Source organism: Photobacterium sp. SP02 (genome assembly GCF_038519165.1).
In the GTDB taxonomy this organism is placed as follows: domain Bacteria; phylum Pseudomonadota; class Gammaproteobacteria; order Enterobacterales; family Vibrionaceae; genus Photobacterium; species Photobacterium halotolerans.
This window is the reverse complement of the sequence record NZ_JASJOJ010000036.1, coordinates 1-47552: the sequence shown is the minus strand read 5'-3', so window position 1 is coordinate 47552 and position 47552 is coordinate 1. Positions and strand designations below refer to the sequence as shown.

The window sequence follows — 47552 nt, the reverse complement described above, 5'->3', positions numbered from 1 at the left end:
AGGTTGGCTCCCAGCGCCACACCGCAAGGGTTGGCGTGTTTGACGATCACACAGGCTGGCCCCGAAGGTTTGCGTGGTATGACGCAGGGTTGGATCATCTTGCTGTGAAAGCACAAATGAGAGCAGCAGATTTATCTTATTGTTCTGCGCCGCAAGGTAATCCAGCAGTGGCCGGTTCATTGTCTTATTGTCCTGCTGCAGCATTTTTTCTGCACTGCCTTCCAGTTCGCTACATTCACTGGCAACACGAAACAGAGGTGGAATTTCCCGCAGAAATTCGGCGTCATCGGGCAGCACAGCATGTTCCCCCAAAGGTTCAACATTAATGGTAAGCCCTGCATGGACTGAAAAGTACTCGTCCTGATTCATGTCACACTCGTGATTTGTTAACTATTCTTCGATTATCACTTAGCATCGCCTAACGGGCAAGTTAGAGGTCTCAACAGGTTGATTTTTAGCCACTCTTTTTGCATGAGATTGACCAAGTTGCATGGTAATCACAGCCAGCAGCAGGTATGCTTTTGACCACTGTTAACAGGATGGTTCCAGACTGAATGATGTTTCATCCATTGCCTATTTTTATTGGGCTGCGCTATCTGAAAGGCCGTTCGGGTGACCGTTTCAGCCGCTTTGTCTCTGCAATGTCCACCGCAGGCATCACCATAGGTGTGCTTGCGCTGGTGATTGTCATTTCTGTGATGAACGGTTTTGAGCAGCAGCTCAAAGACCGCATTCTGGGTGTGTTGCCGCAGGCGCTGATCACTCAGCAGGATGGCCCTTTTACTCAGCCTGACGCGCCGCCTGCTGCGTTGTCTGCCTTGCCTCAGGTCAACCGGGTGGTGCCGTTAACCCGCGCTGAGGCCGTGTTGCAAAGTGCTGGTGCGCTGGCGGCCGGAGCTATGCTGGGCGTAGAGCCGGAGGGCTATGAGCCGCTGGCTGCTCACATGGTGCAGGGGCAGCTTGCTGATCTGACACCGGGCAGTTACCGGGTAATTCTCGGTAATGGCATGGCGCAGCAACTGGGGGTTAAAGTCGGGGATAAAGTCCGCCTGATGGTGACCAGTGTCAGCGTCTATACCCCTCTGGGGCGTATTCCCAGTCAGCGCAATTTTATTGTGTCTGGCATCTATTTCACAGGGTCTGATGTCGATAAATCGCTGGTGTTAACCAACATCGCCGATGCAGGCCGTCTGTTACGTTACAAACCCGAAGCGTTCACCGGCTGGCGCTTGTTCCTCGATGATCCCTTTAGCGTCACAGAGCTCGCTCTGTCTGATCTGCCCGATGGCTTTCGTTGGTCGGACTGGCGGGATCAGCGCGGTGAGCTGTTTCAGGCGGTGAAAATGGAAAAGAACATGATGGGGCTGATGCTGGGACTGGTGGTTGGCGTCGCGGCTTTTAACATCATTTCGGCCCTGATCATGGTGGTGATGGAAAAGCAGGCTGAAGTCGCTATTTTGAAAACACAGGGAATGACCAGTCAGCAGGTATTGCTGACCTTTATTGTGCAGGGAGCCAGCAGTGGTGTGATAGGTGCTGTGACCGGCGGCATACTGGGCACCCTGCTGGCGTTGAATATTAATGGTATTTTGTCGCTGCTGGGCGTTGATCTGGCGAGCTTAGGCGGTTCGTTACCTGTCGATGTGAAGCCATTCCAGGTTGCCATCGTGATTATCGGGGCGATCTGTCTGAGTTTACTGGCGACCCTTTTCCCTTCTTATCGGGCGGCAGCTGTCCGTCCTGCTGAGGCCTTGCGTTATGAGTGATTCGTTATTGGTATGCCAGCATCTGAGCAAGGTGTACCGTGAAGCCCAATTGGAAACCCAGGTACTGAATGATATCAGCCTGCAAATCGAAGCCGGGGAACTGGTGGCGATTGTAGGGTCATCGGGATCGGGCAAAAGCACCTTGCTGCATTTACTGGGGGCGCTGGATGCGCCGACGGCAGGAGATGTGTACTTTAAAGGCCAGAAACTCAATGGCATGAGCGCCAATAAACAGGCCAGAGTACGCAACCAGGACATAGGTTTTGTCTATCAGTTTCACCATTTGCTGTCTGATTTCTCTGCGGAAGAAAATGTCGCTATGCCCTTGATGATTGGCGGTGTCTCAGCTGCGGCAGCCAAAGATCAGGCCAGACAGATTCTGGACCAGGTGGGCTTGAGCCACCGAACCAGCCACAGGCCATCAGAGCTCAGTGGCGGAGAGCGCCAGCGGGTCGCCATTGCCCGGGCACTGGTGAATAAGCCGGCCCTGGTACTGGCGGATGAGCCGACCGGGAATCTGGATCATAAAACCGCGTTGGAAATTTACGATCTGATGCGCAAACTGAATCAGGAATCGGGCACCGCTTTTCTGGTGGTCACGCATGATAATGAACTGGCCGGCAAACTTGATCGTTGTCTGCATATGCAGGATGGCCAGTTGGCGGCCTTTGAGGTGGCCTGATGCGACCACTGTCTCTTTTTATCGGCAGCCGCTTTAGCCGGGCCCGGCAGCGAAACCGACTGGTTTCTTTTATCTCAATCTCCTCCATTCTCGGTATCGCAGTGGGCGTGGCGGTTATTGTGATTGGCCTCTCGGCAATGAATGGTTTTGAACGTGAGTTACAAAACCGGGTACTGGCGGTGATCCCTCATGGTGAACTGGAAGCAGTGAAACCGCCATTCACCGACTGGCAACCTGTTCTGGAAACCGTTGAAAAGCACCCCAGAGTCAAAGCGGCGGCGCCTTATGTGCAATTTACGGCCTTGCTTGAAAAGGGCACACAGCTCAAAGCGGTTGAAGTCAGAGGGGTCGATCCTGTTCAGGAAACCCGGGTCAGCGCCTTGCCTGGCTATGTCAAAGACGGTGCGTGGCAAGATTTTCAGGCAGGTCAGAAACACATTATTCTTGGTCAGGGCGTTGCGGATCTGCTCGGGATAAAGGTGGGTGACTGGATCTCTGCGATGTTGCCAAACCGTGATAGCGGAAATCAGCTCAAAGCCCCGAAGCGCATTCGTCTGCAGGTTGCCGGCGTGCTGGCGTTGGGCGGTCAGATTGACCATAACTTTGCTTTGGTACCTCTGCAAGATGCCCAGGATTACCTTGCCATGGGGGAAGGCGTTTCAGGTATTTCGATCAGTGTGGACCAGGTGCTGGATGCCACCAACATAGTGAAAGAAGTCGGATATACCTTACCTGTGTATGTCTACTTAAAAAGCTGGACCCAGAAGTATGGCTATCTTTATCGCGATATCCAACTGGTGCGCACCATCATGTATCTGGTGATGGTACTGGTGATAGGGGTAGCCTGCTTTAATATTGTTTCAACGCTGATGATGGCGGTGAAAGACAGAGCGGCAGATATCGCTATTTTGCGAACTATGGGCGCAAGTGATCGTCTGGTTAAAATGATCTTTGTCTGGCATGGCTTATTGTCTGGCCTGATTGGCAGCCTGCTCGGGGCAGGCCTTGGATCATTGGTCGCATTGAACCTGACTTCGATTGCGCATTTTGTGGAAAAACTGATTGGCCATCCGTTTTTATCAGGGGACATCTACTTCGTGAATTTCCTGCCAACAGAGCTGAGATGGCATGACGTGGTGATCGTGATGGTGACAGCCATTGTGCTGAGCCTGCTGGCAACCTGGTATCCGGCTCGCAGGGCGAGTGCACTCCAGCCCGCACAGGTATTAAGTGCAAAATAAATGTCGGTAAATTGGCGCTTATATTGGCGGAGCACTGTGAATCAGGCCGAAAAAGTATTGATGTCCATGATGCAAAGTCGGTAATCGATAATACCTGGCTTCCAAACAGACAGTGTTTTTCTGCATCCCATTAATATACGTTATAAAAAAACCTCGCATTGGCGAGGTTTTTTATGGTTAATCCCTGGTGCTTATTCCGAGCCTGTTGATTAGCGGAAGCGGCGGCGGTTCCAGCTGCGGACAACAGAATAACGCCAGAATCCACGAATGCCGAAGTAACCAATCAATGCGCAAATCGTCCCGCAGACAAAACAACCCAGCAGAAACGGCGGGCCAATCTGGCTCATCTGCTGTTCAAGGAAGGCCCAGGACAGTTCGAAATGGAAAGGCTGGTAGGGCACGTTCATCAGCCATGCCCCGAGCTTGTATGCCGCGTAGAACATGACTGGCATAGTAATTGGATTGGTAATCCACACCAGAGAAACGGAAAGCGGCAGATTGACGCCAAACAGAATGGCTAACCCTGCAGCCATGATCATCTGGCTGGGTAAGGGGACGTATGCCATAAACAGTCCCACCGCGAATGCGCCAGAGGCGGACCGGCGGTTCAGACACCACAGGTTAGGGTTATGCAGCACAGTACCAAAAACTTTCAAAGCCTTGTGGTTTTTAATCATCTCTGGGCTGGGCAAGAAACGTTTTATCAGTTGTCTTGGCATCGTCGGTCGTTATTTTTAATGGCTGTTAGCGTCAGGTTGTCATGATGTTTCAGATGACAGCCGGTTTATCCATTGGCGTTTTGTCACTTCACTACTGGCAATCCTTACCAGACTACAAATGGTTTATTACAGCCATGATTATAGGTGGAGCGATATTTTTCTGTTTGCGTATCAACTTGTTTCTTGCGATCGCAATAGGTGGGCTCTGGGCTTGGGTAACTGCTGTTGACTATAGCCAGGCAGTCAATAGCCTTCCTCATGAGCGCGGGAATATTACCATAGTTGGCGAAGTTCGCAGCCTAATTAATCATAATATTCTTGATAAGCGATTCATTTTTGTTGCTGAGAGTGTGAAGGAACGCGATCTTCTGCGAAAAGATGCGATCCGTTTATTGCTTGACTGGCCGGCGGTGACGGATCTGAAACAAGGGCAACGGTATCAGCTGGATATCCGGGTTCGTCGCCCCAGCGGACGGGCAAATGCCGCAGGATTTGATGCCGAACGTTACGCGGTGGGGAACGGGATCCATGGTACTGGGACAGTCATTGCCGGTACGTTGTTGTCGCAAAATGACACTATGAGTTTGCGCCAGCGCTGGTTTGATCGCGCGGTGCGGCAAACAGAGGGTTTCACCTACCGGGCCTATCTGTTAGCGCTCGGTTTTGGCGAAAGAGACGGTTTAGATCAGGATGACTGGTCGATACTTCGCGACAGCGGACTGGCACATCTCATGGCGATATCCGGTCTGCATATCGGGCTGGTTGTGGTGATTGGATGGGGCGTCGGAAGCCGGGTGCGGGGTACCTTGCCTGAGTCCAGGCATTGGCTCTGGCTGCCCTTCTGGCTGGCGTTATTGCTGGCGTATGGCTATGCCTGGCTGGCCGGATTCAGTATTCCCACTCAGCGCGCCTTACTGACATCGGTCTTATGTCTGCTGATGATTCGTTGCGGTGTGGTGTGGAGCGGACTGCAATTATGGTCTGTGATACTGGCCAGTTGCCTGATATTTAACCCGCTGGCGTCCTACTCGGCCGGAATGTGGTTGTCATTTGGCGCTGTGCTGGTTCTGTATCTGGCCAATACTGGCGGTATCCGGCGACGAAAGCAGGCTGAGCAGGCCCGAGTGCCATGGCGCGAAACAGTCCGTGTTTATGTGCTGCTGCAACTGGCACTGCTGGGGTTAATGCTGCCGTTGCAGTGGGTCTGGTTTGGCGGGATCTCACTGGCGGCGCCGCTGATCAATCTACTCGCGGTGCCCTGGGTCAGTCTGGTGACTGTACCTTGTGTCCTGCTGGCCGTGGTCACTATCACAGTGCCCGGCCTCTCAGGTGTGTTCTGGCAGTTAGCCGACTGGTCTCTGCATCCGGTTATCGCCCTGGCAAGTCTGGCGGAAGGGGCCTGGTGGCCATTGTCTGAAAGCCTGTTTATCGTCCTGCTGGCCATGGTGACGGGTATTGTGCTGTGCTGGCTTCTGCCCTGGCGACGTTTTCTGTGTCTGCAGTTGAGTCTGGTCCTGACGCTGTGGGGAGTCAGTGACTGGAGCAAGTCGCAAACGCTTGTTCCTGACAGCTGGCAGGTCGATATGCTGGATGTCGGGCATGGGCTGGCGATACTGATTCAACGGCAGGGCAGAGCCGTGCTTTACGATACCGGAAATAGCTGGCCGGAAGGAAGCATGGCCCTCTCGGTTATTGAGCCGGTATTGAGACGGCAGGGCATTCGCCATCTGGACGGTTTCATTCTCAGTCATGCCGATGCCGATCATGCCGGCGGGACATCAGATGTCATCGCACGTCTGAATCCGGCCTGGCTGCGCAGCAGTGACCAGCGCGAGGGCTTCGCGCCTTGTGTTCGTGGCCGCTTATGGCGCTGGCAGGGATTGACTTTCAAGGTGCTCTGGCCGCCGAAAAGGGTAACGAAAGCCGCCAATCCGCATTCCTGCGTGATACAGGTGAGTGATCAGTGGCTACACCCGGAATCTGACACATCGCTGTTGTTAACCGGTGATATTGATGCCATTTCGGAATTGCTGCTCGCCAGGCTGGAGCCGGATCTGAAAGCGGATATATTGCTGGTGCCCCACCACGGCAGTAACTCATCGTCCACTCAGACCTGGTTAGATTCGTTGCAGGCGACATACGCCTTAGTCTCTGCAGGAAAATACAGCCCCTGGGCCTTACCGGCTGAACAGGTAAAACACCGTTACCTGTTGCAGGGTCTGCACTGGCTGGATACAGCACAAGACGGCCAGGTCAGCATGCGTATTGAACAGGGCGAAGTGGCGGTCACACGCTATCGTAAAGACAGCCGGCAACACTGGTATCAACCACTTTTCAGGCCTTGATTGAGCCTCTCAAATTGGGCTCGAACGGATAAAAAAGCATCGCTTTTCAGGATTTAAGAAGCACGAGAGCCTTGTAACTTACTTGGTGCATGACTCGTTAACGAGTAGAATAACCGCCACTAACAGATAACAATCGGTTTTACATGATACAAGCTAACGATCAATCCACCTGGGATACGTTCAAACGACTCTGGCCTTCAATCAGCTTATACAAAGCGGGTTTGATTGCTGCCGTTATCGCGCTGATCATTAATGCAGCCAGTGATGCATTGATGTTATCAATGATCAAACCTTTGATGGATGAAAGCTTTGGCGGTCTGAACAGTGTGGACTCCAATTTTCTGGCCAAGATGCCTTTTTATCTTCTGGGGTTGATGCTGGTTCGTGGCTTGAGCGGCTTTGTTTCCACTTACTGCCTGTCCTGGGTCTCCGGCAATGTTGTGATGAATATGCGCCGGCAGGTGTTTAACCACTTCATGACGATGCCGGTCAGTTTTTTTGACAAAGAATCATCCGGCGCGCTCTTATCCCGAATTACCTATGACACCGAGCAGGTTGCCTCCGCAACCAGTGGTGCGCTGGTCAGCCTTGTCCGCGAAGGCGCAACGATCATTGCGCTGATGGGGATGATGTTCTGGAACAGCTGGCAGCTGTCTGCCATTTTGCTGGTGATTGCCCCAGTGGTGGCTGTCAGCATTCGCGTGGTCTCAAAGCGTTTTCGCCGCATTTCTAAAAATATGCAGGACACCATGGGTTCTGTGACCTCATCGGCCGAGCAGATGCTGAAAGGGCACAAAGTGGTATTGAGCTACGGCGGCCAGCAGGTCGAGAAAAACCGTTTTGAGCACGTCAGCAATCGCATGCGTCAGCAGACGATGAAACTGGTGTCGGCTCAGGCCATTGCCAACCCTGTTATTCAGCTGATTGCGTCTATGGCGCTGGTGGCTGTGCTGATCCTGGCCAATACCGAAAGTCTGCGCAGTGAACTGACGCCCGGTACTTTTGCCCTGATCTTTGGTGCCATGTTCGGCATGATGCGCCCGCTGAAAGCACTGACCAATGTCACCTCTCAGTTTCAGCGTGGTATGGCGGCGTGCCAGACGCTGTTCGGCATCCTGGAGCTGGAAACTGAAAAAGATCACGGTACTTACGAAACCCAGCGCGTGAAAGGGGATGTGGCCTTTAAAGATGTCACCTTTACCTATCCGACCAAAGATACTCCCGCCCTGCGCAATGTCAGTTTTGACTTGCCGGCGGGTAAAACGCTGGCCCTGGTTGGCCGCTCGGGCTCGGGTAAAAGTACGATTGCCAATCTGCTCACCCGTTTCTATGACATAGATTCGGGCCTGATTACTATAGATGAGCGTGACATCCATGATTATAAACTGGCCAACCTGCGCGATCAGGTGGCGATTGTGTCGCAAAACGTGCACCTGTTTAACGACACCATAGCCAACAATATCGCCTATGCCAGTGGTGATAAATACAGCCGTAAAGATATAGAGAAAGCCGCTGAACTGGCCTATGCCATGGACTTTATTCAGGCGATGGATCAGGGTCTGGATACGGTGATCGGCGAAAACGGCGTCAGCTTATCCGGTGGTCAGCGTCAGCGTATCGCGATTGCCCGTGCCCTGTTGCGCGATGCGCCTGTGCTGATCCTCGATGAAGCCACATCGGCGCTGGACACAGAATCTGAGCGCGCCATTCAGGCAGCATTGGATGAGTTGCAGAAAGACAAAACCGTGCTGGTGATTGCACACCGCCTGTCGACTATTGAAAATGCCGATGAAATTCTGGTGGTGGACGAAGGCGAGATCATCGAACGCGGTGTCCATGCCGCGCTGCTGGAAAAAGACGGCGCCTATGCGCAGTTGCACCGAATCCAGTTTGGCGAATAAGCAGAGCGGGTCTCATGGCAAATCTGATTGAAAAAATCTGGTTTGAGCGCCACCCGGCAGGGTGGGCGCTGGCACCTGTCTTATGGCCATTAAGCAAGCTGTTTGGCTGGATTAGCCGTTGTCGTCGTTATGCATTCCAATCCGGTAAAAAAGTGGCATACCGTGCCCGCGTTCCTGTGGTGGTAGTCGGCAATATTACCGCAGGCGGAAACGGTAAAACGCCGGTCGTTATCTGGCTGGTGGAACAACTTCAGGCGCAAGGTTTGACAGTCGGCGTGGTGTCCCGGGGTTATGGCGGCAAATCGGACCATTACCCGCTGCGCCTCAATGAGCGCACAACAACGGCAGAAGCGGGTGACGAGCCGGTATTGATTGCCCGTCGTACCTGTGCCCCTGTTGTGGTCTCCCCGAACAGGGCAGAAGCGGTACAGATGCTGGAAAAGGACGTCGATGTCATTATCACCGATGACGGTCTTCAGCATTACGCGCTCGCCAGAGACATTGAGATTGTCGTTATTGATGGTAATCGCCGCTTCGGCAATGCACAGTTGATCCCTATGGGGCCGCTGCGCGAGCGCTGCGACCGACTGAACGAGGTCGACTTTCTGATTTGCAATGGCGGCGATGCCCGGCGTAACGAAATTGCCATGCGCCTTGAGCCCGGTGAGCTGGTGAATTTGCTGACGGGTGAACGCCGGGCACCAGACAGCCTGCAAAATGTCGTGGCCATGGCCGGAATCGGTCATCCGCCACGGTTTTTTGCCACCTTGAATACGCTGGGCGTGACCCCGGTTCATTGTCAGGCTTTTCCGGATCATCAGGCTTTTGAGGCCAGTGAACTGGAAGCGCTGGCGGAGCAGGGTGAACACCTGGTGATGACTGAAAAAGATGCGGTGAAGTGTCAGGCATTTGCCCGGCAAAATTGGTGGTATCTGCCTGTTGATGCCAAACTCTCAGAGCCTCAGTCAATCGAATTGCTGAACAAAATTATAGAAGTGAAGGAAGAATATGGATCACCGTCTGCTTGAGATCGTTGCTTGTCCGGTATGCAAAGGCAAACTGCACTTTGATAAAGACAATAATGAACTGATTTGTAAATTTGATCGTCTGGCTTATCCGATTAATGACGGCATTCCAGTTCTGCTGGAGCCGGAAGCGCGCACTTTGAGTGCCGATGAGGTGATGTAATGGCATTCACTGTCATTATTCCGGCCCGTTATCAATCCTCCCGTTTGCCGGGTAAACCGCTGGCAGATATCGCCGGGAAACCTATGATCCAGTGGGTGTACGAGCAAGCCAGTAAAGCCGGTGCCAGGCAGGTCATTGTCGCGACGGATGATCAGCGCATCGCGGATGCGGTGACAAGCTTTGGCGGCGAGGTGTGCCTCACGCGCGCGGATCATGAATCCGGCACTGAACGTCTGGCGGAAGTGGTCGAGAAATACCAACTGGCTGCTGACGAGATAGTGGTGAATGTTCAGGGCGATGAGCCGATGATCCCGCCAAGTATCATTCGTCAGGTGGCGGACAATCTGGCCCGCAGTGACGCGCCTATGGCTACCCTGGCGGTTGAGATTGACCATGCCGATGAAGTGTTTAACCCGAATGCCGTCAAAGTGGTGATGGATAAAAACGGTTACGCGCTGTATTTCAGCCGTGCTTCCATTCCCTGGGATCGCGATAACTTTGCCAAACGCCCGCAGGAGATCCATCAGAGCCTGCTGCGCCATATCGGGATCTATGCCTACCGGGCTGGTTTCATCAATACCTACATCAACTGGGAACCCAGTGCACTTGAGAAAATTGAGTCGTTAGAGCAACTGCGGGTGTTGTGGCACGGCGAAAAAATTCACGTCGATGTCGCCATTGATCCGCCTCCGGCTGGCGTAGACACCCCGGAAGATCTGGCAAAAGTCCGTTTGCTGATTAAGTAAGATTGATCTGGCGAAATAAAACAGCCGGCCACCAGGCCGGCTGTTTTTATTGTCACCTGAGCCACCGTCTTTAGTAGTGGTATGGTTTCAGGCAAAGTTGTATATCAGAAGAAACCCAGCGGATTGACATCATAGCTCACCAGCAGGTTTTTGGTGTTCTGATAGTGATCCAGCATCATTTTGTGGGTTTCGCGGCCAATCCCGGATTTTTTGTAGCCCCCGAAAGCAGCGTGAGCCGGATAGGCGTGGTAGCAGTTCACCCAGATCCGGCCAGCTTCAATGCTTCGCCCCATCCGGTAGGCGCGGTTGGCATCCCGGGTCCAGACTCCGGCACCCAGACCGTATTCGGTGTCATTAGCGATCGCCAGCGCTTCGGCTTCATCTTTGAAGGTGGTAATGGCTATCACAGGGCCAAAGATCTCTTCCTGGAACACACGCATCTTGTTGTGGCCTTTCAGCAGGGTAGGGGAAATGTAATAACCGGATGCAAGCTCTCCGTTTTGTCTGGCGATATCCCCACCGAACAGGACTTCCGCCCCTTCCTGACGCCCGATTTCAAGATAGCTCAGAATCTTATCGAATTGCTCCTGAGATACCTGCGCGCCCACTTGGGTCTCTGTATCGAGCGGGTTGCCTTGCTGAATGGTACTGGCTCGCTCTATGACCTTAGCGATGAATTTATCATAGACAGACTCCTGTACCAGCACGCGGGACGGGCAGGTGCAGACTTCTCCCTGGTTGAAGAATGCCAGCAGTAACCCTTCCACACATTTATCCAGATAGGCATCTTCGTGATCGAAAATGTCTTCAAAGTACACATTGGGTGACTTGCCGCCCAGCTCGACGGTGGAAGGGATCAGGCTATCGGCGGCACATTTCAGAATGTGATGACCGACTTCCGTCGAGCCGGTGAAAGCCAGTTTGGCAATGCGCTTGCTGGTGGCCAGCGCCTGACCGGCTTCATTGCCATAGCCGTTGACAACGTTAACCACGCCAGCCGGGATCAGGTCACCTATGGTTTCCATCAACACCAGAATTGAGGTGGGTGTCTGTTCAGCGGGTTTCAGAACCACGCAGCAGCCTGCAGCCATGGCCGGCGCCAGTTTCCAGGCGGCCATCAGCATAGGGAAATTCCAGGGAATGATCTGGCCGACAACGCCTACAGGCTCCGGGAAATGGTAGCTGGCAGTATGGGCGTCCAGTTCTGCCGCTGAGCCTTCCTGCGCCCGGATACACCCGGCGAAATAGCGAAAGTGATCTACCACCAGAGGCAGATCGGCGGCGAGGGTTTCGCGCACCGGCTTGCCATTCTCCCAGCATTCGGCCACGGCCAGCATTTCCAGATTGGCTTCAATCCGATCGGCAATTTTCAGCAGAATATTGGATCGTTCTGTCACGCTGGTGCTGGCCCATTGGGCGCGAACTTCATGCGCGGCATCCAGAGCCAGCTCAATATCAGCCTCACCGGAACGGGCTACCTGGCAGTATTCCTTGCCGTTAACCGGCGAGACATTCGCCAGGTATTGTCCGGAAACCGGCTTAACCCACTTGCCGCCAATGTAATTGTCGTAGTGAGACTTGAAATTGATGATAGCGTCAGCGGAACCTGGTTGAGCGTAGATCATAGCAATATCCCTTTCCTGTTGATGTGATGAGCTAACGAGTCAGCGTGCGTTTTTTTATCCATATTTTCATGGTGATAGCCTGACTCAGGCTGTTTGCCTTCATGACAGATATGGCAAATTACAGGCCAACAGGGCAGACTTGTTGTTAAATAAATGTAACGCTATGATTAATAAAATTTTTCAATATTGATGCAGTCATCGGCATCATTGTGTCTGACCGCTGCCAGTGTTCCGTTATTTATCAGTAACCTGTGGAACACTGTACCAAAATGGAACACTTGAACATGCCGACTCAAGCAAGTACTTCACAGGTAGACTGGCTGACTGACTCCTGGCGTCGTTGCCAGTTAGCGGGTTTGAATGAGAGCCAAACACCGGAAAATATCCGGCTGAACAATGAACAGCTGGACGAGCGGCGTGCGCAGGCTGGTAAGCTGATTCAGCTTGTCGAACAGTTTGCCGTGCCGCTGTTTAATCAGGTCTTTGCCGGAACCAACAGCCGGCTGTTGCTGGGTGACACTGAAGGCGTGATCATCAAAGCCTGGGGACAGGTCCGTTTTGAAAAACGCCTTACTGCCATTTCACTGGAGTCCGGAGTCTGCTGGCAGGAAGGGGTAAAAGGAACCAATGCGATAGGTAATGCACTGACCGAGAAGCAATTCATCACAGTGGTTGGCGACCAGCATTTTATCCGTCAGCACCGCTTTATCAGTTGCTCGGCCGGGCCAGTGTTCAGTGCTGCCGGCGAACTGCTTGGTGTGCTGGATATTACCAGTGAACAGCAGGTGCATTCCGAGCAAACCCGGCTCCTGGTACAGAATATGGTGCAACTGGTTGAAAATGCCCTGCTGTGTCAGTTGCCTAATGCCATGATGCGTATCGATTTAGCTTGTGATAAAGCCTTGTTGCAAACAGGCTGGCAGGGGATATTGGTGACAGATGAAGAAGGGCGGATACTGGCTCACAATACGGTGGCAGAACGGTTGTTGGGACAGACACAGGTATTGGGGCGTCAGCTGGATGAGATTATGGCCGATACCCGGAAAGGCACGGCCGATGCTCAGTCTCTGATCTTTGAAAAGCACCGAATAATGCCAGCCTCTGTCTCGGGTTATCGCCATGCCAATACTTTGTCGCCATCTTGCCCGCTGCACTTTGGTGATGACAGAATCGAGCGCGCCTGGCAGCAAGCCTGCAAGCTGATCGAGAAAGACATCAGCTTATTGGTACTGGGTGAAACCGGAGTAGGCAAAGGCGAATTTGTGAAACAGCTGCATCGTTACAGTTCAAGGCGGCATGCGCCACTGGTCGCCGTTAACTGTGGTGCGTTACCGCCCGCTTTAATTGAGTCTGAATTATTCGGGTATGTGCCGGGTGCCTTTACCGGCGCAAGCCGCCAGGGACAGCAAGGACGCATAAGACAAGCGGATAAAGGGATATTGTTTCTGGATGAAATCGCAGACATGCCTTTAACGGCACAAACCCGTTTGCTGCATGTTTTGCAGGAAAAAGAAGTGATCCCGGTCGGTGCAAATCAGCCGGTAAGCGTGGATATCCGCATCATAGCAGCGACCCATAAAAACCTGGCAGAAGCAGTGGCACAAGGCCATTTTCGCGAGGATTTGTACTATCGGCTCAACGGCCTGATTCTGACCTTACCGGCTTTAAGGGAGCGGCAGGACAAAGCGGCACTGACGGAAGCCATTTTGCGGCAATACTGTGAATCGACTATGTCTGTCTGCCCGATACTGGCAGCGCGGATGGCGAGTTACCATTGGCCCGGCAATATTCGCGAGCTGGATAATACGCTCAAAGTCGCGGCGGTGCTGGCAGAAGGCGAAGCTGAGTTAACACAAGCGCATTTGCCTCAGCATCTGGTGGCACAATTACCTGACGCCATGGTGAATGAATCCTCAGGTTCGGCCAGTAAACTTGAGGCCACGATTTCAGAGACCCTGCTTGATACCTATCGTGCGAACGACGGCAATATTTCCCGTACCGCGAAAGTGCTGGGGATCAGCCGCAATACTTTGTACCGGCGCTTACGAAAAATGGGTATGGCGTCGTAAAGGCTTGTCAGCCCTGAATGCAAACAGCCCGGTCATTGACCGGGCTGTGGATTGATAACGGTATTCAGATTCGTCAGGCGTTGGCCCGCTCGCCACTGATTTCTTCATCGCTGTCGAAAATGCTGTTGTCAGCTTGTCCCAGAACCCGGGATGTCACTGTACCGGCGGTCATCGAACCGCTGACATTCACCGCAGTACGGCCCATATCAATCAATGGCTCGATGGAAATCAGCAGGCCAGCCAGTGCCACCGGCATATCCAGCGCAGACAGAACGATAATCGCAGCAAATGTTGCCCCGCCACCCACGCCGGCAATACCGAATGAACTGATAGTGACGATCGCAATCAGGGTCATCATGAAGCCCGGATCCAGCGGGTCAATGCCAAGGGTCGGGGCAATCATCACCGCCAGCATGGCCGGATAGAGACCGGCACAACCGTTCTGGCCCATGGTGGCACCGAAAGAGGCAGAGAAGTTAGAAACGGCTTCACCATTACCCAGTTTTTTCACCTGAGTCTCAATGTTCAGCGGCAGGGTGCCTGCGCTGGAACGTGAGGTGAAGGCGAACGTCAGCACCGGCAGGATTTTTTTCAGGAAGCGAACAGGGTTGACACCGACACCGGCGACCAGAATTAGGTGCATGACCAGAATCAGGCCTAAGCCTACATAGGAAGCGACCACGAAGTTGAGCAGGTTTAGAATGTCGCTGTAGTTCGAGCCGGCAACGACTTTGGTCATCAGTGCCAGTACGCCATATGGTGTCAGAGCCAGCACCATACGCACCAGAGTGCGGACCACTTCCTGAGCTACATTCACAAAGGTTTCCAGGCTCTTGCCCAGTTCTGGCTGAGTGCGGATAACGGTCAGGCTGGCGACACCGATGAAGGCCGAGAAGATCACCACCGCAATGGTTGAGGTTGGACGGCTGCCTGCCAAATCGGCAAACGGATTACCCGGGAAGAAAGAAATAATCATGTCAGCCAGAGACAGGGTCTCTACCGAGGCCAGACGGGTCTGCAGTGCTTCACCACGGGCAATTTCACGCGCGCCCTGGACAATGCCTTCAGCGCTCAGACCAAACATGTTGCTGACCAGAATACCTATCAGTGCAGACACGGCTGTGGTTGCCAGCAAGATGCCGATGCTCAGGCCTGAAATTTTGCCCAGTGAACCGGCATTCTTCACTTTGACGATAGCGGCGATAATCGACACCATGATCAAAGGCATCACAATCATTTTTAACAGGCTGACATAGCCTGAACCGACAATACCGACATACTTGAGCGTGGTTGCAATGGCTTCATGCCCGGCGCCGTAAAAAAACTGCAGCGCCGCACCAAAAAGGACACCCAGTCCCAGACCGGTAAACACACGCTTGGACAGGGTTTGAGCACTGTTTTGTTGTTTCACCAGAAAGGCAATCAGCAGTGCAAATACCGCCAGGTTCACGATTAGAAACATACTTCTCTCTATTCATAAGGTATCCAGCCTGCATAACATGTTGCGCAGAACTGTCAAAAAATGTTTTCAGCATCATAGGGATTAAGCGGAGTTTAAGGAATGTTTCCTAATTACTTTAACTATTCAAAAATCGAACATGTTAAAACCAAATGGAATATTGGTTAAGCTGTAACCTATTGAAGGATAATTATTGTGCAGTGACAGCCAGCAATGAGCTGGCTGTTGTATTGAAGGGTTTCAGGCGGCGGTGTTGTTAGCGACAGGTTGCACCACATTGACAGGCGCGGCGCTGTCGGCCATGTCACGCAATTTCTGCCACCATTTGCCCAGCGTTTCGTGCCAGAATCGCTCTGTTTGTTCCAGATACTGGGCTTTAGGTGCGTATTTCAGCCAAGGCTGGTGGATTTCATCACTGGCGAGATAATTTGTCGGGGCAGGGATCGGGCTCAAGCCCGCCTGGCTGAATTCGGCAATGGCGCGCGGCATATGGCTGGCTGAGGTCACAAGAACCAGGTTGCGTTTACCGACCACAGAAGCGGCCTGAAAGGCTTCTTCCCAGGTATCTTTTGCGGTTTCCAGCAGAAGTATATCCAGTTTATTCACCCCTAATGCGATGGCCACTTTTGCCATCATTCTGGCCTGACTGATTTCAGTGCCTCCGTCATAGCCTGACAGGATGATTTTGGAACCGGGTGACAGATTATGGATACGTATGGCTTCAGCAAGGCGCATCAGTGAGGCGCGTGACAGCTCAGAGGTGATAGGCAGATCTTTGTCGACCACATGGCTGTTGCCTAACACCATAATGTAGTCAACCGGCTGCCCGGACGGAATATAGCCTTTATACTGGCGTTCTAAAGGGGTCAGCAGGCTGCTGGAGACAGGCTGAAAGGCAACCAGGAAAATACCCAATAAGGAGACGGCCAGCATGTATCCGGCTAACTTATGCCGGCGGGTAAACCAGAGTATCATCAGCCCTGTGATGCCCACGATCAGCAGCAAAGGTAGGGGCATCAAAAAAGCTGACAAGATTTTTTTCAGTTCAAACATATCAGGTCGTCCGAAATTTCAGCAATTGAGCTTGAATACGCGCTCCAAGTCTTTATTACTCTAAAGCTTGTGACACAATAAGCATCTGACTAGGCCACTATCATAACGAAAACTGACGTGATCAGAGATCGAAATTTTGATGATTTAGCCCAAAAGTTCTCAGAAAACATCTACGGTACAGCAAAAGGGCTGATCCGTCAGACTGTCGTATGGCAAGATTTGGAGCAGATTTTACATACCCTTGACGCGAGATCAGCACCGCAGGGCACAGTATTGCATGTGCTGGATGCTGGCGGCGGAATGGGACAGTTGTCGCAATTAATTGCGAAACGTGGTCATAAAATCACTTTATGTGATCTTTCTGGAGAAATGCTGAAACTGGCAGGTGCGGAAATTGCCAAAAATGGCCTGCTTGAGCAATATCGACTCATACATTGTCCGGTGCAGCAGGTTGATCAATACCTGGATGAGCCGGTCGATTTGATTTTGTTCCATGCGGTAATGGAATGGCTGAGCGATCCGCGTGCAGCACTCGAACACCTGATGAAGCAGCTGAAACCGGGCGGGATAGTGTCCGTCATGTTTTATAACCATAATGGCTTGCTGTTTAAGAACCTGATTTGCGGTAATCTAACCCACGTAGAACAAGGGATGCCACACCGCAAACGATTCAAGCTTCAGCCCCAGTCGGCACAGACACCGGAAGAGGTGTATGCATGGCTCACGGAAGGCGGTTTTACCATTTTGGGTAAAACCGGAGTAAGGACTTTCCATGATTACATGCGTACCGACAGGGTGGGCGAGTACAGTCTTGAACAATTACTGGCGATGGAGCAGCGTCTTTGTCGTCAGGAACCGTATTTATCTTTAGGGCGGTATATCCATGTATACGCTCAGAAACCGTTGCAGTAAGAAACATAAAGCCGGTTGCAAGTAATAAATCTAACAAATAAGGACAACGGATGAGTGACCAATCCCAGACTGTTCCTGAGCTGGTGACCTGGGTGAAACAACATGAATTCGCCCTTAACCTGCCAACGGAAAGACTGGCATTTTTATTGGCGATTGCCGTGTTAAGCGGCGAGCGTCTGGATGAGGAACTGGGGGAAGGTGAACTGGTCGATGCGTTCAAAATCGTGAGCGATATGTTTGACCAGTCGAAAGACACCCTGGTTTTCCGCGCCAATAACGCAATCAACGAACTGGTGCGCCAGCGTCTGATTTCCCGTTTTACCAGTGAAATGACAGAAGGGGCCAGTATTTACCGGCTCAGTCCGTTGGCACTGGGTATTGCCGATTACTACGCCCGTCATCGCGAATTCTCATCGATGAAGCTGTCGATTCAGTTGGCTATGGTGGCCGATGAGCTGACCAAAGCGGCGGTCGCTGCCCATGAAGGCGGCAATGAACAGCACTGGAAGATCAACGTCTATGCGGTACTGAAATATTCAGTGGCCGAGATTTTTGATCGTATCGATCTGAACCAGCGCACCATGGACGAGCAGCAGCAGCAGGTGAAAGAAGACATTGCTGAACTGCTGAATCAGGACTGGCGTGCAGCCATCACCAACTGTGAAAGCCTGCTGAATGAAACCTCCAGTACGCTGCGTGAGCTTCAGGATACTCTGCAAGCTGCCGGTGATCAGCTGCAAACCCAGCTGCTTGCCATTCAGGATGCGGTAAGCACAACCTCGGATCTTGAGCTGGAATATGTCGAAGGCATGGTGTACTCGCTGCAGGCAAAACTGGACCGGATCATCAACTGGGGCCAGCAGGCAATAGACTTGTGGATCGGCTACGACCGTCATGTGCATAAGTTTATCCGTACCGCCATTGATATGGACAAAAACCGTGCCTTCAGCCAGCGCTTGCGCCAGTCGGTCGCCGAGTTTTTCGATGCGCCATGGCAGCTCACTTACGCCGATGCTGACCGCCTGCTCGACATGCGTGATGAAGAACTGGTCCTGCGCGACGATGAAGTGACTGGCATAGTGCCGGAAACGCTTGAATTTGAAGAACTGAGCCAGGTCAATGATCAGCTCAGTGAAAGAATTGCTGAAATGCTGGATATCCATAAATCTCAGGGCGCTGCCATTAATCTGGGCGCCTTGATCCGGGAATACCTGAGCCAGCATTCCCATGCACAACATTTTGATTTAGCTCGTATTATTGTCGATCAGGCCGTGAGGCTCGGTTATTCCGAGTCGGATTTCAGTGCGATTCAGCCTGATTGGGAACTGATCAACGACTACGGAGCCAAGGTACAAGCCAATGTCATTGACAAATATTGAAGAATTTATGCCAGAGAATCTGGCCAAAGCCATTGCCAACCCCTTGTTCCCGGCATTGGATAATGCACTGCGTTCGGGCCGCCATGTTTCCGGCGAAGATTTGGATAATCATGCTTTTTTGCTGGAATTTGAGCAGGACCTGATGCTGTTTTATAAGCGCTATAACGCTGAACTGGTCAGAGCCCCGGAAGGCTTCTTCTATCTGCGTCCCCGCTCCACCTCGCTGATTGGCCGCTCTGTGCTGTCTGAGCTGGATATGCTGGTAGGCAAAGTGCTGTGCTTCCTGTATCTGAGCCCTGAACGTCTGGCCCATGAGGGGATATTTACCAATCAGGAACTGTTTGATGAGCTTTTGTCGTTAGCCGATGAAAAGAAACTCATGAAGCTGGTGACCAACCGGGCGTCAGGCTCTGATCTGGATCGCGAAAAGTTGTTCGATAAAGTGAAAACCTCCCTGCGCCGTATGCGCCGTCTGGGTATGGTGATCATGCTGGGCGACAGCGGTAAATTCCGCATCAGTGAAGCGGTATTCCGCTTTGGTGCAGATGTGCGTAACAGTGATGATATTCGAGAAGCTCAGCTTCGCCTGATCCGTGACGGCGAAGCCATAGTGCATCAGCAATTGCCGACTCAATCCAGTTTGATTGAGGCAGAGCAACCGAACGACACTGCAAGTGATGAAGAAACCGAGCAAGAGGAACACGCCTGATGGAGCGCGGTAAGTACCAATCTCTGACCATGGTTAACTGGAACGGCTTCTTTGCCCGGACATTTGATATTGACCAACTGGTCACCACACTTTCCGGCGGTAATGGTGCGGGTAAATCCACCACCATGGCTGCGTTTATCACGTCTTTGATCCCGGATCAGAGCCTGCTGCACTTTCGTAATACCACTGAAGCGGGAAGTTCTAATGCCTCCCGTGATAAGGGATTACACGGCAAGCTCAAGCCTGGCGCCTGTTATTCTGCGCTCGATATCGTCAACTCCAAGAACCAGCGCATTATTTTTGCGGTGAAACTGCAGCAGGTTGCCGGCCGGGACAAGAAAGTCGACATCAAGCCTTTCCTGATCCAAGGCTTACCGTCAGCGGTGAAACCGACCGATATTCTGGTGGAAACCCTGTCTGAGAACCAGGCACGAGTGCGACAGATCAATGAAGTGAAAGATGCCGTGTCTCAGTACGAAGGTGTGCAGTTTAAAACCTTCTCTTCTGTCACGGATTACCACACGCAGATGTTTGAATTCGGTGTCTTGCCGAAGAAGCTGCGCAACAGTACCGACAGGTCTAAGTTCTACCGCTTAATCGAAGCATCGCTGTACGGCGGTATTTCCAGTGCTATTACACGCTCGCTGCGTGATTATCTGTTGCCGCATAACTCGGGCGTGAAGAAAGCCTTCCAGGATATGGAAGCCGCGCTGCGTGAAAACCGCATGACGCTTGAAGCGATCAAAGTGACCCAGAGCGATCGTGATCTGTTTAAACACTTGATCACTGAAGCGACCAATTATGTGGCTGCCGATTATATGCGTCATGCCAACGAGCGCCGTATCAAGCTGGAACAGACACTTGGCCTGCGCAGCGAATTGCTGGGCTCACGCCAGACGCTGATTGATCAACAGCAGGTGTTCGGCAATATGTCGCAAGAGCTTGACGAGCTGAAAGACAACGAGAGTGCGCTGGAGCAGGATCATCAGGCGGCGTCGGATCACTTGCAACTGGTTCAGACAGCCGTTCGTCAGCAGGAAAAAATAGAGCGTTACCGTGATGATCTTCTCGAGCTGACTGAGCGTCTTGAAGAGCAGGTCATGATTGTTGAAGAAGCGGCCGAGCAACTGGCACTGGCGGAAGAACAGGCCATGCTCAGTGAAGACGAGGTCGACAGCCTGAAATCTCAGCTGGCTGATTATCAGCAGGCACTGGACGCACAGCAAACCCGCGCCTTACAGTACCAGCAAGCCGTGCAGGCGCTGGAAAAGGCCCGTCAGATTTCGGCCGATGACACGGTGAACCAGGAAAATGCCGCTGAACTGCTGTCCGGTCTGAAACAGCAGCAAGACAGTAAAACCACGGCATTGCTGGCACTCAAACACAAGCTGGATATGTCTGCAGCCGCGGCGCAGCAATTTGAGCGCGGTCTGCAGCTGGTGGTGACCATTGCCGGTGCTGTTGATCGTGCCTCGGCAGGTGAAAAAGCCCGTGAATTACTGGCGACAGGCCGCGAGTTGCGAATGATTGCTCAGCGCAGTGAACAGTTGAGTGCGCAGTATCGCGATCTGGAGCGCAGCATGCGTCACCAGCGTCAGGCCCAGGAACTGGCAGACACTTACGCTAAACGTTTTGCCGTTGAGATTGATGGCGAACTGGTGCTGGCTGAAGAGCAGGCCCGTCATGAAGCGACCTTAGAGAGCCTGGAGCAGAATCAGTCTGATCTGGTGGAAAAACGCAGTGAACTGCGCCGCCAGGAACAGCAGCTGGCGAAAGACATCAGCCTGCAGGAAGGCAAAGCACCGACCTGGATTGCTGCCAGTGATGCGCTGGAAAAACTGGCAGAACAATCTGGCCAGGATCTGTACGACAGCCAGGCGGTGATGACGGCCATGCACCAGACGCTGGAGTCTGAGCGTGACGCCATTCATGCCAGAGACAAGCTGGCGGTGCGCAAGCAAAATGTAGAAAATGAAATCGAACGTCTGGCCTTGCCGGGCGGCAGCGATGATTCCCGTTTGCGTGTGATTGCCGATGTGCTGGGCGGCACCTTACTGTCTGAGATTTACGACGACATCACGATTGATGATGCGCCGTATTTCAGTGCCATGTACGGTCCTGCACGCCATGCCATCGTAGTGCAGGATATTGCGTCTGTCCGCGAGAAACTCTCCGGGCTGGATGATTGCCCGGACGATCTGTATATCATCGAAGGTGAAGCGGACTCGTTTGATGACAGCAGTTTTGTTGTCGACGAACTGGAAGGCGCAGTGTGCGTTCAGCTGAACAAGCAGCAGCTGCGTTATTCCCGTTTCCCGAAAGTACCACTGTTTGGCCGGGCCGCCCGCGAGCAGCGTCTGGCTATTTTACGCGAAGAGCGTGATCAGATTGTTGAGGATCACGCCAAGGCCTCTTTTGATGCGCAGAAACTTCAGCGTTTGTACCAGAGCTTCAATGCCTTTGTCGCCAGCCATCTGGCAATTGCGTTTGATGCCGATCCGGAAGAAGCAATTCGCATTGCGCGTGAAAAACGCAATCAGATTCAGCGTCAGTTAAATGATACCGAAGCCACCGAGCAGCAGCAGCGCAGCCAGCTCACCGCTGCACGTGAAGGGTTATCGCTGTTATCTAAACTGCAGCCGGTCGTGGCCTTGTTAGAAGATGAGACGATCGCCGCCCGCCTTGAAGAGGTGGAGCAGCAGCTTGCCCAGATTGACGAAGCACGCCATTACCTTGAGCGTCACGGCAAGGCACTGGAAGAGCTGGAAACTCTGGTGTCGGCACTGGATACCGACCCTGAGCGGTTTGATGCTATGCAGGCCGAGTATCAGGATGCGGACCAGGCCCTTCAGACACTGAAAAGCCAGATTTTTGCCCTGGCTGATTTGGTTGAACGTCGCCACCACTTTGGTTATGCCGATGCGGTTGAGCTGCTGAGCAAGAGCTCTGAGCTCAACGAGCAACTGAAAACCAAACTGGAAACGGCGGAACGCGAACGTGCCCGTCACCGTGAGAGCCTGAAACAGGCACAGACTCAGAGCAACCAGTACAACCAGTTGCTGGCGTCGCTGAAAAGTTCACATCAGGCCAAGCAGGAAACCGTACAGGAATTCGAACGCGAGCTGCAGGAACTGGGTGTTCGCGCCGATCTAGAAGCGGAAGAACGCGCCCGTCTGCGTCGTGATGAGCTGCATGAGCGTCTGCACAGTTCCCGTAACCGTCGCAGCGAGCTGGAAAAAGCCACCACGTCAATGGATATGGAAATGCGCACGCTGGTGAAGCGCCTGCGCAAGGTGGAAAAAGACTATATCGACTTACGCACCCTGGTGGTGAACACCAAAGCGGGCTGGTGTGCCGTGCTGCGTCTGGCACGAGAAAGTGATGTTGAACGTCGTCTGCATCGCCGCGAAATGGCTTACATGACGGCCGACGAACTGCGTTCATTGTCAGATAAAGCCCTGGGCGCACTGCGCCTGGCCGTGGCCGATAATGAAACGCTGCGGGATGCACTGCGTGCTTCTGAAGATGTCTCGCGTCCGGAACGAAAAGTGCTGTTCTACATAGCTGTGTATCAGCATCTGCGTGAGCGGATTCGTCACGATATTATTCGTACCGACGATCCGGTTGAGGCCATCGAAGAGATGGAAGTTGAGCTGGCGCGTCTGACAGAAGAGCTGACAGCACGTGAAAAGCGTCTGGCTATCAGCTCAGACAGTGTGGCGAATATCATCCGCAAGACCATCATGCGCGAGCAAAACCGCATCAAGATGCTGAACCAGGGTCTGCAGAACATCAGCTTTGGTCAGGTGAAAGGGGTGCGCCTGAATGTTAACGTGCGCGAAACCCATGAATCTTTGCTGACGGGTCTTGCCGATCAGCAGGATCAGCATCAGGATTTGTTCGGCAATAATCGTCTGACCTTCTCTGAAGCCATTGCCAAGCTGTTCCAGCGACTGAATCCGCATATTGATATGGGTCAGCGTTCACCGCAAACCCTGGGTGAGGAACTGCTAGACTACCGGAATTATCTGGAACTCAGCATTGAAGTGAACCGTGGCACAGATGGCTGGCTGCAGGCGGAATCGGGCGCATTGTCAACCGGTGAGGCCATTGGTACAGGTCAGGCTATCTTGCTGATGGTTGTGCAGAGCTGGGAAGAAGAAGCCCGCCGTCTGCGCGGTAAAGACATTATTCCATGCCGTCTGCTGTTCCTGGATGAGGCCGCGCGACTGGATGCCAAGTCTATCGCTACCCTGTTCGAGCTGTGTGATCGTCTGGACATGCAGCTGCTGATTGCTGCACCAGAGAACATCAGTCCGGAGAAGGGCACCACCTACAAGCTGGTGCGTAAGATCTTTAAAGATCGGGAACACGTGCATGTGGTGGGTTTGCGTGGTTTTGGCCAGGAACCGAAAGGTGAGCCGGAACCGGGCAGACAACTCGAGTTAGACCCGGCGTAAAATCGGCGAAAACAAAAACCAGCATGGAAACATGCTGGTTTTTTTGTCCTATCTTTATCCTGTTCTCTCCAGCCCTCTGACTTGAGGGCTTTTGTTTCAAGCGTTGTCTGAGCGATCCCTTCGCCTCTTTTTATCCTGCTTTTGCATCATCATGCGGTCAGTTTTGTCTTGTTCCTAAGACCTGTTTCTCAATCGTTAGTGTCACAGTCGATAGCGCTTTGGGGCTCGGTAAAGTGCCTAGAATTTTAGTGTTGGAGTCGGCCATCTGACTAACCACTCAATGCATGTTTCAGGCGTGGCGGCCGGGTTGGGTGAATAGTGAATAACGAATGAATAAGTTTTGTCGTAGGGGTGATGACATGAAAAGTATAATTCTATTAATGCTCGCCATGATGGCAGTGGCGGGTTGTAGTGATTCAGACAGTGCGGATACGGCTGCGAATACACCATTGGATTCAGATGGTCAGCAGGAAGTGCCCGTTACTATTGAAGTCCCTGAAAACCCGGGTACGGACCCTGGTGATCCCGGCGGCCCGGGTAATCCTGGTGACGGTTATGATGGCCCACGCAAAGTGTGTCTGGCCATTACGGGTCTGGAAATTAAAGGCAGTGCCGGCAATATTATTGAATACACCAATGAAGTGATTGAAGAGGCGCTGAAGTCAGATCCTGATTGTGTGCCACCATCAGAAATCATCAGTGATGCGCTGCCAGAAGGCATGGTGCTGATCGACTTACTTAATATGAGTGATGACTTGGCCTATCTGCTGAAAGGTGTGGGCCTGCCTGTAGATGATTATGTCAGTGTGACCCTGAATATTAACGACCAGGGTAGTTACGGTGGCGGTTATGATGTCGATCTTGATGGCGATATCGATATCAGTACCGGTAGCCCTTACTCCTATGTTCAGGAATATGATGGTGACTATAAGAAAGTTGATCTGGGCGGTAAGCTGGAATTTGCCGGCTTTAACCTGAAAGACAAATATGGCTACCCGCAGACCTATTCCATGATGATTGACCCATACAGCGCCTTTGATATGCAAGATAACGGTGCTTACGGGCTTTCTGGCAAAGGGATGTGGCTGGTCAATAAACTGGATGCTATCGATGTCGTGGGTGAGATCCTGGATTCGGCTTGCGTTCAGGACAGCCTGAAACTGATTTATCTGTTTAAATCTGATTCCGATGGTCCAAGCTCAGGTGATCCTGATTACGTGACCACTGCAAGTCAGGATGATAACGGGGGCTATTCTTACGGTATGGCCAGTATTCCGAAAGGATACTATGACTTCGAAATCATGTGCGATGTCGATGACGCTATCCCTGAATTCTCCGGTTACGGCAGCTACGATGTTGAAGTGACAGATAACGCAGACGGTAACTATGATATCTACTGAGTTACCGGGTTGATGTAAACACAACCGGTCGACTTTGTTCGACCGGTTTCTTTTTGTCACAAGCTTGAATTTCTGCTGAACAGCTAGTCGATAATGCTGAAAATGCGGTTTTTTAGCTTTTTACACAAGATCAATATCTCATTTTTACGCAAAAATAATCTTAGTGTGTCCAGAACAACTCTTTGATTCCCGTCCTGTTTATAAATAATGTCGATGTTTTTAGTCGCGATTGCCCAGATAGGTCTGGTTGTTTTTTGACCTGCCATTCTTTAAAGTTCTCTCCATTGCGTGTGCAGGAACCAAAGAGAAACAACTATGACTTTCAGTGGCAAATTGCTTTCACCGGCGTTGAATGGACTCACATTACTAAAACAGATTGCACTCAGTTCAGTGTTTGGTGTCGCTGTGATGGCGTATGGTATACATCCGGTTCAGGCATCTGTGACCACAAAGCCGACCAATCATCTGAAATCGACACTTAAATACGTGGAGCTTGAAGCGGAAGCGGGTGATAAGAATATGCAGCTTTTTCTGGGCCGGGCGTATCTGGAAGGAAATAGCGGTATTGAGGCCGATCCACTGAAAGGGCTTTACTGGCTGGAAAAAGCTGCCGTAGATATGCCCGAAGTGAAAACGATGATCGGCGATCTGTTCAAAAAAGGCCAACTGCTGCCACAGAATAATGAGCTGGCAATCAACTGGTACAGCAAGGCGGCCAACGAGGGTGATATCCCTGCTATGGTCGAGCTGGGCAATTATTATGCTTCCGGCGCTGCAGGCGAGGTGAACTGCGGTAAAGCGATTCACTGGTTTACTCAGGCGTCGAATGGCGGCTCACTGGATTCAAAACGTAATCTGGTCTGGTTATACGCAACCTGCTCAGATGAAGAAGCACGCGACGGTCATTTAGCGCTGAAGCTGGCGAAACAGCTAGTTAAAAAGTCTGAGGCAGATGCGGGTGACTATGACAATCTTGCTGCCGCTTATGCTGCCTGCGGTCAATTTAACCAGGCGGTCAGAGCGCAGGAAATTGCGCTTGAGAAATTAGAGCAGGATGCAGAAGCGCAACGCATTGCGAAGTTTACTCAGCGCTTAAGGCTCTATCAGCAAAACCAGACGATTTACAGCGCTTCGTTGTAATACCCTTTTCGCATAACAACACCTGAACGGTTATTTCTTCTCCTGTTATGCATTACAGCCTTCACCTTGTTGTGAAGGCTTTCTTTTGTCCCATTTCGAATACAGATTTTTACTTCAATTGGCAGTATTTTGCCGATAATTAATACATAGCTGTGTTTTTTGTAATGGGCGATGTTGTGATACCTCCCGAACGTGATATTTCCGATATTGTAAGCGGTGGCACGCTGGATTTCTCATCCGGAAACAACCGGTTGAGTGCCGCAGGTGGTGACGCGGGTATTCGTAAACTGGCCGACGCCTTTTGTCAGTGTATGGATACGCAACCTGAACTGGCGGTAATTCGGGCCAAGTATCCGGATGATCTCACTGATTTTCGTGAAACGCTGACGACTTTCTTGCTGACCTGGATACGGGGTGAAGTACCGCTGTACACTAAATCGAATGGTCGGCGTTACCTGAATACCAACCAGCGGCGGGTGCGCCTGAACAGTGCTGAGAAAGAAGCCTGGCTTCGCTGTATGCAACAGGCACTGGATACTCAGCCCCTGAGTGAAGTGTTTAAGCGGTACGTCATGGTGCAGTTAACCTTATCGGCTGAAATGACGCGAAAGGCCTCCGAATCATAAAGGACTGGCTGTCGATTTCTTTTACATCCTCTCTTTGTTCACCTTATTTTTGTAAATAAAAACAAAGCATTATAAGGTGGCCTGCTGCTTGCATAGCCTTATCACTCATGTTGTAGATTGGGGAGCAAGGCATGAAGTTATTGAATGGGTTAACATTGACAGCATTGTGTTGCTTTGGCGCTTCAGTCAATGCTGTTGAAATCAATTTAGCGGCACCGGGTGTTGATCAGGCGGTACTGACGATGGGCAACCAAGGTGACAGTTATGTGGCTGTTTATCAGCAAACCGGGGCCGGGTCGGGTAATCTGGGATCTTTCCTTCGTGTTCAGGAAGGAGGAAATGGTAACGGGAACGGTAATAGTAATGGGGATGGAAACGGCATACAGGAAGGCTTTAATACCAGTACGACAGATCCTTATATGATGGATCAGCATCCGTCGGGTAATTTTACCCGTGATGTCACCTTCTCTGAATTACAGTCGCTGGATGGCTTCTATGCCTTTATTCTCGATGCTAATGAAACCGGGAATAATAATGAAATTGTACTGACGAACCTGATGCTGTTCTCAACAAGTGTTGCCAGCCAAAATGTGGATGATATTGCGAACTTGCAGAGTAGTACTTTGCTCTGGAGTCTGGACTGGGATGACAATGGGGCTTTTCAGGATAACTCTGTGCGTCTGGATACCAGCAAGGATAACAATGGCCCGGGTAGCGGTGCGACGGATTTAGTGTTCTTAATCAATGAGAATTACTTCGCCAATATTCCCGCCGGTCAGAACAATTTCGTTCTCTACTCCAGCTTCTCTGAGTTTGATTCAGGCTTTGAAGAGTGGGCACATGACCAGGTGGCATTTGATCCGGATGGTGGCGATCCGCCAACGCCGGTTCCTGAACCTGGCAGCTTAGCTTTACTGGGTATCGGCTTACTGGGTTTATTAAGCCGCCAGTCCAGAAGCCGCCATCAGGCATAACCAGTCAATCAACCGTGTCGGAAAGGGAGCCTCTGCTCCCTTTTTTGTGCGTGAAAGCGCTAATCTTGCGGAGACTTCAATAAGTCTTCCAGCGCCTGAATGGCAGCATTGACCCATTCCTGTAAGTCTTCAGCCTGCGATAAAGAGGGAGTGCGCTCAGAGCAAGACATCTTGATAGACATAACCTTTTACCTCCAAGTTAAGTGTAGATCGGTCGGGTCATTTTCTGACAGTCTTAAAAGGACAGACTCGTTAGCCTTACAGGGACAGGCATAAAGAGGCATAAAGGGGGCTTAAGTGCTTATTGATTCCATTGTGGAATGAATTGATATCTTAGCTTTCGCTGTTAACGGATTCTGAGTGATGTTAATTTTTCCGGCCATGGGGACTGCTCCCCATCGTTTTCAGGAAGAAGTATGGACATCTCTTTAGACATTCTCGCGATTTTATTCTTCGTGGCCGGTCTGGCTGCCTTTATTGATGCTATCGCCGGTGGTGGCGGACTGCTGACCGTGCCTGCGTTATTGGCAGCCGGCGTGCCGCCGACACAGGCTCTGGCGACCAATAAACTGCAAAGCTCCTTTGGCAGTTTTTCGGCTACCTATTATTTTGTGCGTAACGGCCTGGTCGATCTCAGGCAAATGGTGCTGGCAATAATCTGTACGTTTGTCGGTTCAGCCGTGGGTGCGGAACTGGTGCAAGTGATTGATGCCGGGCTGTTGACGACTATGATTCCTGCCTTGCTGATTGTCATTTCTCTGTATTTTCTGTTCGCGCCCCAGGCCAGTATTCACGGTGGGAAAGCGAAAATTTCTGACGGACTTTTTGCCTTTACTGTCGGCACCAGCATTGGTTTTTATGATGGTTTCTTCGGGCCCGGAACCGGCTCACTGTTTACCATTTGTTTTGTCACTTTGGCCGGTCTGGGTATCGTGGAAGCGACAGCCCGTACCAAAGTGCTGAACTTCACCTCCAATATTGCCGCGCTGATGTTCTTTATCATGGCAGGTCTGCCGGTATGGGAGATTGGCCTGGTGATGGCGGTCGGAGGATTCATCGGCGCCAGAATCGGCGCTAAAGTGGTGGTCAGTAACGGACGAAAGTTAATCCGCCCTATGGTGGTGATCATGTCGATGCTGATGGCAGGAAAGCTGCTGTGGGAACAAAATCCGCAATGGTTTCAATAAGGTGCTTCACGCGTTCTGAGCGGTAGCTGTGCTGACGGTAGCAGAGGTAAATGGGCCGGACAAAGCCATCCAGAAACGCAAAATGCTGGCAGTGCTGCTCTTTGATTGCCAGTGTTTTCACCACAGAAAGCGGCACCAGTGCAGGGGCTGCGCCGCCCAGTGCCAGTTTGGCGGCTGCGGTGTATGAGTCCATTTCCATCAAAGGGCGGATCCCCGCCTGCTGCAATAATCCCGCCTGATAAGCATTGGCCGGATTGCTGAGATCATTGGTCAGCAGGCACTCTGGTGCCTCCGCCAGTGGCTGATTGAAGACCAGAGTAAAAGGCTCATCAAATAAATGCCTTGCCTGAAGCCCGTGATGGGCGGGCAGATGACCGGCACAAAACCCGACGGTTGCATCACCGGCCTGTACTCGCTCAACAATGACAGGGGTGTGGTGGGTATTGAGCACGATATGAGGATCGTCTTTCAGAAAGCGCCCCATCAAGGCGGCCAGATAACCAGCCACCAGGGTTTCTGAACAGGCCAGAATAATCGGACTATGATCCCGGATAGCCTGTTGATCGAAGATCTGGCCTTTTAATTCATTGAAACCGGGGCCGACCTGCGCCACGAGTGCCTGCGCATCCGGGGTTAATTTGATATTCCGGCCATCAGGTACAATCAGCTTTTTGCCTAACCGTTGTTCCAGCCTGGCGATACGTTTACTGACAGCACTCTGGCTGATGTATAAACGGCTGCCGGCACGGCTCATGGTGCCTTCTTTTGCTAGTACCAGTAATGTTTCCACACCTTCAAGCAGCACAAATAGCCCCCTGGCGCATGATTGATGAATAGTTGGAATGGATGATAACAAAGCCAGCAAGGGGAGGCGATGGGCGAGCGGGGGAAATAACAGATAAACCGCCAGTAAAACTGCCCGGCGGCTTATCAGAAAGAAAGCTTAGTGATGACCTGAGGTGTCGTCGGGATGCGTCTGCGTGATACTGCCTACTTCCAGCATAGGCGCCACATCCAGGTGTTCGGCATTCATCATGGAAGAAATGCGTTGTACCGACGACAGCAGCAGCGACTGTTCCCATTCGTCTAACTGCTGAAAACGGGAGACAAAACTTTCCTGCAAAGGCAGAGGGGCTTTATCCAGATTCGCCAAGCCTTCAGCGGTGAGATGCGCGTGCACTTTTCGTTTATCCAGCTTGCTTCTTTCCCTGACGACAAGGCCACGTTTTTCCAATCGGTCAAGAATGGTGGTTGCTGTTGCCTGACTCATATTGGTGTTGCTGGAAAGCTGGCGAATAGTCACTTCACCTGAATCGCGTATGGCTTTCATCAGTACCAATTGCGGTCCGGTCAGGCCGGTTGATTTGTTCAGTTGTCTTGAATGCAGGTCGATCGCTCGGATTATTTGTCGCAGGGCGATGAGGACTTCTTCATGTTTGTCCATGTTGCTCTCCCACCTTGTTGCCGCACGGAACATCAGGTGATGGATTGTTGCGTGATAGAAACGGCAAAAGCACTTATTGATTCAGGTTGTCTGAGTAGTCAGCTGACGTGATGGCTTGTCTTTTTCAGTCAGACCTTCAGTAAAGCCAAAATTCTAGCACGCCAGTTAATAAGCCAGCTATCAAAAATGCTGTAAAAACCATGATTTGCTCGATTTATCGGCTTCTGACATCAGGAAGCAGCGACGAACAACTCAGGTACTTCCTGATAAACAGACTAGCTGTCGATTCCTGCTGATCATTTCTATTGTAGATTAGTGGAATAGTTATCGGCCCCACACTGAAATACCGATAAGGAGCGGTGGGCTATCCTGAGGCACGCTAATGAAAGTGATTAAACCTTGACCACAAAATATCGCATTTTTTTGTTTGTACGGATTTTGGTCACTGTTTTTCAAATTGTTTCTGTTTGTTACTTGTTATTGTATTTGTCGTGAATAATAATAATTCTCAATATAAGCCTCATTGTTTTTAATTTCACCAAGGACGATACGCCCAAGATGAAGAAGACTTTTACCCTTTCTCTGCTGGCCACTGCTGTTGTGGCCTCCGCTTCAGCGCATGCTGCTGTGTCTAAGCAAGATGTGGTCAGCCATTACGCGGATATTGCTTTTAATGTTTTCAGTGATGCCCGGACAACGGCACACAATCTGGACAAAGCCATTGATGCTTTGATTGCTGCTCCTTCTGAAAAGACGCTGGCTGAGGCCAAAGAGGCCTGGAAGTTGGCTCGTATCCCTTATCAGCAATCGGAAGTGTTTCGTTTTGGTAACCCGGTTGTAGACGACTGGGAAGGCCAGCTGAATGCCTGGCCTTTGGATGAAGGTCTGATCGATTATGTTGCCCAGAGTTATCACCATGAGCTGGGTAATGACGGTGCCACGGCTAATATCATCGCAAATGAAACAATTCAGGTGGGTAACGCAACGATCAGTGCGGTGCAAATTACGCCTGAGTTACTGGCGGATATGAATGAAGTCGGTGGTTCAGAAGCAAACGTCGCCACCGGTTATCACGCCATTGAGTTTCTGCTGTGGGGCCAGGATTTGAACGGTACCTCTGCTGGCGCCGGTGAGCGTGCCTATACCGATTTTGCCAATGGTGAAGCTTGTACTAACGGTCATTGTGATCGTCGCCGGGCTTACCTGAAAGCAGCATCTGAGCTGCTGCTGACAGATCTGGACTGGATGGCCAAGCAGTGGTCTGCAACCGAGAAAAGCAATTACCGCAGCGAGTTGCTGGCGGATTCAGCGGATAACGGCTTGCGTAAAATGCTGTTCGGCATGGGATCACTGTCACTGGGCGAACTGGCGGGTGAGCGTATGAAAGTGGCGCTGGAAGCCAACTCGACTGAAGATGAGCATGACTGTTTCTCAGACAACACCCATAACTCACATTTCTACAATGAGCAGGGCATTTATAACGTTTACACCGGTACTTATAAGCGTGTCGATGGCAGCACAGTGGCTGGGCCGAGTATCCACGATCTGGTGGCGGAGAAAGATCAGCAAGCAGCCAAAGCCATTCACACTGAATTCGACAACGCCCGCTCGCAGGTTTATACCCTGGTTGAGTCGGCAGAAAAGAATAATCAGCATTTTGATCAGCTGATTGCGGCCGGTAACAAAGCCGGTAACAAGCTGGTCAATGACGCCATTATGGCGCTGGTGAAACAAACGGCGGAAATCGAGCGCGCTGCCAGTATTCTGGGTGTCACAAACCTGAATCCGGATACCGCTGATCATCAGTTTTAAACTGTGATGGTATGAACCAATAAAAACAAAAATAAGGGCTCAGATGAGCCCTTTTGCCGTCATAACGGTTTATTTGAAGCCTTTAGAATGTGAGCGTGTACAAACATGAAGTTGAAGCTTTTTGCAGCCAGGATAGCTGCGTGTTTTCTGCCGTTAGCGATCGCTTTTCCTGCCGCGGCCCAGCAAAGCAGTGAAACGGCGGCTACGGCTGATCTTTCTTTACTGAAATCCGGTGGGGCGACCAGTGTCACTAAAACCGGTGCCAATGCCTTCTCCATGCCAGCGGCGAATCTGCCTTTGGTTCACCGTCTGGATTTTAGTGTCGGCAACAGTTTTTTCCGTAATCCTTGGGTGCAGGCCCCCGCGACCACAGATGCCCGTGACGGGCTGGGCCCCTTGTTTAACACCAACGGCTGCCAGAATTGCCACATCAAAGATGGCCGGGGGCATCCACCGGAAGAAGGCGATACCAACGCCGTGTCTATGCTGGTGCGGTTAAGCATTCCGGCCCTGACACCGGAACAGAAAAAAGCCCTGATCACAGATGGCGTGATCCCAGATCCTGTCTATGGTGGTCAGCTGCAGGATTTTGCTCTGCCTGATGCCAAGCCCGAAGGCCAGATCACAGTGACATACACGGATGTACCGGTCACTTTTGCGGATGGCGAGATCGTCACACTGCGCAAACCGACGCTGGCGATCACGCAACTGAATTATGGCGACCTGCACCCGGACATTATGATGTCGGCGCGTATTGCCCCGCCCATGATAGGCCTGGGATTGCTGGAGCAGATCCCCGAGCAGACCCTGGAATCACTGGCGGCAGCCCAGCAGGAAGAAGGCAAAGGGATTTCCGGCCGGCTGAACCGGGTATGGGATGTTGAAAAACAGCAAACCGTAGCCGGACGCTTCGGCTGGAAAGCGGGCCAGCCGACACTGAAGCAGCAAAACGCCGGTGCGTTTAACGGCGATCTGGGCCTGACGAGCCGTTTGTTTCCGGTTGAAAATTGCACCAGCGGTCAGGACGTATGTCAGACACTGCCCAATGGCGGCTCCCCCGAAGTCAGCGATAAGATCATGAATTTTGTTGAATTCTATTCCCGTCATCTGGCTGTACCTGTGCGCCGCAATCTGGATGATCCGCAAGTAAAACGCGGTGAGCGATTATTTGCTGAGGCAGGGTGCGGATCTTGCCACCAGAGCAAGCTACAGACAGCCAAAGTCGACAGTTTACCGGCTTTGTCGGAGCAGACCATTCACCCTTATACCGATTTGCTGCTGCATGACATGGGAGAAGACCTGGCGGATGGCCGTGGCGAGTTTCAGGCCAACGGCCGGGAATGGCGAACCGCACCGCTGTGGGGGATTGGTTATACCGAAGAAGTGAATGGCCATACGTATTTCCTGCATGACGGCCGGGCCCGCAATCTGATGGAAGCTGTGCTCTGGCATGGCGGTGAAGCGCAGGCCAGCCGCGATCAGGTGCTCCAGCTGGGTAAACAGGACCGGGAAGCGTTAATCGCTTTCCTGCAATCACTGTAAGGACATGAAAATGAAAAAAACGATGATTGCACTGAGTTTGATGTCACTGATGACAGGGCTGACTGGGTGCAATGAAAATCAAGAGGCAGTCAGCGCCACGATTCACCAGCAGCATGTTAAAGCTGTCGGCGCATTTACAGAAGCCGCCCGGGAGCTGGAGAGTACCGTCGAGACGCTTTGTCAGGCAAACACGGATGATAATCTGGCCGCAAGCCGCTCAGCATGGCAAGTGCTGATGCAGGACTGGATGGTATTTCAAGGCCGGGAGAAAGGCAGCGAACAAGCACTGGCTCTGGCCTGGCAGATCCAGTTCTGGCCGGACAAGAAAGACATTACGGGTCGAAAAATGGAGCAGCTGTTGGCGCAGGACGCGAAATGGACTGCCGAGTCGCTGGCTGAACAAAGTGTGGCCGTACAGGGGCTGGGAGCGATGGAGTGGTTGCTGTATGCCAACCCTGACAAGTTAAGCCAGTCCAAAGGCTGTGCACTGGCGCAGGCAGTCAGCCAGCGCCTGATACACAGCGGGGAAGCACTGGCTGAGGCCTGGAAAGCCAATCCCTGGCAGGCAATGACACCGCAACTGGCACTGGGCGAATACCTTGGCGCCCTGACCAATCAGCTGGACTTTGCCATGAAGAAGCTGACATTGCCGATGGGTAAGCCGGGTCATCCGCGTCCTTATCAGGCGGAGTCCTGGCGCTCTCAAACATCAATGAGCAATCTGAAAGCCAATGTACAGGCCATGCAGTCGTTGTATCTGGCAGAAGGGAAAGGGTTGGATGCGTTATTGCGGGCGCAGGGGGAAACTGCACTGGCTGATCGTATTGCCGGGCAGTTCGACAGTCTGCTTGCCGGCTGGCCGCAAAGTGCCAGCATGGGCGCGTTACTGAAAACACGCGATGGCTATCGCGCACTCATCAGTATTTTTAATGGCATGGAGTACATTCGTTTCGCACTCCATGATGAGGTCTCGCCCGCTTTGGGTATTGTCGTAGGGTTTAATGCAACCGATGGTGACTGATTTAACAAGGCGTGCACTGCTGAAGCAGGCGCTGGGCACCGCTATTTTGCTTCCCGCTGCCGGGATACTGTCTGCCTGTGCGTCAGCAGAGCTCACCAAGGGGCACCTTACCAGGGGGCAGTCAACCGGCACAGAAACCGGGAATCGTATCATCGGCTGCAGCAGAACCGCTGACGGCCGTTATGCCGTTGTTGTGGCAGACTCGCGCGGCCTGCCCATACACCAGATAGCCCTGCCTGAACGCGGGCACGGTGTGGCGATTCAGCCAGACGGAGCACTGGCGGTGGCGTTTGCTCGTCGTCCGGGGGCTTATATGCAGGCTTTTTACCCGGCAACGGGAGAGGCGCTGCCGCTTCGCCGTGCTGATCAGAACCGCCATTATTACGGTCATGGCGCATTTTCCGCTGACGGCCGTTACCTGTTCGCCACCGAAGGGGTGAGCACAACCAGTGAAGGCGTGATTGGCGTTTATGATACGACAGCCGGTTTGCAAAAAGTGGCTGAGTACACAGGGTTTGGTATTGGGCCTCATGAAGTGGTACTGGCCGATCCGGAAACCTTGGCGATTGGTGTCGGGGGTGTACATACCTTGGGTCGCGAACCGTTAAATCTGGATACCATGCAGCCTGCTTTAGTGTATCTCGATATTCAGAGCGGGAAAGTTGTCGAGCAAGCTGTGCTGTCAGATAAACGGCTGAGTATCCGGCACCTTGCCGTGACAGATACCGGTGACATCGCCTGCGGTCAGCAATATCGTGGACTGCCAGAGCAGGCCGCGCCGCTTGTTCATTTGCATACACGTGGCGGCGCGCTTCGCCCGCTGCTGGCGGATGAAGAGGACTGGATGCGGTTTAATCATTATATTGCCAGTATTGCCAGCCTGGACGGTTATCTGCTGGCGACCTCGCCACGAGGCAACTGCTATGGCATCTGGCGTGAAGAGACTGGCGAGCTGGTGGATCTGCAGCCATTGTCGGATGCGTCAGGAGTGGCAGTCAGCCAGGGGCAGTGGCTGGTGGGTTCAGGGGCGGGAAAAGTGCTGACCCGCACGCCGCTCCGTCCGGGCCGGATCGAACAATCCGCAGTGATGTGGGACAACCACTGGAAATTGCTGTTCAGTTGAAACTTTGAAACAACGGCCTTTCGAATATCTCACTATCTTTATAACTATAAACAGGGAAAGCATCGAGTTATCGTTTGATTTCAAGCGATAATCGCTTTGCTTTGCCATAATGATAGTGATGGTAGCGGAGAGCGCACATGACGAGGCTAGGTCGTATCGGGCTTCTTCTGGTAGTCAGCAGTGTTTCATATACTCTGCATGCACAGGATGCGTCAAACACAGGTCCTGAGTCAGAGATCAGTGTAGACATCGAAGCGCCTGTTGCACCAGAAGCTGAAACAAGTGCCGTCGCTGAACCGGCTCCTGTTGCCGAGGCGGCAGTCGTAGCGCCAACCCCGGAGCAGATTCAGGCTCAGAAACAAGCGGAAGAATTAGCGCTTATCCGGCAAAAGTCACTGGCCTGGGTCGATGAGGTGTCCGCTCAGTTACCGGGATTGCGATATAAACAGCAACTTGCTCAGTTGTATCACGGGTTAGGCTATGTGCCTCTCTGGCAAGACAGCTTCACTGTGACTGATTTTGAGCAGCAGTTATGGGTGCTGACACTCGCGCAAACCAGCCCGGATTTTAATCATCGCCTGAAACAGCTCAAACAGCTGAAGCAAAGCCAGGATTGGCGCCAGTATGATCTGCTTGCAACTGACACCTTACTGGCATACCTCAGTTTCATTGAAAATGTCATTGATAACCGCACGCAGTGGCTGTTTAGCGAGGAAGTGCCAACACGCATGCCTGCGCCTTCGGATGAGAGTCTCTCCGAGCTGATGGCAGTGCTGGAACGAGATCAGCTCAATGCTTTCGTGGCGTCGCTCAAGCCTACCGGACGTCACTATAACCAGTTTCTGCAAGCCATCAACCGCATGGAAGACATTGCAGAGAAGCCCTGGCCAGTGTTCAGTCAGCCCGGCATTATCCGCCTGGGCGCCTGGCTGAGAGATCCCGATGTCTTAATCACCGTACTGGAACGTTTGGGGGATTTAACTGACTACCAGGCAGAGCAGCTCAGAGCCGCGGGCAAGAAACACTACAATATCGATCTGGCAGAAGCGGTGAAGCACTTCCAGCAACGGCATGGGTTGAAAGTGGACGGTGCAATTGGCCCGCAAACCCGTGCCTGGCTCGCAGTGACGCCTCAGGAACGTATTCGCCTGCTGGCACTCAATGCCCAGCGCAGCCGGGTGTGGACGTCAGATTTTCCGTCCCGGCTGGTTGTGAATATTCCCGATTTTGCGCTGAATCTGTGGCTGGATAATCGTATGGTTTTTGATGCCAGAGTCATTGTCGGGCAGCCTAAACGGCCAACGCCTGTCATGAGCTCGAATCTGTCTGCCGTGGTGTTTAATCCGTACTGGAATGTCCCTAACTCTATCATGAGAAAAGACATTCTGCCTAAAGCCCGGTACGACAGCGGTTACCTGTACCGCCATCACTACGACGTACTTCGCGGTTGGAACAGTAATGAAAAAATTCCCATCAGCTCTATCAACTGGCGCTATGTGACGGCGAAGAACTTCCCGTACCGGTTACGGCAAAAACCAGGGGCGCATAATGCACTGGGGCGTTTTAAATTCACCATCCCCAATAATCAGGCTATCTATCTTCACGATACGCCGTCAAAAAGCCTGTTCAATAAAGATTTCAGAGCGTTCAGCTCTGGCTGTATCCGCGTTCAGGGCGCGGATGAAATGGCGAAAGTCTTGTTAAGCTATGCCGGCGTATCAGAGCAGCGCTTTGATCAGCTGGCCGGGCGAAGCTCGACCAGAACCGTCGGCGTGAAACAGAAAATTCAGGTGTTCCTGATTTATCAGACTGCGTGGATTGACGAACAGGGATTGGTGAACTATCGCAACGATGTGTACCAATACGATGAGCAGGATAAAAATTCACCAGACTCTGAAAAATTTGCATCAATTTACAAAAATTAAATTCCTTATGCGTCAATAACTAGTCAATTTACTGGCTTTTTTGATGTCTGTTTTTTGACTTTTGTGCGTTGACTCATCGAAAACACACGGCTATCGTGCAGTCGTTTACAGGCTTTTGCGCTTGTTTTTTGTGTTTTACAGTTGAGTTTTTCAGGATGTCAGAAGTAGATAATAAGCGTCGTCAGCTCCTGATCGCGAGCGGGCTGACATTAGGCGCCTTTATGTTGCCAAAAATGGCGATTGCGAGCCCATATACCGCGAAAAGTGCCCGAGAGCTGTACCTATGTAACATTCATACCAAAGAAGAATTGGAAACACGTTACTTTGACGGGAAGTTCTATCTGGACAAAGAGCTAAAGCGCATGAACCATATTTGCCGCGACTTTCGTCAGAATGAAGTGGCGCCAATGGACCGACGCCTGTTCGATGCGATTTCCCAGATCCGTGAAGAATTGAGCCATAACGGTCAGGTTCGCATCATATCTGGCTACCGTTCGCCCAAAACCAATCAAATGCTGCGCGGCTCCACCAAAGGCGTGGCAAAGAAAAGCTACCATATGACAGGTCAAGCCATTGATTTTAATCTGGAAGGTATTTCTTTGTCTCGTGTCCGCAGTGCAGCACTGGACCTGAAGTTGGGTGGCGTGGGCTATTATCCCCGCAGCGGGTTTGTGCACATTGACACAGGTCCTGTGCGTCGCTGGTAAGCGCAGTACGCAGAACAACTGGGGTGTGGTATGCTGGCGCGGTTTTGCAACAGTTAGGACAAGTGTATGAGTCTGCAGTTTGAAATCGTGCCAGTGACCCCGTTTCAGCAGAATTGCTCAATTCTGTGGTGTGATAAAACGCTGGAAGGTGTGGTTGTCGATCCCGGTGGGGATATTGAACGTATCACGGCCCGTATTACGTTATTAGGCATCAGGGTGGTGAAAATCGTTTTGACGCATGGTCATCTGGATCATGTCGGCGGCACGGCACCGTTATCGTCCCAGCTTGAGGTGCCTGTGTGGGGACCACACAAAGACGATGCGTTCTGGCTGGAGTCGCTGCAGCAGCAGTGCCAGATGTTTGGCTTTCCACCCGTGACTTCGTTTCAGCCTGACCGCTGGCTCGATGAGGGAGACTGTATCCGCTTTGGTGAGCAGAGTCTGGCTGTGTATCATACACCGGGCCATACGCCGGGGCATGTTGTTCTGCACAGTGAAGAAGCCGGACTGGCGGCTGTGGGTGATGTGCTGTTTAACGGCAGTATCGGCAGAACCGATTTCCCGCGTGGTGACCATGGCACATTGATTACGTCGATCAAAACCAAGTTATGGCCACTGGGCAACGACACGCGCTTTATACCCGGCCACGGTCCAATGTCGACTTTTGGTGAAGAGCGAGCCAGTAACCCGCACGTTGCTGATGCGATGGCGCTCTGGTAATCCGCTTATCTGGCCTGCGCCAGAAAACGACGAGCCAGACCGATAAAGTCATCGGCTGGCCTGTCGAGCAGATCTTCTGAAATAAAAAAATCATACCCCATCAGCTCTCTGTTGTAGCGCATGCGGTTCGCCAGCATAGCCAGCAACCCCTTATTGATTTTCCCGTTGTCCCCCACATAATGTTTGTCATCAAATAACATATCTTCTATTTCATGAGGCGGATTGTCTGCGCGCTTGTACGCCATGATCATCAAACCGCGCTGTTCCATTAAGATCTGGCTGGCAATACGGGGGCAGATGCTGTCCAGGAACTCATCGTAATGTTTGAGCCTGATGCCAATCCAGGGCAGGGGTTTGTGCCAGCCCTGAGTGCTGACCGACGCGCGTCCTATATCCGCGATATTCTGCCATCGGGTCAGCCAGCCGCCGTGCGGACTGTGGTATTGCAGGTGCATGAAAGTGAGGGTGAACGTAATCGGTGACTGCCGGTTGAGTTTCACCCCGATGAGTAACAAGGTCGTCATGGCGAGCAGCAACAGCGCGACGGCCACGCCGTTAATGTCGGGAAAGGTAAAGACTGTCAGCCCCAGCGCGAATATCGCCAGCAGGCTCAGCCAGATCAGATAAGCGCCGGGTTTGGGATGCGGCGACTGGATATATACGCTATTCAAAATAACTCCAGAGAGAGCATGAAGAGAACATCTTTATCAAGTATGGCAAATTGTCCGGAGATGTTACTCACAGGTTGCGGTGACCGATATGGGTGTCAAATCATTGGCGACTGTTTATGCAAAGCGTAAGGCTCAGTTTGCATGAAAATCAGTATTTATTCTATTAAGTGCATGAACTTGTAAAAGATAAAAATGAGATCTTGTCGCTTAAAATACGCAAAATATGGCTTTTATTGTGCTTAAAATAGCCGTTTGCTGGCATTCCTCTGACATCCTTGATATAACTCGCGCTACTTTTTTCCCCGCTGGGCATCCAAACTGGCGACTGAAAGTAGTACAACGGAGTAGGAAGTTAATGAGAATCTCTCACAAACGTAAAGTACAGCTTAAACTGCAAAAACGCATCAAAGCGGCCACGGCAGTGACTCAAAAACCTGTCACCAAAGCAGCGGTGAAGCAGGCAGCCCCGGTAGCGGCAGCAAAGCCTCAGGTTGATGTGAAAAAAACAGAAGCACCAGCGGGTAAAGTCGCGGTTACTGTATCGCTGACACCCAAGCAGCAGCAGGTGCTGAGCATAGTGGCAAACAATGCAGAAGGCATTAACCCGAAAAGCATCGGTCTTGAAGCCGGCCAGGAAGACAGCAAAGCCGCTTCCTGGGCAACGGGTGCGCTGAAAAAACTGGTTGAAGAAGGTCTTGTTGAGCGAATTCAGCTTGCTGGCAATAAAGTCGTATATAAAACGCTATAATTGTCCTTCCCCGTTCCTGAATGATCAGGAGCGGGTTACCTTTCTTGCCTTTTTCAATCATTTATCTCTTCTTTATCCCCGCTATCATCATTTCTCACAGTTGACCATTCATGGCTGATTTTATTGCGTAATTTCGTTTCGGTCTGACGAACTAGTCTTATTCTGCTATACCTATTTAAGAGGATCGGATTATTCACGGATGTAGGCACTCACAGACGAGGTAATATGACAATGATCAGTGCTCGAGAGTTTTCCGAATGGTTACGTAACCGTTTTGCTGAGGACGAACAGGGTGTGTGTTTAACCCGGGAGGACATTAATCAGCTGACTGGCCGGCAAAGTTTCTCGCTGGGATTTGTGCATGATATTCATTACGAGTTAATGCAGTTTGATATGGCATTCGTAACAGATACATCCCGGGAAAACTTTTATCTGGTCCATCTTTCCAAGAAGTCATGGCGAGACCAGTTGGAACGACAATATGAGCGTGAGCTGTTTTGTAATGTGTTACCGCTGGATAAATCCGGTTGATTTGAAGAACAAATACAGCAAGGTGCAATAGCGCAATAAAGCATCAAACAGAAAGTCAACAGACAGCCAAAAGACAGTCAAAAGAAAGGGGCGCCCTGTGAGCGCCCCTTTCTGTGCAGGGTTACTGAGCCCGAAGGTTACAGGACAGCGGCAATGCCATTACACAGAGGCTGCATGTTATCTTTGGTCATACCCGCCACGCTGATACGGCCAGAGCCGACGATATAAATAGCAAATTCTTCTTTCAGGCGTGTCACCTGATCTTTATTCAAGCCAGAGAATGAGAACATGCCATTCTGGCGCTCAATAAAGCTGAAGTCGGCGTCAACACCCAAATCTTTCAGGGTCTGAACAAACAGGGTACGCATTTCCTGAATGCGGTCACGCATGTCTGCCACTTCCTGCTCCCACTCTGCACGCAGTTCGGCATTGTTCAGGATTTCAGTCACAATCGCTGCGCCGTGAGCGGGTGGGTTAGAGTAGATCACACGGGCAATGCTCTTAACCTGGCTGAATGACGTGCTGGCCACTTCAGCGGTTTTCGCCACCAGAGTGAAGGCGCCCACACGCTCGTTGTACAGGCCAAAGTTCTTGGAGAAAGAGCTGGCGATCAGCAGTTCACTGTTGTGTTCAGTAAAAATACGCAGACCGGTGGCATCTTCTTCAACGCCTTTGGCAAAGCCCTGATAAGCAAAATCGAACATTGGCAGCAGGTTTTTCTCTGCACAGAAATTTGCTAATGCCAGCCATTGATCGGCATCCGGGTCGATACCGGTAGGGTTATGGCAGCAACCGTGCAGCAATACCACATCACCTGCTTTAGCATTAGCCAGAGAACTCAGCAAAGCATCGAAATCCATGCTCTTGGTTTCGGCATTGTAGTAAGCGTATTGTTCTGTCTGCAGGCCCGCAGCGCCAAAGACACCAAAGTGGTTTGCCCAGGTTGGGTTGCTGATCCACACGGTCACATCGCCCAACTGGCGTTTGATGAATTCAGCCGCTACGCGCAGTGCACCTGTACCACCCGGCGCTTGAGCCGTTTGAGCACGTTTGTCAGTAATAATGGCGGCATCTTTGCCGAACAGCAGTTCCTGAACAGCCAGACCGTATTCTGCTGTTCCGGGAATACTCAGATAAGATTTGGTGGTTTCTTTTTCCAGCAGGATAGCTTCAGCTTTTTTCACTGTCGCCAGAACCGGGGTATTGCCCGATTCATCTTTGTAGATGCCAACGCCCAGATTGATTTTCTCAGCGCGAGTGTCATTTTTGAATTCTTCAGTCAGTCCCAGGATAGGGTCAGCTGGTGCGGCAACGATTTTTTCAAACATTCGTGAATCATCCATGCTAGTCAGTGATACGGTCGACGTGCCTGGAAAGACCATAATTTTTCAATGGCCATGTGACTCTGATCGAAATTCTGCAGTCCTTCAAGGATCTGGCAGACAGAAATCCGGTCTGGCTTTTGACATTCCGGTGCGATCAGGCTCCCAAGCAAACATCCATTGTAAAAGAAAATGAAACACAAACATCATCTATTGGAAATTTTCACGTGAGCTGGATCACATTGCGAATTTGCAACTTTTCATTACCCCATCCTGAAATGCCGGATCACGCTGAATGCCATCGGCGATGGCGTTGATGCTCTTTGATAAATTCCATGAATGCCCGATCAGCCATCGATAAGTAACCATTTTTTCGCCAGGCGATAGCCAGGCTGAGCTGTACCGGTTGCTCGAAAGGCACGGCTGCTAAACCGGGTTCGTGGCGGGTGACCATTTCCAGTAAGGCTGATATGGCAAATTCCTGCCTGATAATACTCAGGATCATGGGCAACAGGTTTGTTTCAAATGCGATGTGCTGTTTGAGCTGATGTGCCTGACAGACATGGTCGATATAGTCGCGATGAAAGTAGCCTTGTTTGAACATCACCAACTCCTGGCTGAAAAACTGTTCGAACGACACCGAGGGCTGCCGGGCAAATTCGTGGTTCGGGCTGACGACAGCCACCATTTCGGATGTGAGTAACGGCTCGGCTTCAAGGCTGTCGGGGAGATCGGCACTTCGGATCACGCCTAAATCCAGCTCTCCGTTAAGCAGCATCAAACGGATCGATTGGGTACCGGCTTCGACCAGCGTCAGTTTGAGATTGGGGTAGCGGGATTTAAACCCCATCAGGATCTCGGGGAAAAAATACGACCCCAGCATACTGGGCACCCCCAGCCGGACTTCGCCTTTTTGTAACCCCTTTAATTCCGCCATGGCGATCTTGGCATCATCCACTTGCTGCAAAATCAAGCGGGCATGCTGAATCAGTACCTCACCTTCGTGAGTCAGCACTATCTGGCGATCGCTGCGGTGAAACAAGGGCATCTCTAACTGTTGTTCGAATTTCTTTATCGCAATGCTTAAAGCTGGCTGGGCTATGTGCAGCTTTGCCGCGGCTTTAGTGAAACTGCCGGCCTCTGCAATGGCAATGAAATACGTGAGCTGGCGAATGTCCATTGGTTACTCTGGTTATTAATAAAAGATATGGAGTCGATATTTTTAATATATTTTCACTATCAAAGGGAAATTGCTACTGTTTCAGCAACTCTTCATCATCCGGTGCCTGTCTGTGATAGAAATCCATAGTTCTGCCTATCGTCGGGCCAGTTTTGCTCTGGCTCTTGGCTCATTTCTGGTGTTTTGTAATTTGTATCTCTTCCAGCCACTGTTGCCTGTGATGACGGAGGCTTTTTCCGTGAGTGCCACCAAAGTTAACTGGTTGCTGGCAGCAGGTACACTGGCCCTGGCACTGACTCTGGTGCCGTGGGCGGTCAGCTCTGAAATGATTGGCCGACGCAAGGTGATGCTGCTGAGTCTGTTTTTATTGCCTGTGGTGGGCATACTGATGCTATTGGCTGAGAGCTTGCTGATGCTGAGCCTTGCCCGGGCGCTGATGGGCGCCTCGCTGGCAGGGTTTGCCGCGGTTGCTGTGGCCTATATGGCTGAGGAGTTTTCACCTAAAGCCCTGTCGCTGGCGGTAGGCGGATATATCAGCGCCAACTCACTGGGTGGTATTGCCGGGCGGTTGTTCGGCGGTTTTGCGTCTGACGCCTGGGGTTGGCAGGGAGCTGTGCTGGGTATGGCCCTTTTTAGTTTGTTTGGCGCTTTGGTGGTCGCCAGATTATTGCCGCAGCAGCAACATTTCACCCCTCAGCGCGGCCAGCTCAGGCATCACACTAAACATGTGATCAGGCATTTACAGCAACCGGTATTGTGGATCCCTATGCTGATTGGCGGTATCAATTTTGCCTTGTTTGTGAACCTGTATTCCGTGATGGGTTTCAGGCTGGTCTCACCGCCTTATTCCTTGCCGGTTAGCTGGGCGTCTTTGATATTCCTGTGTTATCTGAGCGGGACGCTGACCGCAAAACTCAGTGGCAGCTGGAGCATCAGGTATAAGCCGGTGAGTGGCATGATACTGGGTACGACAATCAGTGTGCTGGGGATGTGGGTCGCCGCGCTGGACTCTGTGTCGGCTATGCTGAGCGGTTTGCTGTTAATCAGCTCCGGAGCGTTTTTTACCCATTCTCTGGCATACGCCTGGGTGAGCCAGAAAGCGAAGACAGGAAAAGCCACGGCCACCGCCCTTTATCTGGTGCACTATTATGTCGGCGGCAGCCTGGGCGGGTTTTACCTGATCACCTGCTGGCAGCACTGGGACTGGTACGGCGTGCTGGTGGGCGGCAGTGTGCTGTATTGTGCTCTGTATGCCTTGTGCTGGCGTCTGGGAAGAAAGCAGGCCACCGAGCCTGCGGCATCGGTGGCTATTTAGTATCTATCCGGATCTGATTGGGTTAAACCTCGCTGGTTTCACTGACCAGGGGTTCTAACGGCTTGCGCCTGTCGCGGTACTGATAGCCATAGGGGTGAAACCGGTAGCAGTCGCGACCGGCATCTTTGCACTCGTACAATGCGCGGTCGGCCCTGTCTATCATGGTCATCAGGCTGTCGCCTGTGGTAAATGTCGCAATGCCGATGCAGGCTGTGATCGACACATGTGTTTCTTCTATATCAGTTGGCAGTTGCAGTGAGCGGATATCGGCTAACATCCGGTCTGCAATTTTTTGCGCTGTTAAGGTATCGCAGCAGGGCAGGCAGAGAATAAATTCTTCGCCGCCATAGCGTCCGAACAGATCGGTTTTCCGCGAGGCCAGTTGCAGATGATCGGCAAAACCGCGCAGTACTTTGTCGCCAACGCCATGGCCCCAGGTATCATTGATGCGTTTGAAACGATCGATATCAAACAGCAGCAGAGAAAAAGGCTGGTGCTTGGCCTGACAGTTTTCCATCGCTTTCTGGGCTTGCTGCAGTAACATTCTGCGATTGTAAATACCGGTTAACGGATCCAGGGTGGCCTGGCGGTACAAACGCATCAACATGTAAAGTTTAGATAACTGTGACCAGATGACGACGATAGCCAGCACGTTCTGCAGCCAGTAATTGGCCAGTGTTTCCGGCATCAGAACAGTGCCTGTCTGTAAATCGACTGTGATTTCTGTAACAGCGGTGAATGCCAGCAGGCACAGGCTTTCCTTCAGGGTAATCGGCAGGATAGTTAAAATGGCGACATGCAAAATAGGCAGCAGCGTATAGCCGTATTCAAAACCGCTGTACACTTTTGGAAAACCCAATACCCAGATGCAATAGGTGTAGAAGAGATTCAGTCCTAAAACCATGAGTGTCATGCACCATTGCGACTGACGCAAGGTGGTGTGAGTCTCGTTGACTTTGGCAATACCCAGTAAAAATAACGCCAGAAGTAAACGGGCACTGGCAATTCGGGTATCTTCTCCTGTTTTCAGGTAAAAAAAGTCAAAAGGTATCCATGCTATGATCAGTACTGCCCATACAATGCAGAGCAGAGCAATTCGGCTGCGCAGGTATCCGCTTCGCGTATTCTGGAAGCTCTGGGTGTGCGCTTTAGCACTCCATAGATCCGGAATATAGAGCTTGAGCGCATGGCACAGCAGCCTATGGTAGTGGTTATAAGTCGATATCATCTTTGCTTCCAGCTCATCTGACATCTGTTTTGTGAGAAAAAACAGACGGTAAACGCCCTTTATTTTTATAATCGAACAATTATTCTACAAGACGAGCCTCAAAACCGTGATCTTGGTTCATATAATGCATGTGAAACCAGGTTAATTGTCGGAAATTTTGAGCAATGGATGTTTTTAGTACTGTTCTGATATAATTTCGGGTGTTTTTCTCTTTCTTCTGTAGCCTTTCATGAATATGACTTATACCACTTTACTTATCTCTGCTCTGTTGGGAGCACAGATGATTCTCACTCTCGTTTTGACAAAAGGGGAGATCTGTCCGGGCCAGCGAGGCCGGGTCCATAAGATGCTCCCTGTACTGCTGCTGGGATGGTTAATCGCATGCATCAGCCAGCCGGTGGCACTGCTGCCTCTTCTGGGTCTAGCCTGGTTCACTTTCCAGGTAAAAACCGGAAAGACGCGGGATCAGGGGCCGTTGAAGCTGTTATATGCCTCGTGTGCGATGGCAGTGCTGAGCTGGCTGATGGCACTCTCTTCGCTGCCATGGCCTGAAAAAGCACAGAGCCTGATTGCGGTAGTGATGTTTGGTGCCGCCCTGGCGCACCTGTTGCTGACCCAATCGCGAACGCGTTTGCAGGCTTTTCACCGGGTGTTACCGGCGGGAGGCCTGGTGGCGTAGATT

39 protein-coding genes and 2 pseudogenes are annotated in these 47552 nt (G+C 51.7%); 29 read left to right on the top strand and 12 right to left on the bottom strand.

The genetic code is table 11. The features are described from left to right. A pseudogene (locus P0Y67_RS15140) lies at nt 1-369 on the bottom strand (PilZ domain-containing protein); the annotation flags it as partial. 188 nt (nt 370-557) lie between these two features. Between P0Y67_RS15140 and lolC the strand changes: the two are divergent. Genes lolC through lolE form a run of 3 tightly spaced genes read left to right on the top strand, consistent with a single transcriptional unit; the run spans nt 558 to nt 3689 of the window. Beyond that, entirely contained in the window at nt 558-1766 is a 1209-nt protein-coding gene (gene lolC / locus P0Y67_RS15135; protein WP_342392541.1) for a lipoprotein-releasing ABC transporter permease subunit LolC, read from the top strand. Further along, complete coding sequence (gene lolD / locus P0Y67_RS15130; RefSeq protein WP_342392538.1) at nt 1759-2448, top strand: lipoprotein-releasing ABC transporter ATP-binding protein LolD; 690 nt, start codon at nt 1759-1761, stop codon at nt 2446-2448. Before lolC ends, lolD begins: the two co-directional genes overlap by 8 nt. Next, on the top strand, nt 2445-3689 hold the full coding sequence (gene lolE / locus P0Y67_RS15125; protein ID WP_342392540.1) for a lipoprotein-releasing ABC transporter permease subunit LolE: 1245 nt from the start codon (nt 2445-2447) through the stop codon (nt 3687-3689). Before lolD ends, lolE begins: the two co-directional genes overlap by 4 nt. A gap of 209 nt (nt 3690-3898) precedes the next feature. Here lolE and P0Y67_RS15120 read toward each other — a convergent pair whose 3' ends face one another. Further along, on the bottom strand, nt 3899-4408 hold the full coding sequence (locus P0Y67_RS15120; RefSeq protein ID WP_027253303.1) for a DUF2062 domain-containing protein: 510 nt from the start codon (nt 4406-4408) through the stop codon (nt 3899-3901). A 44-nt stretch (nt 4409-4452) separates the two neighbouring features. On the opposite strand from P0Y67_RS15120, the gene P0Y67_RS15115 reads away from it, so the two are divergent. The 5 genes from P0Y67_RS15115 to kdsB all read left to right on the top strand — a co-directional run bounded on the left by P0Y67_RS15115 (nt 4453) and on the right by kdsB (nt 10588). Then, nucleotides 4453-6753 (top strand): DNA internalization-related competence protein ComEC/Rec2, encoded by a 2301-nt coding sequence (locus P0Y67_RS15115; RefSeq protein WP_342392537.1) that lies wholly within the window; start codon nt 4453-4455, stop codon nt 6751-6753. Between the two features lie 143 nt (nt 6754-6896). Beyond that, nucleotides 6897-8654: a lipid A ABC transporter ATP-binding protein/permease MsbA gene (msbA, locus tag P0Y67_RS15110; protein ID WP_342392536.1), complete on the top strand. Its 1758-nt coding sequence runs from the start codon at nt 6897-6899 to the stop codon at nt 8652-8654. Between the two features lie 14 nt (nt 8655-8668). Then, nucleotides 8669-9682, top strand: coding sequence for a tetraacyldisaccharide 4'-kinase (gene lpxK, locus P0Y67_RS15105; RefSeq protein WP_342392535.1), 1014 nt, complete (start codon nt 8669-8671; stop codon nt 9680-9682). Continuing rightward, nucleotides 9663-9842: a Trm112 family protein gene (locus P0Y67_RS15100; protein WP_027253299.1), complete on the top strand. Its 180-nt coding sequence runs from the start codon at nt 9663-9665 to the stop codon at nt 9840-9842. The genes lpxK and P0Y67_RS15100 overlap by 20 nt, the downstream gene beginning before the upstream one ends. Further along, nucleotides 9842-10588, top strand: coding sequence for a 3-deoxy-manno-octulosonate cytidylyltransferase (gene kdsB, locus P0Y67_RS15095; protein WP_342392534.1), 747 nt, complete (start codon nt 9842-9844; stop codon nt 10586-10588). The genes P0Y67_RS15100 and kdsB overlap by 1 nt, the downstream gene beginning before the upstream one ends. A 104-nt stretch (nt 10589-10692) precedes the next feature. Here the strand turns inward: kdsB and exaC are convergent, their stop codons facing one another. Continuing rightward, a complete protein-coding gene (gene exaC, locus P0Y67_RS15090) occupies nt 10693-12213 on the bottom strand; it encodes an acetaldehyde dehydrogenase ExaC (RefSeq protein WP_342392533.1) in 1521 nt (506 codons plus the stop codon). A 284-nt stretch (nt 12214-12497) separates the two neighbouring features. On the opposite strand from exaC, the gene P0Y67_RS15085 reads away from it, so the two are divergent. Further along, on the top strand, nt 12498-14282 hold the full coding sequence (locus tag P0Y67_RS15085; protein WP_342392532.1) for a sigma-54-dependent Fis family transcriptional regulator: 1785 nt from the start codon (nt 12498-12500) through the stop codon (nt 14280-14282). A 73-nt stretch (nt 14283-14355) separates the two neighbouring features. On the opposite strand, the gene P0Y67_RS15080 is transcribed toward P0Y67_RS15085, so the two are convergent. Next, nucleotides 14356-15744 (bottom strand): L-cystine transporter, encoded by a 1389-nt coding sequence (locus P0Y67_RS15080; protein WP_342392531.1) that lies wholly within the window; start codon nt 15742-15744, stop codon nt 14356-14358. 237 nt (nt 15745-15981) lie between these two features. Beyond that, nucleotides 15982-16794: an envelope biogenesis factor ElyC gene (gene elyC / locus P0Y67_RS15075; RefSeq protein WP_342392530.1), complete on the bottom strand. Its 813-nt coding sequence runs from the start codon at nt 16792-16794 to the stop codon at nt 15982-15984. Between the two features lie 117 nt (nt 16795-16911). Here elyC and cmoM point away from each other — a divergent pair, with 117 nt between their 5' ends. The 8 genes from cmoM (at nt 16912) to P0Y67_RS15035 (ending at nt 28394) form a co-directional block, all read left to right on the top strand. Continuing rightward, nucleotides 16912-17706: a tRNA uridine 5-oxyacetic acid(34) methyltransferase CmoM gene (gene cmoM / locus P0Y67_RS15070; protein WP_342392529.1), complete on the top strand. Its 795-nt coding sequence runs from the start codon at nt 16912-16914 to the stop codon at nt 17704-17706. A gap of 50 nt (nt 17707-17756) precedes the next feature. After that, entirely contained in the window at nt 17757-19085 is a 1329-nt protein-coding gene (mukF, locus tag P0Y67_RS15065; RefSeq protein WP_342392528.1) for a chromosome partition protein MukF, read from the top strand. Beyond that, nucleotides 19066-19794: a chromosome partition protein MukE gene (gene mukE / locus P0Y67_RS15060; protein WP_342392527.1), complete on the top strand. Its 729-nt coding sequence runs from the start codon at nt 19066-19068 to the stop codon at nt 19792-19794. Before mukF ends, mukE begins: the two co-directional genes overlap by 20 nt. Continuing rightward, nucleotides 19791-24254 carry a chromosome partition protein MukB gene (mukB, locus tag P0Y67_RS15055; RefSeq protein WP_342392539.1) on the top strand — a complete coding sequence of 1488 codons (4464 nt, stop codon included), beginning with the start codon at nt 19791-19793 and terminating at the stop codon, nt 24252-24254. Before mukE ends, mukB begins: the two co-directional genes overlap by 4 nt. 359 nt (nt 24255-24613) lie before the next feature. Further along, complete coding sequence (locus tag P0Y67_RS15050; protein WP_342392526.1) at nt 24614-25654, top strand: hypothetical protein; 1041 nt, start codon at nt 24614-24616, stop codon at nt 25652-25654. A gap of 315 nt (nt 25655-25969) precedes the next feature. Beyond that, nucleotides 25970-26794 carry a tetratricopeptide repeat protein gene (locus P0Y67_RS15045; RefSeq protein WP_342392525.1) on the top strand — a complete coding sequence of 275 codons (825 nt, stop codon included), beginning with the start codon at nt 25970-25972 and terminating at the stop codon, nt 26792-26794. Nucleotides 26795-26970: 176 nt separating this feature from the next. Next, nucleotides 26971-27420, top strand: a complete 450-nt coding sequence (locus tag P0Y67_RS15040) for a globin domain-containing protein (protein ID WP_342392524.1) — start codon at nt 26971-26973, stop codon at nt 27418-27420. Nucleotides 27421-27551: 131 nt separating this feature from the next. Continuing rightward, a complete protein-coding gene (locus P0Y67_RS15035; protein ID WP_342392523.1) occupies nt 27552-28394 on the top strand; it encodes a PEP-CTERM sorting domain-containing protein in 843 nt (280 codons plus the stop codon). A gap of 59 nt (nt 28395-28453) precedes the next feature. On the opposite strand, the gene P0Y67_RS15030 is transcribed toward P0Y67_RS15035, so the two are convergent. Then, entirely contained in the window at nt 28454-28576 is a 123-nt protein-coding gene (locus P0Y67_RS15030; RefSeq protein WP_342392522.1) for a hypothetical protein, read from the bottom strand. Nucleotides 28577-28810: 234 nt separating this feature from the next. On the opposite strand from P0Y67_RS15030, the gene P0Y67_RS15025 reads away from it, so the two are divergent. Then, a complete protein-coding gene (locus P0Y67_RS15025; RefSeq protein ID WP_342392521.1) occupies nt 28811-29581 on the top strand; it encodes a TSUP family transporter in 771 nt (256 codons plus the stop codon). On the opposite strand, the gene P0Y67_RS15020 is transcribed toward P0Y67_RS15025, so the two are convergent. Further along, nucleotides 29520-30386: a LysR family transcriptional regulator gene (locus P0Y67_RS15020; protein WP_342392520.1), complete on the bottom strand. Its 867-nt coding sequence runs from the start codon at nt 30384-30386 to the stop codon at nt 29520-29522. The two genes, P0Y67_RS15025 and P0Y67_RS15020, sit on opposite strands and share 62 nt — an antisense overlap. Nucleotides 30387-30524: 138 nt before the next feature. Further along, nucleotides 30525-31025, bottom strand: coding sequence for a MarR family winged helix-turn-helix transcriptional regulator (locus tag P0Y67_RS15015; RefSeq protein WP_046219768.1), 501 nt, complete (start codon nt 31023-31025; stop codon nt 30525-30527). Between the two features lie 558 nt (nt 31026-31583). Between P0Y67_RS15015 and P0Y67_RS15010 the strand changes: the two genes are divergently transcribed. The 7 genes from P0Y67_RS15010 (at nt 31584) to P0Y67_RS14980 (ending at nt 39875) form a co-directional block, all read left to right on the top strand. Then, nucleotides 31584-32837 (top strand): imelysin family protein, encoded by a 1254-nt coding sequence (locus tag P0Y67_RS15010; protein WP_342392519.1) that lies wholly within the window; start codon nt 31584-31586, stop codon nt 32835-32837. 105 nt (nt 32838-32942) lie between these two features. Next, on the top strand, nt 32943-34379 hold the full coding sequence (locus P0Y67_RS15005) for a di-heme oxidoreductase family protein (RefSeq protein WP_342392518.1): 1437 nt from the start codon (nt 32943-32945) through the stop codon (nt 34377-34379). A 10-nt stretch (nt 34380-34389) separates the two neighbouring features. Continuing rightward, complete coding sequence (locus P0Y67_RS15000) at nt 34390-35400, top strand: imelysin family protein (RefSeq protein WP_342392517.1); 1011 nt, start codon at nt 34390-34392, stop codon at nt 35398-35400. Continuing rightward, nucleotides 35390-36523: a DUF1513 domain-containing protein gene (locus P0Y67_RS14995; RefSeq protein WP_446728842.1), complete on the top strand. Its 1134-nt coding sequence runs from the start codon at nt 35390-35392 to the stop codon at nt 36521-36523. The genes P0Y67_RS15000 and P0Y67_RS14995 overlap by 11 nt, the downstream gene beginning before the upstream one ends. A 137-nt stretch (nt 36524-36660) precedes the next feature. Beyond that, nucleotides 36661-38448, top strand: coding sequence for a L,D-transpeptidase family protein (locus tag P0Y67_RS14990; protein WP_342392515.1), 1788 nt, complete (start codon nt 36661-36663; stop codon nt 38446-38448). Nucleotides 38449-38603: 155 nt separating this feature from the next. After that, nucleotides 38604-39155: a YcbK family protein gene (locus P0Y67_RS14985; RefSeq protein WP_342392514.1), complete on the top strand. Its 552-nt coding sequence runs from the start codon at nt 38604-38606 to the stop codon at nt 39153-39155. A 66-nt stretch (nt 39156-39221) separates the two neighbouring features. Continuing rightward, nucleotides 39222-39875 carry an MBL fold metallo-hydrolase gene (locus P0Y67_RS14980; protein WP_342392513.1) on the top strand — a complete coding sequence of 218 codons (654 nt, stop codon included), beginning with the start codon at nt 39222-39224 and terminating at the stop codon, nt 39873-39875. 5 nt (nt 39876-39880) lie between these two features. Here P0Y67_RS14980 and P0Y67_RS14975 read toward each other — a convergent pair whose 3' ends face one another. Next, on the bottom strand, nt 39881-40549 hold the full coding sequence (locus tag P0Y67_RS14975; RefSeq protein ID WP_446728841.1) for a DUF2982 domain-containing protein: 669 nt from the start codon (nt 40547-40549) through the stop codon (nt 39881-39883). A 352-nt stretch (nt 40550-40901) separates the two neighbouring features. Between P0Y67_RS14975 and P0Y67_RS14970 the strand changes: the two genes are divergently transcribed. Both P0Y67_RS14970 and P0Y67_RS14965 read left to right on the top strand, forming a co-directional pair. Beyond that, a complete protein-coding gene (locus P0Y67_RS14970; RefSeq protein ID WP_342392511.1) occupies nt 40902-41294 on the top strand; it encodes a MarR family transcriptional regulator in 393 nt (130 codons plus the stop codon). A 225-nt stretch (nt 41295-41519) separates the two neighbouring features. Then, complete coding sequence (locus P0Y67_RS14965) at nt 41520-41825, top strand: hypothetical protein (protein ID WP_342392510.1); 306 nt, start codon at nt 41520-41522, stop codon at nt 41823-41825. Between the two features lie 137 nt (nt 41826-41962). On the opposite strand, the gene P0Y67_RS14960 is transcribed toward P0Y67_RS14965, so the two are convergent. Beyond that, nucleotides 41963-43153 carry an amino acid aminotransferase gene (locus P0Y67_RS14960; protein ID WP_342392509.1) on the bottom strand — a complete coding sequence of 397 codons (1191 nt, stop codon included), beginning with the start codon at nt 43151-43153 and terminating at the stop codon, nt 41963-41965. 280 nt (nt 43154-43433) lie between these two features. Further along, nucleotides 43434-44327, bottom strand: a complete 894-nt coding sequence (locus tag P0Y67_RS14955) for a LysR family transcriptional regulator (RefSeq protein WP_342392508.1) — start codon at nt 44325-44327, stop codon at nt 43434-43436. A 112-nt stretch (nt 44328-44439) separates the two neighbouring features. Between P0Y67_RS14955 and P0Y67_RS14950 the strand changes: the two genes are divergently transcribed. Then, a complete protein-coding gene (locus tag P0Y67_RS14950; RefSeq protein WP_342392507.1) occupies nt 44440-45642 on the top strand; it encodes an MFS transporter in 1203 nt (400 codons plus the stop codon). Between the two features lie 22 nt (nt 45643-45664). Here the strand turns inward: P0Y67_RS14950 and P0Y67_RS14945 are convergent, their stop codons facing one another. Then, nucleotides 45665-46870 carry a GGDEF domain-containing protein gene (locus tag P0Y67_RS14945; protein ID WP_342392506.1) on the bottom strand — a complete coding sequence of 402 codons (1206 nt, stop codon included), beginning with the start codon at nt 46868-46870 and terminating at the stop codon, nt 45665-45667. A 229-nt stretch (nt 46871-47099) separates the two neighbouring features. Between P0Y67_RS14945 and P0Y67_RS14940 the strand changes: the two are divergent. Further along, nucleotides 47100-47546 (top strand): annotated as a pseudogene (locus P0Y67_RS14940) (hypothetical protein); the annotation flags it as partial. Between the last annotated feature and the right edge of the window lie 6 nt (nt 47547-47552).

Coding starts and splice junctions, on each gene's coding strand:
- lolC (WP_342392541.1), top strand. CDS start 558: ATGTTTCATCCATTGCCTATTTTTATTGGGCTGCGCTATCTGAAAGGC.
- lolD (WP_342392538.1), top strand. CDS start 1,759: ATGAGTGATTCGTTATTGGTATGCCAGCATCTGAGCAAGGTGTACCGT.
- P0Y67_RS15120 (WP_027253303.1), bottom strand. CDS start 4,408: ATGCCAAGACAACTGATAAAACGTTTCTTGCCCAGCCCAGAGATGATT.
- P0Y67_RS15115 (WP_342392537.1), top strand. CDS start 4,453: ATGTTTCAGATGACAGCCGGTTTATCCATTGGCGTTTTGTCACTTCAC.
- msbA (WP_342392536.1), top strand. CDS start 6,897: ATGATACAAGCTAACGATCAATCCACCTGGGATACGTTCAAACGACTC.
- lpxK (WP_342392535.1), top strand. CDS start 8,669: ATGGCAAATCTGATTGAAAAAATCTGGTTTGAGCGCCACCCGGCAGGG.
- P0Y67_RS15100 (WP_027253299.1), top strand. CDS start 9,663: ATGGATCACCGTCTGCTTGAGATCGTTGCTTGTCCGGTATGCAAAGGC.
- kdsB (WP_342392534.1), top strand. CDS start 9,842: ATGGCATTCACTGTCATTATTCCGGCCCGTTATCAATCCTCCCGTTTG.
- exaC (WP_342392533.1), bottom strand. CDS start 12,213: ATGATCTACGCTCAACCAGGTTCCGCTGACGCTATCATCAATTTCAAG.
- P0Y67_RS15085 (WP_342392532.1), top strand. CDS start 12,498: ATGCCGACTCAAGCAAGTACTTCACAGGTAGACTGGCTGACTGACTCC.
- P0Y67_RS15080 (WP_342392531.1), bottom strand. CDS start 15,744: ATGTTTCTAATCGTGAACCTGGCGGTATTTGCACTGCTGATTGCCTTT.
- elyC (WP_342392530.1), bottom strand. CDS start 16,794: ATGTTTGAACTGAAAAAAATCTTGTCAGCTTTTTTGATGCCCCTACCT.
- mukF (WP_342392528.1), top strand. CDS start 17,757: ATGAGTGACCAATCCCAGACTGTTCCTGAGCTGGTGACCTGGGTGAAA.
- mukE (WP_342392527.1), top strand. CDS start 19,066: ATGTCATTGACAAATATTGAAGAATTTATGCCAGAGAATCTGGCCAAA.
- P0Y67_RS15050 (WP_342392526.1), top strand. CDS start 24,614: ATGAAAAGTATAATTCTATTAATGCTCGCCATGATGGCAGTGGCGGGT.
- P0Y67_RS15045 (WP_342392525.1), top strand. CDS start 25,970: ATGACTTTCAGTGGCAAATTGCTTTCACCGGCGTTGAATGGACTCACA.
- P0Y67_RS15035 (WP_342392523.1), top strand. CDS start 27,552: ATGAAGTTATTGAATGGGTTAACATTGACAGCATTGTGTTGCTTTGGC.
- P0Y67_RS15030 (WP_342392522.1), bottom strand. CDS start 28,576: ATGTCTATCAAGATGTCTTGCTCTGAGCGCACTCCCTCTTTATCGCAG.
- P0Y67_RS15025 (WP_342392521.1), top strand. CDS start 28,811: ATGGACATCTCTTTAGACATTCTCGCGATTTTATTCTTCGTGGCCGGT.
- P0Y67_RS15015 (WP_046219768.1), bottom strand. CDS start 31,025: ATGGACAAACATGAAGAAGTCCTCATCGCCCTGCGACAAATAATCCGA.
- P0Y67_RS15010 (WP_342392519.1), top strand. CDS start 31,584: ATGAAGAAGACTTTTACCCTTTCTCTGCTGGCCACTGCTGTTGTGGCC.
- P0Y67_RS15005 (WP_342392518.1), top strand. CDS start 32,943: ATGAAGTTGAAGCTTTTTGCAGCCAGGATAGCTGCGTGTTTTCTGCCG.
- P0Y67_RS15000 (WP_342392517.1), top strand. CDS start 34,390: ATGAAAAAAACGATGATTGCACTGAGTTTGATGTCACTGATGACAGGG.
- P0Y67_RS14995 (WP_446728842.1), top strand. CDS start 35,390: ATGGTGACTGATTTAACAAGGCGTGCACTGCTGAAGCAGGCGCTGGGC.
- P0Y67_RS14990 (WP_342392515.1), top strand. CDS start 36,661: ATGACGAGGCTAGGTCGTATCGGGCTTCTTCTGGTAGTCAGCAGTGTT.
- P0Y67_RS14985 (WP_342392514.1), top strand. CDS start 38,604: ATGTCAGAAGTAGATAATAAGCGTCGTCAGCTCCTGATCGCGAGCGGG.
- P0Y67_RS14980 (WP_342392513.1), top strand. CDS start 39,222: ATGAGTCTGCAGTTTGAAATCGTGCCAGTGACCCCGTTTCAGCAGAAT.
- P0Y67_RS14970 (WP_342392511.1), top strand. CDS start 40,902: ATGAGAATCTCTCACAAACGTAAAGTACAGCTTAAACTGCAAAAACGC.
- P0Y67_RS14965 (WP_342392510.1), top strand. CDS start 41,520: ATGACAATGATCAGTGCTCGAGAGTTTTCCGAATGGTTACGTAACCGT.
- P0Y67_RS14960 (WP_342392509.1), bottom strand. CDS start 43,153: ATGTTTGAAAAAATCGTTGCCGCACCAGCTGACCCTATCCTGGGACTG.
- P0Y67_RS14955 (WP_342392508.1), bottom strand. CDS start 44,327: ATGGACATTCGCCAGCTCACGTATTTCATTGCCATTGCAGAGGCCGGC.
- P0Y67_RS14945 (WP_342392506.1), bottom strand. CDS start 46,870: ATGATATCGACTTATAACCACTACCATAGGCTGCTGTGCCATGCGCTC.